The sequence below is a fragment of the Psychroserpens luteolus genome, from assembly GCF_021032705.1.
GTDB lineage: Bacteria > Bacteroidota > Bacteroidia > Flavobacteriales > Flavobacteriaceae > Psychroserpens > Psychroserpens luteolus.
The window spans coordinates 1-57,671 of record NZ_JAHVXI010000001.1; the positions used below are offsets into that span (position 1 = coordinate 1).

At 33.0% G+C, this 57,671-nt stretch carries 44 protein-coding genes and 2 tRNA genes (1 of these 46 running past the window's edge); 24 read left to right on the forward strand and 22 right to left on the reverse strand.

Annotation, left to right across the window (positions count from 1 at the left end):
- The 5 genes from KWG70_RS00005 to KWG70_RS00025 all read right to left on the reverse strand — a co-directional run.
- On the reverse strand, window positions 1–232 hold a 232-nt coding region (locus KWG70_RS00005), incomplete at its 3' end, for a hypothetical protein (RefSeq protein ID WP_230933934.1).
- A 5-nt stretch (window positions 233–237) separates the two neighbouring features.
- Complete coding sequence (locus KWG70_RS00010) at window positions 238–1,743, reverse strand: tetratricopeptide repeat protein (RefSeq protein WP_230933935.1); 1,506 nt, start codon at window positions 1,741–1,743, stop codon at window positions 238–240.
- A gap of 156 nt (window positions 1,744–1,899) precedes the next feature.
- The gene (locus KWG70_RS00015) at window positions 1,900–7,071 is read right to left on the reverse strand and encodes a hypothetical protein (protein ID WP_230933936.1); all 5,172 of its coding nucleotides are present in this window, start codon (window positions 7,069–7,071) and stop codon (window positions 1,900–1,902) included.
- A gap of 5 nt (window positions 7,072–7,076) precedes the next feature.
- Window positions 7,077–7,709, reverse strand: a complete 633-nt coding sequence (locus KWG70_RS00020; RefSeq protein ID WP_230933937.1) for a hypothetical protein — start codon at window positions 7,707–7,709, stop codon at window positions 7,077–7,079.
- A complete protein-coding gene (locus tag KWG70_RS00025) occupies window positions 7,687–8,220 on the reverse strand; it encodes an OmpH family outer membrane protein (RefSeq protein WP_230933938.1) in 534 nt (177 codons plus the stop codon). The genes KWG70_RS00020 and KWG70_RS00025 overlap by 23 nt, the downstream gene beginning before the upstream one ends.
- Window positions 8,221–8,412: 192 nt before the next feature.
- On the opposite strand from KWG70_RS00025, the gene KWG70_RS00030 reads away from it, so the two are divergent.
- From KWG70_RS00030 to KWG70_RS00060, 7 genes are all read left to right on the forward strand, one after another.
- Window positions 8,413–9,087 (forward strand): response regulator, encoded by a 675-nt coding sequence (locus KWG70_RS00030; RefSeq protein ID WP_230933939.1) that lies wholly within the window; start codon window positions 8,413–8,415, stop codon window positions 9,085–9,087.
- Between the two features lie 104 nt (window positions 9,088–9,191).
- The gene (locus KWG70_RS00035) at window positions 9,192–9,584 is read left to right on the forward strand and encodes a prepilin-type N-terminal cleavage/methylation domain-containing protein (RefSeq protein ID WP_230933940.1); all 393 of its coding nucleotides are present in this window, start codon (window positions 9,192–9,194) and stop codon (window positions 9,582–9,584) included.
- Window positions 9,585–9,612: 28 nt separating this feature from the next.
- Window positions 9,613–10,065 carry a hypothetical protein gene (locus KWG70_RS00040; protein WP_230933941.1) on the forward strand — a complete coding sequence of 151 codons (453 nt, stop codon included), beginning with the start codon at window positions 9,613–9,615 and terminating at the stop codon, window positions 10,063–10,065.
- Between the two features lies 1 nt (window position 10,066).
- Window positions 10,067–11,473 carry a GspE/PulE family protein gene (locus tag KWG70_RS00045; protein WP_230933942.1) on the forward strand — a complete coding sequence of 469 codons (1,407 nt, stop codon included), beginning with the start codon at window positions 10,067–10,069 and terminating at the stop codon, window positions 11,471–11,473.
- Between the two features lie 17 nt (window positions 11,474–11,490).
- A complete protein-coding gene (locus KWG70_RS00050; protein ID WP_230933943.1) occupies window positions 11,491–13,677 on the forward strand; it encodes a type II secretion system protein GspD in 2,187 nt (728 codons plus the stop codon).
- Window positions 13,677–14,870, forward strand: coding sequence for a hypothetical protein (locus KWG70_RS00055; protein ID WP_230933944.1), 1,194 nt, complete (start codon window positions 13,677–13,679; stop codon window positions 14,868–14,870). Before KWG70_RS00050 ends, KWG70_RS00055 begins: the two co-directional genes overlap by 1 nt.
- Window positions 14,863–15,375, forward strand: coding sequence for a hypothetical protein (locus KWG70_RS00060; RefSeq protein ID WP_230933945.1), 513 nt, complete (start codon window positions 14,863–14,865; stop codon window positions 15,373–15,375). The genes KWG70_RS00055 and KWG70_RS00060 overlap by 8 nt, the downstream gene beginning before the upstream one ends.
- Before the next feature lie 124 nt (window positions 15,376–15,499).
- Here the strand turns inward: KWG70_RS00060 and KWG70_RS00065 are convergent, their stop codons facing one another.
- The 8 genes from KWG70_RS00065 to mutS form a co-directional block, all read right to left on the reverse strand.
- On the reverse strand, window positions 15,500–16,108 hold the full coding sequence (locus KWG70_RS00065; protein WP_230933946.1) for a hypothetical protein: 609 nt from the start codon (window positions 16,106–16,108) through the stop codon (window positions 15,500–15,502).
- A 412-nt stretch (window positions 16,109–16,520) separates the two neighbouring features.
- Window positions 16,521–17,045: a hypothetical protein gene (locus KWG70_RS00070; protein WP_230933947.1), complete on the reverse strand. Its 525-nt coding sequence runs from the start codon at window positions 17,043–17,045 to the stop codon at window positions 16,521–16,523.
- The gene (locus tag KWG70_RS00075) at window positions 17,042–17,902 is read right to left on the reverse strand and encodes an RHS repeat-associated core domain-containing protein (protein WP_230933948.1); all 861 of its coding nucleotides are present in this window, start codon (window positions 17,900–17,902) and stop codon (window positions 17,042–17,044) included. The genes KWG70_RS00070 and KWG70_RS00075 overlap by 4 nt, the downstream gene beginning before the upstream one ends.
- 189 nt (window positions 17,903–18,091) lie before the next feature.
- Window positions 18,092–18,619 (reverse strand): hypothetical protein, encoded by a 528-nt coding sequence (locus KWG70_RS00080; RefSeq protein WP_230933949.1) that lies wholly within the window; start codon window positions 18,617–18,619, stop codon window positions 18,092–18,094.
- A 10-nt stretch (window positions 18,620–18,629) separates the two neighbouring features.
- Complete coding sequence (locus tag KWG70_RS00085; protein ID WP_230933950.1) at window positions 18,630–26,927, reverse strand: DUF6443 domain-containing protein; 8,298 nt, start codon at window positions 26,925–26,927, stop codon at window positions 18,630–18,632.
- A 385-nt stretch (window positions 26,928–27,312) separates the two neighbouring features.
- Window positions 27,313–27,396, reverse strand: a tRNA-Leu gene (locus KWG70_RS00090).
- 21 nt (window positions 27,397–27,417) lie between these two features.
- A tRNA-Gly gene (locus tag KWG70_RS00095) sits at window positions 27,418–27,489 on the reverse strand.
- A 103-nt stretch (window positions 27,490–27,592) separates the two neighbouring features.
- Window positions 27,593–30,205 carry a DNA mismatch repair protein MutS gene (gene mutS, locus KWG70_RS00100; protein WP_230933951.1) on the reverse strand — a complete coding sequence of 871 codons (2,613 nt, stop codon included), beginning with the start codon at window positions 30,203–30,205 and terminating at the stop codon, window positions 27,593–27,595.
- A gap of 122 nt (window positions 30,206–30,327) precedes the next feature.
- Here mutS and KWG70_RS00105 point away from each other — a divergent pair, with 122 nt between their 5' ends.
- Together KWG70_RS00105 and KWG70_RS00110 are read left to right on the forward strand one after the other, a co-directional pair.
- Window positions 30,328–30,861, forward strand: a complete 534-nt coding sequence (locus tag KWG70_RS00105; RefSeq protein WP_230933952.1) for an RNA methyltransferase — start codon at window positions 30,328–30,330, stop codon at window positions 30,859–30,861.
- A gap of 47 nt (window positions 30,862–30,908) precedes the next feature.
- The gene (locus tag KWG70_RS00110; RefSeq protein WP_230933953.1) at window positions 30,909–31,541 is read left to right on the forward strand and encodes a class I SAM-dependent methyltransferase; all 633 of its coding nucleotides are present in this window, start codon (window positions 30,909–30,911) and stop codon (window positions 31,539–31,541) included.
- Here the strand turns inward: KWG70_RS00110 and folK are convergent.
- On the reverse strand, window positions 31,509–32,639 hold the full coding sequence (gene folK, locus KWG70_RS00115) for a 2-amino-4-hydroxy-6-hydroxymethyldihydropteridine diphosphokinase (RefSeq protein ID WP_230933954.1): 1,131 nt from the start codon (window positions 32,637–32,639) through the stop codon (window positions 31,509–31,511). The genes KWG70_RS00110 and folK overlap by 33 nt on opposite strands.
- 71 nt (window positions 32,640–32,710) lie before the next feature.
- On the opposite strand from folK, the gene KWG70_RS00120 reads away from it, so the two are divergent.
- From KWG70_RS00120 to rpsU, 4 genes are all read left to right on the forward strand, one after another.
- Window positions 32,711–33,415 (forward strand): queuosine precursor transporter, encoded by a 705-nt coding sequence (locus KWG70_RS00120; RefSeq protein WP_230933955.1) that lies wholly within the window; start codon window positions 32,711–32,713, stop codon window positions 33,413–33,415.
- 88 nt (window positions 33,416–33,503) lie between these two features.
- Entirely contained in the window at window positions 33,504–36,134 is a 2,631-nt protein-coding gene (locus KWG70_RS00125) for an AsmA-like C-terminal region-containing protein (RefSeq protein ID WP_230933956.1), read from the forward strand.
- Window positions 36,135–36,279: 145 nt separating this feature from the next.
- A complete protein-coding gene (locus tag KWG70_RS00130) occupies window positions 36,280–37,143 on the forward strand; it encodes a sigma-70 family RNA polymerase sigma factor (protein WP_230933957.1) in 864 nt (287 codons plus the stop codon).
- Window positions 37,144–37,170: 27 nt separating this feature from the next.
- Window positions 37,171–37,365: a 30S ribosomal protein S21 gene (rpsU, locus tag KWG70_RS00135; RefSeq protein ID WP_230933958.1), complete on the forward strand. Its 195-nt coding sequence runs from the start codon at window positions 37,171–37,173 to the stop codon at window positions 37,363–37,365.
- A 76-nt stretch (window positions 37,366–37,441) separates the two neighbouring features.
- Here rpsU and KWG70_RS00140 read toward each other — a convergent pair whose 3' ends face one another.
- Window positions 37,442–38,758 carry an Omp28-related outer membrane protein gene (locus KWG70_RS00140; RefSeq protein WP_230933959.1) on the reverse strand — a complete coding sequence of 439 codons (1,317 nt, stop codon included), beginning with the start codon at window positions 38,756–38,758 and terminating at the stop codon, window positions 37,442–37,444.
- 163 nt (window positions 38,759–38,921) lie between these two features.
- Here KWG70_RS00140 and KWG70_RS00145 point away from each other — a divergent pair, with 163 nt between their 5' ends.
- Window positions 38,922–39,407, forward strand: a complete 486-nt coding sequence (locus tag KWG70_RS00145) for a TlpA family protein disulfide reductase (protein ID WP_230933960.1) — start codon at window positions 38,922–38,924, stop codon at window positions 39,405–39,407.
- Between the two features lie 25 nt (window positions 39,408–39,432).
- Window positions 39,433–41,109, forward strand: a complete 1,677-nt coding sequence (locus KWG70_RS00150; protein WP_230933961.1) for a DUF6029 family protein — start codon at window positions 39,433–39,435, stop codon at window positions 41,107–41,109.
- A gap of 53 nt (window positions 41,110–41,162) precedes the next feature.
- Here the strand turns inward: KWG70_RS00150 and rsmG are convergent, their stop codons facing one another.
- A complete protein-coding gene (gene rsmG, locus KWG70_RS00155; RefSeq protein ID WP_230933962.1) occupies window positions 41,163–41,792 on the reverse strand; it encodes a 16S rRNA (guanine(527)-N(7))-methyltransferase RsmG in 630 nt (209 codons plus the stop codon).
- A 145-nt stretch (window positions 41,793–41,937) separates the two neighbouring features.
- On the opposite strand from rsmG, the gene KWG70_RS00160 reads away from it, so the two are divergent.
- Window positions 41,938–43,035 (forward strand): fatty acid desaturase family protein, encoded by a 1,098-nt coding sequence (locus KWG70_RS00160; protein WP_230933963.1) that lies wholly within the window; start codon window positions 41,938–41,940, stop codon window positions 43,033–43,035.
- Between the two features lie 15 nt (window positions 43,036–43,050).
- On the forward strand, window positions 43,051–44,235 hold the full coding sequence (locus tag KWG70_RS00165) for a pyridoxal phosphate-dependent aminotransferase (protein WP_230933964.1): 1,185 nt from the start codon (window positions 43,051–43,053) through the stop codon (window positions 44,233–44,235).
- Between the two features lie 297 nt (window positions 44,236–44,532).
- On the opposite strand, the gene KWG70_RS00170 is transcribed toward KWG70_RS00165, so the two are convergent.
- From KWG70_RS00170 to trkA, 4 genes are all read right to left on the reverse strand, one after another.
- Window positions 44,533–44,796 carry a hypothetical protein gene (locus KWG70_RS00170; protein ID WP_230933965.1) on the reverse strand — a complete coding sequence of 88 codons (264 nt, stop codon included), beginning with the start codon at window positions 44,794–44,796 and terminating at the stop codon, window positions 44,533–44,535.
- 169 nt (window positions 44,797–44,965) lie between these two features.
- Window positions 44,966–45,220 carry a hypothetical protein gene (locus KWG70_RS00175; RefSeq protein ID WP_230933966.1) on the reverse strand — a complete coding sequence of 85 codons (255 nt, stop codon included), beginning with the start codon at window positions 45,218–45,220 and terminating at the stop codon, window positions 44,966–44,968.
- A gap of 161 nt (window positions 45,221–45,381) precedes the next feature.
- On the reverse strand, window positions 45,382–46,875 hold the full coding sequence (locus tag KWG70_RS00180) for a TrkH family potassium uptake protein (protein ID WP_230933967.1): 1,494 nt from the start codon (window positions 46,873–46,875) through the stop codon (window positions 45,382–45,384).
- Window positions 46,876–46,897: 22 nt separating this feature from the next.
- Window positions 46,898–48,244, reverse strand: a complete 1,347-nt coding sequence (trkA, locus tag KWG70_RS00185) for a Trk system potassium transporter TrkA (protein ID WP_230933968.1) — start codon at window positions 48,242–48,244, stop codon at window positions 46,898–46,900.
- 122 nt (window positions 48,245–48,366) lie between these two features.
- Between trkA and ubiE the strand changes: the two genes are divergently transcribed.
- The gene (gene ubiE, locus KWG70_RS00190) at window positions 48,367–49,098 is read left to right on the forward strand and encodes a bifunctional demethylmenaquinone methyltransferase/2-methoxy-6-polyprenyl-1,4-benzoquinol methylase UbiE (RefSeq protein WP_230933969.1); all 732 of its coding nucleotides are present in this window, start codon (window positions 48,367–48,369) and stop codon (window positions 49,096–49,098) included.
- A gap of 31 nt (window positions 49,099–49,129) precedes the next feature.
- On the forward strand, window positions 49,130–49,843 hold the full coding sequence (gene porT / locus KWG70_RS00195) for a type IX secretion/gliding motility protein PorT/SprT (protein WP_230933970.1): 714 nt from the start codon (window positions 49,130–49,132) through the stop codon (window positions 49,841–49,843).
- Here porT and KWG70_RS00200 read toward each other — a convergent pair.
- On the reverse strand, window positions 49,830–50,555 hold the full coding sequence (locus KWG70_RS00200) for a TrmH family RNA methyltransferase (RefSeq protein WP_230933971.1): 726 nt from the start codon (window positions 50,553–50,555) through the stop codon (window positions 49,830–49,832). The genes porT and KWG70_RS00200 overlap by 14 nt on opposite strands.
- A 113-nt stretch (window positions 50,556–50,668) precedes the next feature.
- Here KWG70_RS00200 and tamL point away from each other — a divergent pair, with 113 nt between their 5' ends.
- The 3 genes from tamL (at window position 50,669) to accD (ending at window position 55,320) form a co-directional block, all read left to right on the forward strand.
- Complete coding sequence (gene tamL / locus KWG70_RS00205; RefSeq protein WP_449619087.1) at window positions 50,669–53,233, forward strand: translocation and assembly module lipoprotein TamL; 2,565 nt, start codon at window positions 50,669–50,671, stop codon at window positions 53,231–53,233.
- A 125-nt stretch (window positions 53,234–53,358) separates the two neighbouring features.
- Complete coding sequence (gene fbaA, locus KWG70_RS00210) at window positions 53,359–54,426, forward strand: class II fructose-bisphosphate aldolase (protein WP_230933973.1); 1,068 nt, start codon at window positions 53,359–53,361, stop codon at window positions 54,424–54,426.
- 36 nt (window positions 54,427–54,462) lie between these two features.
- Window positions 54,463–55,320 (forward strand): acetyl-CoA carboxylase, carboxyltransferase subunit beta, encoded by an 858-nt coding sequence (gene accD / locus KWG70_RS00215; protein WP_230933974.1) that lies wholly within the window; start codon window positions 54,463–54,465, stop codon window positions 55,318–55,320.
- Between the two features lie 202 nt (window positions 55,321–55,522).
- On the opposite strand, the gene KWG70_RS00220 is transcribed toward accD, so the two are convergent.
- Window positions 55,523–56,404 (reverse strand): hypothetical protein, encoded by an 882-nt coding sequence (locus KWG70_RS00220; RefSeq protein WP_230933975.1) that lies wholly within the window; start codon window positions 56,402–56,404, stop codon window positions 55,523–55,525.
- A gap of 180 nt (window positions 56,405–56,584) precedes the next feature.
- On the opposite strand from KWG70_RS00220, the gene rpsO reads away from it, so the two are divergent.
- Both rpsO and KWG70_RS00230 read left to right on the forward strand, forming a co-directional pair.
- The gene (gene rpsO, locus KWG70_RS00225; RefSeq protein ID WP_230935007.1) at window positions 56,585–56,854 is read left to right on the forward strand and encodes a 30S ribosomal protein S15; all 270 of its coding nucleotides are present in this window, start codon (window positions 56,585–56,587) and stop codon (window positions 56,852–56,854) included.
- Window positions 56,855–57,054: 200 nt separating this feature from the next.
- Window positions 57,055–57,671: the start of a polyribonucleotide nucleotidyltransferase gene (locus KWG70_RS00230; RefSeq protein WP_230933976.1), read on the forward strand. 1,645 nt of this gene lie beyond the right edge of the window; only the first 617 of its 2,262 coding nucleotides appear in the window; the start codon lies at window positions 57,055–57,057; its stop codon lies off the right edge, out of view.

Genomic DNA, 57,671 nt, shown 5'->3' on the forward strand with positions numbered 1-57,671 from the left:
CGGTAGTCGAAGAATTGAATAACTCTACAAACTCTCCCATATGATGGTACTTTGTCTCTATACGTTCTGTGTAATGCGTATCAAAATAAACCTCAGATATAACTACCGAACCTCCTAATCGTGTTAACGGCTCTGTCTCTTCTGATTCCCAACAGTTTTGTGACCATAAATTCAAAACCAATAACTGGAATACCAAAATTAAAACTAATCGTATCTTACTGTGTTGTACCATAATGACTAACTGTTTATGCGCTTTAGTGCAAATCTGTTCTCAGGTGAATTTTCTAGAATGTTTTGTAAAACACTCACTCTGTTAGCATCGTCATTTTGTTTTTTATATACTCTATATAATATATAGTATAACCTTAAATTTTGCTGAAATGTATTATTAGATTTCTTATTAGAAATAGCTCTTACGTATTGAAAACTTGAAGGGTTTTCAACAGAAGCATCCTGTAAACCTAATTGAATTATCGTTTTGGCCTCATCAAATTGATTCGATTTTAAATATGTCTTGGCATAATCATAAATGAGATTATTAATTAATCCTTCAGACTTTAGTGAAAAAGTCTCAATAGTTTCTCTAACAAGACTTTTAGCCTGGCTAATATTATTATTTAAAATATAGACATCAGCTAATTTATCAACAACGATAACTCTTAGAGATTCTACCAAAGACCAGTTTAAAATTAAATCCTCTCCTATATTTATTGCCTCAACCAAAAGCGAAGCGTCATTTACTTCTTTACGGTACTTCAAAGTAAGTGCATTCATCAAACCTAAGGCAGAATAAACTGTTTCTTCATTTTGATTGTGAAGCGTTTGAAAACTCACAAGACCTGAATAATTGTTGGTTTTTTTGTAGAGTCTGGTTATAAGTTTAACAATCTTGGTGTTTTGTGTGTCAATCTCATAAGCTAAATTGGCATAATTTAATGCTTCATTAAGTTGATTTGCTTTTTTATAACGCTTAGCTAAAAGCGCATAAATGAGTTTCTTTTCTCTAGTTATATTTTTTTGTCTTGTGTTTAGTTCATTTTCAAAATATAACGTATTTCTTGATTTGTTATCAATTCGATTTATTCTGAGTAATAATTCTTCTATTGAAAGGTTTTTATATCTCTTTTTATGTTTTCTTCTACGGTCTTTTCGTTTCTGTTTTTCTTCAGCATTGGTTAAAAAATTTATATTTAATGCATCAGAATTAATTTTCATTTTAACTTTTTTCTTACCTATTTTCAGATATTCAGCATTTGGATTAATTTCTAAAGCCTGATTGTACAATGCTTTTGCATCTTGCAATAAAGAGGTAGTGTTATTTTGCTCTCTATATTGTTGAGCAAAACTTGGATAACCTAATTCTAATCGCATTAAAGATCGTGCGGCTCTATCATAAAATGCAATCTTATTAGGATTTGCAATGAGCGCATTTTTAAATAACTCTGCACATTGAATCCAAAGCCCTTGAGCTCCATAAACATTTTGCAAATTATCATAGAATCTAATATCTGCAGGTGCTAAACTTATACACTCTAAATATAAAGCCTCAGCTTGTTGATATTCCTTTTTAAAAAAATGTTCTTTGGCTTGAGCAGCTTTAGTAACAGCTAAAGCATAATTATCTTGCTTATATTCACCTAAATTAGAGATAAAAGATAACGCTTTGGCTTGTTGAATTGGTAATATAGATGCTACAAAACCCCAAGCAGATAAGCGTAAAAATTCGCTTCTTTTAATTGCCATTATGTGTTGGATATATAAAGAGGAAAGAAAAGGAGAAGAGCTGATTTGTTTTTCAAGCTTACAGATACCCGAACTTGCAGGACGACTCTATATGAGATACTTCTCCTTAATAACCTCAAAGTTAATATTTATTTTTAATTTTCAAAATCTATTTCATTAATATTTATAGTTGTAATGATTTTTTGTTGAAAGTTTAAAACCTCCTACAATATTATTGTCACTATCATCAACAATTTCAGTATATGTTTTTTCTAAACGACCTAAACTATCATATATAAAATGCGTTCCTAAATTATTAGAACCCAGAATATAAGATAGTTCTTCACTATCATTATACACATAACTAGTCATGGATGTTTCAACTGGATGCAACCTATAATCATCGACATATATTGTACCACTTGCTGAGGCCACCATAAAGATTCTATCTCCAGTAGTTTGTGCTTCTGTTCTGTCAAAATAATGGTTTAATTGTACCCACTCACCTGCATAAACTTTTTCTCCATTAAATGGAACCATAGTACCAGAATAGGTTTGTTTAAATCTAGCATTGGTATGGTTATCTATATGAACCCAAATAGACATTTTATACTTACCTGCTCTGTGTGAATTCCCTTTAAGAACAGCTCCAAAACTATTATCACTAGGTGTAATCTTTAACGAATACTTACCTGTATGAGCCTTATCTGTAGATCTTAAACCTGAATTACCACGAATTTGAGCATCTAATCTTGATGTTGATGTATCATAGTATTCTGCACCAGTATAAAACGATTCATAATATTTAGAATTAGCACTAAATGCGACTTTTGAATCATTATCACACATTTTACTTATTACATAATTACCATTTAAATCCTCTACCTCTAATGGAGAAGAAAAGTGGTTATATTTAGTAATCGTAGAGGTTGCTAGCCATTTTTGATTGCTTTGGGTTGCACCTAAATTCCAATTAAAGTTATCGTCATTTCCACTAAATGATTGGTAGGTTCCATCTGCATTAATAGCGCCATCCCAAGCATAAGTTTTATGTTTACGCCATATCCTTTCATTTTGTGGAATTGAAGTTTCTACTGCATCATTCATCTTTGGATATATCCAGCTGTTATTCCAAGTTGTTATTCCTACATTAATCTCTTCCCAATTACTACCTACTTCTATGTAGGTTTTATTCATTGCTTCTTGAGATAACATATTTTTATTTGATATGTTATCCAATTTACTTCCCATACCAAAACCTGAGAGGTTTGACGAATACTGCGGAATTGTATAAGCAGGTGTATATTCTGTTTTAAACCTTCTGTTTTTACTATCAACAGTTATAATTTCATCAGACTGTCCAGTTGTTGGGTTAAACTGAGTAAATGTTGATTCATCTACATAACTATTAGAAATGCTAGTAGTTGTTTTCAGCAAACTTGGATATTTAATCCTTTTAGATGAATTAACAATCCATCGATCTTGTATTGAGGAACTGTTAAAATCTACCTCTTTATAAGTTTGGTATGCTTCCTGAGTGATACCATAACTATTTGGTGTCTCTCCCTGAGCATAATACTCATTAGTTGTTTTGTTTAAAATCTGGTCTTCAACATTATAACTAGTAACTTCTAGAAGTTGTCCAATTGCTGCCAAATTATCTTTAACTGTAAATTTGGAAACATTAACTCTTTTGTTGGCGACAGAATTAACAAATTCATTTTCAGAATCTGTTGTAATCTCATAAAAATCTCCAAACTTTATTTGATTAGCAGACTTTTCTTTTAGCACATTAAATTTGTAAATCATTTTACCCTGAACGACACCGTCGGTACCAGAAGCCTTTGTTGTAACATATTCATACATAACTTTTGGAGCAGGTAATTCGGCACTATACGGCACCTCTTTTTCAAGCTCTTGAGAGTATGGTAAATAACTAACATAACCTACTCCGTTTTCATTTTCACCATACTTGTAATGCGTACTATAAGTATTCGGGCCATCAATAACTCTTATTTTTGAGACTCTTACACCTCCACCGTCAATAACTTTGCCTTCTGTATCAAAACTGACTTCTGTTGATCTGTAGAATTTTTCAGCCCATGATCTTCTGTCTGGGTCTGAACTATTCAAATACGATTCTATTAATGGAATATTAGTTGCAGTTCCTTCATACCATAAATTAATATCATTATCAAGTGCTACTTCATATTTACTATTTCCAAGATCAGTGGTTATAGTACCTAAACCATTATAACTTCCAAATACACCTTGCCCATTTAAAGGAGGGTATTTACTATTATATTTAACAGATACTTTGTCTCCTACGTTTAGAGCTAATGGTGTTCCAGAGCTTATCTCTATCACCTTATTTGAAACGTCAGTTATACTAGTATATGTAGGATAAGTACTCGTGTAAATACCTTGAGTATAATTTGTAAATAAAAATTCGTGATTAATAGGCGACATACTTTGATGTGTCTCATAATCAATAACGATTCTTCCTCCTTGAGGCGTCGTAATTTGCTTTAATGACCAATATTGGTTTCCATTTTTATGATAACCCCATTGATCTTTATCATTAATATTAAAACCACTTGGGTTTCTATGGTAATCAAACTTATATCGTGGTAGTGACGACACACCTCCTTTACCACTAAAGGTAACCCATCTAAGTGTTCTTCGTGTACCTGCACCTGGCTCAAACAAAGATTGCGCAAAGCTAATTGATTTTAAAGCCTTATCATTTAATGCTGTAGGAATATCAGCTGCTGTAATTACATTTTTTACAGCATTATATTCTGCCACTTCTCCTGGCTTATCAGAATCATTATATTCAATGAACACAGTGTCACTATCAGCGTCATTAGCACTAGTTGCAGTAACTGTATTTGCATCAACATTTCTAAATAGAAGTATCTTGTCAAGTTTCAATTTTAACTGAGAAGGAATATTAAATCGTTCAACATACGAAGAGCTATTTTGATCATAATTATCTCTATGTTTTACTGATTTATATGACCATCCTGAATGGTATCTTCCGCCACCAGACTTAACAAACAGTGCAGTATGCGTACGCGTTTTGATTGAATTTAAATAAAATAATTCTTTTCTTCCTCTAACCCAAGTTTTAATTCCAGCATCATCATTACTTAAAAAGTAATCTTTCTTATGTGGGGCTTTCCAAACCCAAGCGTCAGACCATTTACCATATGAAAAGTTAGTCCAATAACCATAATCTCCCTCGTTTGCAATACCATCATTATTTTTATCAATATAATCAGGACCTGTTACCGCTGTTAATAGCCAGTGCGTCGCATATGGTTCTAGTTGTCTTTTTTCAAAATAAGAATCTTTTTCATCCTTAGGGTTCCCATTACCATGCTTAATTGCTCCAAATGATCTTGTTATAGTTTCATGGTTATAAACTGGTAGTGAATAGTGATATGTTTTACCATCGGCAGCTGTTATCTTAAATGCTCCAATTCCATCTCTTGGTTTCGTACCTCTATCAAAAGAATTACCATCAGCAATAGGTCTTAAAAACCCTTTACTCTTCACAGTAGCATAGTTGTCTTGAATTTCAGCATTAGTGAAATATTCTATATAATTTGATGTTTTTCTTCTAGGTTTAGCATTAAGTTCTACACTATTTGGTACATAATAATCTATTATACTAGCATTGGTTGTACTCGTATTAAAGTTCGCAGTACCAACATCTGTATAGTTCAAATGCGTGCTTATTTCATTATCCATATAGAAATATGGTTTTTGACTAAACTTTGCAAAATCCGGAATAGTTGTACTACCGTTTATCTTATAGTCTAACTCATACTTAACATCATCCTCGTCTTTTGATTGTTTTTCTGAAAGCCCAAATAAAGCACCATTATCAAATAATACAGGTGAAATACTTCCAGAAAGCCCTTGCGCTTGAACATTATACTTATCGTAACTTGGAAATGCTAGGTTATTAATTGTAACATCTGTTTGCTCTGCAATTGTATTGTTATCAATTGGAACCTCATACATATCCATAAACGCAGTACTTGTATTGACGAAAATCGTCTCAGCTAGAGTATGACATGAACTAGGAGGAACATTACTACTTGTATACACATAAGAATATTGATGCCAATAGCATATGTAAGTATGCACACCATTATTATATCCTAAATAACTTGAAGAAAAGTATGGATCTCCATTTTCTCTAGTTATAGGTGCTCCAGGCTGAGGAAATTCATCTCCAAATATTTGTCTGTTTTCACTTTGAATGGTAGACGTACAGTTATTTCTCCACTTATACCTATTAAACGTTACATCTTGTGGGTCATCATAGAAATACATTGGTCCACTTACATTGTTTAATTCATTTTTTCCTAAATAGTATCTTATTTTTTGCTTACCAAATCCTAAACTAAATATACCTATTGGTGTTGGTACTACGATTGGGATACTCCATCCAGAGCTTTTCACTGTGTAATCACCCATATTAACAGCATTGTTAAATGACACACTCAAGCCTACACCTGCACCTCCAACTGTTTTACCTGCCTTATTTCTATTTCTTACATTTCCGCTTATTCCAACACCAGAAGAAGAGAATGTAAAATCTAAAGACACACTATTCCCATTTCCTGTTGCACTAGTAATACTTGCAGTATAATTTCCAGAGCTAGATGCGCCCACAGAAAACCCTACTCCATTGTTATTAAACCCAACTGAACCACCAAAAGTTCCATTTGTCGAAGCATTGACCCCCAAACTTAAACCGTTAGCAAAACTTGCACCAAGACCTATGGAAGCACCGTCAGTACCAATACTAACACTACCTCCGACTTTAGTTGTACCTACATCAACGCCATAACCTATACTTACAGATCCTCCTAAACTTCGGTTACTTCCCCAAGATAGACTTACACCAACAGAAACTCCTGCCGAATAACCAATTGATAACGAATAAATTTCTTCTTGACCACCTTCATCATAAAAGTATTCACTTAAAAAAGAACTGTTATATTCATCAGGATATCCATTTACAGAGCGGTTGATCGCTCCTGGATTAAGATTCCATCCCAATCCAACCCAAGATGCTTCTTGATCCATTGCTACACCAGCATGATATGACAATGCTATTGGATATCCACCTTCAGGTGATGGTACATTTAATAATGGCAAAACATAGGTTAAATCTCCTGTTACTAGATTTACCATATCTGTTGCATCAACAGGTTCAAAACTAGCTGCCTCAGGTGTATTAGGACTATTACTTTGCGCATACGAAGTATTAGAAATAACACATAGGAAAGCAATTATTACTATTGCCTTAATTTTTAGTACTTTATACATTTACGTTAATTTTTAAATGATAATTTTGGTTCCGATTTTATATTTTTTGTTTCTATTTTAAATTTCACCTCTCCTGTATTTAAACCCAAATCTTCAATTGTAAAGTTTAAATACTCCTCACTTAGGTGTTTTTCATCTCTAGGATAAACAAACATGATTGCTGTTGAATTACTCATTCCATACATTCTTGGATATACAAAATCAATCAATTCTATTGTATCTTTCTTTTTAGTGAAAAGGTTTACATTTTCATTCATATTATATACTAGTGTATTAACCTTAGCACTAAAATCACTTTTATTCTTTGCTACAACACTAAGTAACTCTTTATTATCCTTACTCATATACAAATTGAAATAGAGAAAATCTTTATAAACATTTCTTAACGAATCTATTTCATTTTCTGAGTTAAGATCTTCAAGTTCCTGGGCAACGATTAAATCTATTGGCTTATACATAAGCGTAAAATCAATACCTTTAACAGTTTTGTGATACACATAGCCATTAGCCTCTTCATTAATATAGTTATGCATATCATCTAAACTGTCAAAGGAAGACTCTTTACAACCTAAAAACAGCATGAGAAACACACAAAAACATATATCTATATAATTTTTATTTTCCTTCAAACTCTGCATTTAAGCCATCTAAAACCTCTTGAGTCAAATCTGACTTTTCTGAAGCATACATTATATTTCCTGAACCTCTAGCTCCAAAAATGATATCATAATTATTCTTTTCGCCAAATTCTTTGACATAATCATTTATGTCATTTATTACTGTTTGAGTAGACTTTTGATCTTCTTCTTGAATTTGCTTTTGAATTGCTTTTTGATAGTTTGTAATTTGTTGTTGCTTGTTACTTAAAAGTTGTTGTTTGAGATCAAGTTCTTTTTTTGTCATGTTCGAACGCTCTTTTTCATAAACTTTAAGTTCTTTTTGCCAATCGGTCATTAAGCTATCTACATTAGCATTTAAGGTTTTAGCTTTCTCTTCAAAGTCTGCGCGAACAACTTTAGTTCTTGCATAACCATCTAATAATTTATTCACATCAACATAGACTTGCTGTTTGCTACTAAATAAATGATATGCCAAAAAAGAGCTAATTAATAATGCCAAAACAGCAATAGGGAAAGATAATTTATTCATTAAAATAGTTTAAGAGTTAGTGTAGGATAAATCTATAAAAAGATCTATTGAATTAGCTTAAAAAAACCTTACGATTCGTAAGGTTTTGTATTACAATTTATAAGCTATTTAATTAAATAAAAAATTATATATTTGAGTCTTGCTTTCGTAAGAAAAATCTCTTACACAATCATTTAGAAAAAATTGTCCTATATGACCAAAACCATTAATGTATTATTGATTGACGACCATCCAATCATAATAGATGCTTACAAAAACACGCTTGAAAAGCTTAATGATGGCAATGACGAATTTAACTTTATTATTAACTCAGCAAAATGCTGTGATTCGGCATTATTAGAATTTAAATCATCATTAAAAGACCAACCTTACGACTTGGTTTTTGTAGACATTAGACTACCCTCAAAAAATCCAAAAATCAAATCGGGCGAAGAGTTATGCTCCATCTTTAAAAGCTTAAGTCCTAATACAAAATATATAATCATTACTGGGCATTATGATGCTTTTATATTTCATAATATTTTACAAAATATTAATCCTGACGGACTACTATACAAAAGTGATATTGGCAGTGACACAATAAGAGAGGTCGTTCTAAATGCATTAAATAACGTACCCTATTATAGCGCTACTGTTCTACAATTATTAAGAAAAAGTATTTCTAGTAAAATTGTTTTAAATGACATAGACAAACTATTACTATATAAGCTCGCCAATGGTACAAAAACAAAAGATCTTAAAGAGTCTTTACCTTTGTCTCAAGGCGGAGTTGAGAAACGAAAACGTTTTTTAAAAGAAGTTTTTAATACCCAAAAACAAAACGATAAAGCACTCATAAAATCGGCTGAAAAAAAAGGCTTTTTATAAATTAAGAAACCTTACAAAACGCAAGGTTAAACATTACAAATCGTAAGCTTTATTTAACAAGCTATCATGCAATAGTTTACTATATTGCTTTAAATTCAATCCATATGAAAGTATCTGCATACAACCTCCAAGAAGTTCTTGTAGTCCTAGTTATTATTGGGATACTACTATTGTTGGCACTTCCTAATTTAATGCCCTTAATTAGTAAAGCAAAAAGTACAGAAGCTCAATTACAATTAAGTCATATATATAATTCTCAAAAAATGCATCGCTATATGTATTCTAAATATTCAATAGATTTTGGTGAAATCGATTTTGAACCTCCGAAGACAGTTAACGAAAGTGGAAGAGCTAATTATACTTATGAAATTTTAAGTGCAACAAATAGTAGTTTTAAAGCTAGAGCTACTGCTGTGACCGATTTTGATGGAGATGGTGTTTTGAATGTTTGGGAAATAGATGAAAATGGTGCTCCAAAACAAATAGTAAAAGATTAAAGTGATTGTTTTTAAAATTGTCTTGATTATGGGTTTGATTATGATTTTTTATCAGGACATTAAAGAGCGTCAGGTATATTGGTTTTTATTCCCCTTAGTAGCTTTATGCGCTGGTGTTCTTTTATATCAAAACATGTTACCTGAACTGTTTTTTACAACTATTATAATCAATTTATTATTCATGGTTGTTTTATTGTTAGTGGTATATCTGTATTCTAGAATAAAACTCAAAACTCAAATCTCAAAGACGTTTGGACTTGGTGATGGACTTTTGTTTTTAGCCTTGATATTTACGTTTTCAAGTGTGTCTTTTTTGATACTATTTGTATTCGGACTCGTATTCTCGTTAGTCATTCATTTGGCTGTCAAAAAAAAATCAGAGTTCACAACAGTACCTCTAGCCGGATACTTAAGCTTATTTTTTGCATTAACCTATTCTAGTCATTGGCTAGGACTAATAAAATCCGTTTACGTTATATAATTTGAAATTAGATTATAACATAGAAACATCCTTACTTCAATTGGTCACCAATGAGCAAGCCTATCATTATAGAATTATTCCTATTTCGGCTTATAATGGAACGCTTAAATTTAAATCTGATCAAATTTCCGAAGCGTTAAAACAAGAGTTACAGATTGTATTAAATAAAAATATAGAGCTTGTTGAAGATACTTCTGAAAACATCCAGCAATATTTAAGTATTAATTTTAGACAACGTAGTTCCAAGCACTCTCAAGATTTACATTACAGTACAGACTTTCTTGAAAAATTACTGTTTACAGCCAAAGATATAGGTAGTAGTGATATTCATTTTGAACCTTATGAACACAAATGTAGAGTGCGTTTTCGTTTAGACGGAAAGCTAAAAGAGCAATTTATCATTTCGTTACAAGAATACCCAGTGATAGTCAATAAGCTTAAAATACAAGCTGGATTAGACATTTCCGAAAAACGACTTCCTCAAGATGGTCGTATTACAGTGAAAACTCAAACTGATGAGTTTGATATTCGTGTCTCTTCTTTACCAACACTTTATGGCGAAAAAATGGTATTACGTATCCTAAGTAAAGATGCCAATCAGATTCAATTAGATCAATTAGGATTTACTAATGAAGAGCTCAATACTTATAAGGAAACGGTTAAAAAACCAAATGGAATTATTCTCATTTCGGGTCCAACTGGCTCTGGAAAAACAACAACTTTATATGCTACTTTAAAGCTGCTCAATAATGATGAAACAAACATTTTAACCATTGAAGATCCAATTGAATATACGCTTGAAGGTGTTAATCAAGTTCAGCTCAAAGAAAATATAGGTCTTGATTTTGCCAGTACATTACGTACATTTTTACGTCAAGACCCAGATGTTATTATGGTTGGGGAAATTCGCGATGCTAGAACTGCAAATATGGCTATTCGTGCGGCTTTAACTGGGCATTTGGTACTATCTACCATCCATACCAATTCTGCTTGGGCAACCATTTCTAGGTTGATAGATATGGAAATTCCTTCATTTTTAATTGCAAGTACGCTTAATGTGAGTGTGGCTCAACGCTTGGTGAGAAAACTATGTAATAGCTGTAAAAAAGAAAACCCAATTTCTAAAGAAATATTTCCTGCAAATTTTCAAATTCCTGAGCATTTAAAAACACATTATAACGCCATAGGTTGCAATAATTGTCACCATACAGGCTACCAAGGTAGAAAGGCGATTTATGAAATCATTCCAATTACCAAAACCTTAATTCAACATATCAAACAAAATGATTTAGAAATAGATAGTTATCTCGACGAACATAAGATTGCTACCTTAAAAAGTAACGCCATAAAGCTTGTACATGACGGAGTCACTTCTGTTGAAGAAGTATATGCATTACTATCTGATTAAACCTTTATAGACATTTAATGAAAAAAATAATATACATTCCACTACTACTGAGTTTCTTTATTTCGTTTTCTCAATCTCAAAACCCTCTTAATGAGAAACAGCGTATTGAAAACATAAGAAACCAAATCACAATCTTATCAACCGAAACCGTTGGTTTGACCGAAAATGTGAAGACAGAGATCAATGTGAATAATATAACATTATCTAATTTTTTATTAGCTGTTTCCAATGTTCATAATGTCAATATAAATGTAGCTCCAGACCTTAGTCAAATTACCATAGCTAATAATTTCACGAATGTAAGTGTTGGCGACCTCTTGGTTTTCTTATGTAAGGAATATAGCTTAACTATTGATTTTACTGGCAATATATTATCTATTAAACGTTACCAAAAACCTATAGAAAAAATAGAAGAAAAAGTTATTCCTATAGCTTATACACCTTCAAACAATACCATATCCATAGATGCAAAAGGCGATAAATTATACGACGTATTTAAAAGTATTATGGACGAATCGGGGAAAAACTTAGTGTTTTCACCTGGGCTTGAGAATAAACCGTTAACGGCTTACATACAGCAAACACCTTTTGAATCGGCAATGGATAAACTTGCTTTTGCCAACAACCTCTATGTAGAGAAATCTAAAGATGGTTTTTTTATTTTTGAAGACAATACCGAAACTGTTACAAACTCTAACGGCTCTAATTCTGTTCAAAATAGGCAACGGCCAACAAGGAGACGTAACTCTAATTTCTTTTTTAAAGTAAACGATCTAGAAAATCAGCTTTTAGAAGTTGATTTCGTCAATACACCTATTGCAGATATTATTAATGATATTGGTGCCGAGCTCAACATTGATATTTTTACAGCAACACCGCTCAATGAAGCAGGAATAGCTACATTTAAAGCTAAAAACATCCTCTTTGATGAATTGTTGAAAAAACTATTTGAGATACAAACCATAACTCCTGTTAATCAAAATCCTCAAGGGCAAAATATCCCAAACCAAAATGGATTAAGTATCGCAAAGCGATTCACGTTTAAAAAAGAAGATAATATTTATTTCTTCGGAACAGAGAATCAATTAAGTGTTAGAAAAGTAGCAATAGTTCATTTACAGCATCGATCTGTTGAATTATTGTCTGACCCAACAGGTGGCTCTAGTAGCAGAAGTGTTGGTAGAAATCTTAATGGGACTAATGGTTTTAATGACTTCGGAAATTTTAATAATCAGTTCAATTCTCTTTCTTCCAATCAAAATAGAGAACGACTTAACACAAATACAAATCAAAGTTTTAATAATTACAATAATAAAGCTGAAGCTCTAGTAAATATTCTTCCTGATGAAGTAAAACAAGGCTTAGATATTACTGTAGATTATGAACTTAATAGTTTTTATGTGAATGGTCCAAGTGCCAATGTAGAACGCTTTAAAAGTTTTATAAATAAAATTGACAAGCCTGTTCCTGTTATTTTAATTGAAGTTATGCTCATAGAGGTAAACAACACTTCTTTGGTTGAAACAGGTGTAAGTTGGGGAATTGGAGATGAGCCAACTACAACAAGTGGAGGGATCTTCCCTGAAACAGATCTAACACTAGGTGCTAATACAATAAATAAAGTGATTGGTGGATTTGACGGTTTCGGTTCTTTTAATTTAGGGAAAGTTGTTCCTAACTTTTTTGCCACCATTAAAGCCATGGAATCCAATGGCAACTTAAAAGTAAGGTCTACGCCTAAATTATCTACATTAAACGGACACAGAGCTACGTTTTCTAACGGACAAACATCTTACTACGCTGTTACACGACAAGCTGTTATAGGATCTGATAACCCAGTAACTCAAACAGCAATCAATTATGTTCCTATTGATGCCGAATTAGGCCTCACCATAAAACCTTTGGTTTCTGGTGATGGACAAGTAACCTTAGACATATTTGTAGTACAATCTACTTTTGGAACTCGTATTGCTGAAGATGCTCCACCAGACATTAGTTCACGAGAGTTTAGCTCTATAATACGAGTTAAAGATCAAGACATTGTTGTTTTAGGAGGCCTTGAAGAACAAATGAAAAACAACTCAGGTTCTGGCGTTCCATTTTTAGCAAGAATCCCAATTATTAAGTGGCTGTTTAGCAAACGTAAGCGTGAAGCGAAAAAAGCAAAATTAACTGTGTTGATTAAACCTACAATTATTAATTAATGTTAAGTAAGATTTGGACATATCTTCAATATGGTAATCGGTTTTGTGGTATTGAGCACACAAACAATGACTCTATCATTGTTAGCGTTCTCAAGCAATCTAAAAAAGAATTAGATCTAGACTCTGGATTTGAGGCTAAAACTATAGAAGAAGTTTCTAAAACACTACAAAAAAATCAGCATGCTACCTTAGTTGTTAATAATGAAAATGTTTTATCAAAAACCATTGAAAGCGAGCAAAAAGACATCTCTAAACTAGTTTTTAAGGCCTTTCCAAACATCAATATTGAAGATTTCTATATTGAGATCATTTCAGAAGGCAGCTCGCATTTTATTTCTATTTGCAGACAAGATTATGTAGACGGTCTTATTGCGAGTTATTCAGAAAAAAACATACATATAATTACTGTGTCTTTAGGTAATAGTTTAATATCGTCTATCAAACCTTTTTTAAAGACCAATCGTGTTCAAACCTCTAATGCACATATTGCTGTTGCCAATACGCAAATAACCGAAATCACAAAAGACGCTACAGAAGATAAAAGTTATGATATTAATGGGCTAAACGTTTCCAGTAGACATCTATTATCATTTTCGGGAGCTTTGCAAACCATTCTTAAAAGCGATACGACCATAACAAACTACGAGCAAAAAAATAATGATTTACACAACGGTTTTAAGCAGGTTCAATTTTTTAATCAATTTTTAAAATTTGCTGGTTTATTTATTCTTAGCATACTACTTATCAATTTCTTTGTTTTTAATCATTATTTCAATCAAGTAAATGACCTAAAACAGATCTCTGAAGTTAACGCCTCTACCAAACAACATATAGTAGACCTAGATGCTTCAGTAGCTAAAAAACAAAAAATGGTAGATGATCTATTAAAAAGCAATGGTTCTAAAACATCATTTTATGCCAACCGTGTTATGCTTAGTTTACCTCAAACAGTTCTTTTGTCGGAATTTAATTTTCAGCCGCTTAATAAGCGTATTAAAGCGAACAAGCCTATAGATCTTAATACAGATATTATATCAATTTCAGGCAGTTCAAGTGATAGTGAGGCCTTTTCTAATTGGGTGAGCCAACTTGAAGACATATCGTGGATAGAAAAAGTAGACATTGTCAATTATGAATCGGCAACATCTAAAGTTTCAGATTTTAAACTAAAAATTGTTTTAACTAATGACTAGAAAAAACAAAAACATAGTACTTATTATTGGTTTTTTGCTAGCATTAATTGTTTGTTATTCTCTGGCGTTTTCAAAAACCTTTGAACAAAAAAGACAATACACAATGTTAAAACAGGAAGAGTCATTATTTGAAAATGCACCAAAAAAATTATCGTTGTTAAAGCAAAAGGAAGTGTACTATGATTCGCTTTTAAACAGATATCAATTAAATGGATCTTCGATACAAAATAGCCTCTTAAAAACGATCAATACGTATGCAGATGATCATGATTTAGAGGTGATTAGTTTTTTAGAGCCACATATACTTACGCAAAACGGGTTAACCGTTAAAACTTACGAGTTTGTTATAGAAGGTCATTTTAATGCCATACATAAGCTTATTTATCAATTAGAGCAAAACACAAAGTTTGGTGAGGTCATTAACCTTCATTATGAAAAAAAGAAACACTTTAGATCTGGAAGGTATTATTTACAAACGAAAGTATTGCTGAGAAGTTATGGGTAAACGTTTCGTTTCAATAAGAATCTTTAAATTAGAACTTCTATCCTTAACAAAGAACTCTTTATGAAGAAAAGCAGTAATTAATTACTGCTTTTCGATTATTCATAATCACATTTTTAGCTATGTCCTAATTTTGAACATTATCAATTTCTTCAATTAGTTTAAAATATTTAACCTCATGTGATATTATTTTACCATTTGATAATTTAAATTTAGAATAAATATATACACCCTTATTATATTCATTTTTATTTTCAACTTCAGAGATTAATAAACGACTTTGGTTATCTTCAACGACTATCGGAGTATTTTTAGGTTCTTTAAAGTAATCTATCAAATTTTTTATAAAGGGGATTTTTGACTCAGAAGCGGGTTTACATTTTTCATCTTTTTCATAACTCTTGTCAATAGAATTTAAATTCAAATCGAATGAATCATTCCAATAATAACCACAAAAATCAGGGAAATTCATATATTCTATACTTTGAAGAGTAGATTCTTCAAAAAGCTTTTTATCAAAATTGTCATCTCTACAATACTTAAATAATTTTAAATATGAGTATTCCAAATATGCATAATTGTCATTGCTATTTACTAATTTTCTTAATTGTTCACTTTTCAACTGTTGAGCTTCTTCAAAATACCGTAGATTATATTCATCAGACGTTGATTTGACTGCAGAAGTAGATGTACATCCAGTAAGAATTATCAAAATAAATACTCTTAATAGTTTCATAATTAAAAATTAAAGAAAATATGTTATGTTCCCCAAGCTGGCGCTAGCGTCTCCCCTCGCTGGCGCTAGCGTCTCGCTAGTGACATAAGAAACATAATATGTGTTATATCGTAAGTAAACATAACTCAATCGATCTCTACCTTAACACGAATCATAAAAATACAGAAAATAATCTACAATATACTCTAAAACAAAAGCCAGGACTCTCATCATGGCTTTTGCTTTATCTATTAGCACAAGCGTGGACGCTTGCGTTAGCTTAGGAATTGGAATTTTACATATACCATACAATATGGTTGTTCTGGTTTTAAATATGTTTTGGATTGTACACGGATTACAAATCCGCGCGATCAGGTTTTACTTACTTTATCTTTTAGCACAAGCGTCGACGCTTGCGCCAGTGAGGGGGATACTAGTAAACAGTAGAAGTAATTAGATCTAAAATTGAGTCGTTTGCATTTTTAAAAAAAGATATAATTTCTCCATCATTGTTACTTGTAATTAATAAATCATAATTGTATTTATTATCTTTTGTCATTTTAATCATATCAGAGAATTTGTTTTCAACTGAAACTATACGTTTATCAAAGTTTCTCTCTCCTATACTAATAATAACTTTAGATAAGAATGTTTCGTCTTTTGTTTCCTTTATACAATTTAATGTAGTAGAACTAACTTCTCCATCTGAGACTTCTAAAACATAATATTCCTTTTCTACTCTTTTTTCAGTTTCAATTAACTCATTTAATTTTTTAAAGTCTTGATTAGAAATTTCACTAATACTTATTAATAAATTTTCTTTTTGAAATTCTTCTATATCTGAATTGTTAATAGCACTCTCTATAGAGTTATGCCATTGTTGAAATGTGATATATTGCTTCTCGTTTTTGCAACTTAAAAACACAATTGCTAGTAATAAATAAACTATATTTTTCATTTTGTTTTTTCTTTTCCGAGTTTCCTTAATGGTAACCCTTGTTCTTGACGTATTTTATTTTCAAACTTTCTAGCTTTAACTTCTTTTTTAGTTAGTGTTTTTGCTTTATCTCTTTCTGGTTCATCTGGATCTTTCATTGTCGATTTACTTTTATCTCTAGTTCCATTAATTGCATCAAATGCGTGACCTAATTCATGAGCTAATCCAATATAAGGATCCCTATCATAACTTCCATTCACATCTAATCCACCTTCTCTTAGATTAGGATCATAATTTATTCTCACAAAATCACTTCCTTTACCTGGCGTCCCATCTTCTTTTAAGTCACTTCCTTTTCCCGGAATAGTTACATTTTTTCCCTTTGATTTAAAAATATTGATACGACTATCATCATAAATGAGCTTAGAGACAACACTAGATGCTTCATTACAAGTTTCAGTTCCACCACACTCTATTTCAATCACTTTTCCATTTTCATCAATCTCTAAAGTATTATCTGATAATTTTTGTAAATCTGCCAAAACTTGATTTTTGAACTCTTCATATTGTTCATCATTCATATTTCTACCTCGATGAATATAAATTTCCATTCCATCTGGATCAACAAAATATATAGGATTATTTTTTACATAATTGTAAGTTGAGAATTCATAATATTTTTCAGCTAAGGGATCAATATTCATCCATCTTCCTATACTTGCATCATAATTTCTCCATCCATAATCGTACCAATCTAGTCCAAGCTCTTCGTTGAGTTCCTTGCCATTGTATTTGTACTTCTGAGCAATGTTTGTTGAATTAACCACGTTATTATACCCTTTATGTTTTAAGCCAAATGGATAGTAGTCTAAGACCAATTTTTTGACCTTTTGACATTTTTTACAAGCTGTTTCTAACTTTTGCTACAGTATTTTTAAAGAACGTTTCTCTTTACTAAGAATCTTCAATTTAGAACTACTATCCTTAACAAAGACTCTTTATGAAGAAAAGCAGTAACTAATAATTACTGCTTTTCGATTATTTAAATTCTATTTTTAAGTTATGTCCTAATTTGGGACACTACCGGAGTCACCATTCACTATTCTAAAAAGAACCCCAACTAAATCATTCTTCTTAATGCTTTGCAAACAACTAGAGTTTATATCATATTTATTATCTTGAATGTGAAGATTTATCCTGTAATGATGACTAAATTCACTCTCGCAACTTTCATACTCTTTTAAAAATGCATAGTCATTTTTTGTATCAAATAATTTAAAAATACTCTCTTGATCTATTTTACTTATGCGCATCTTTTTGTTTTTAATTCTTTTTTTTAATCTTCTATTAGATATTAAACGAGAAAACAACTGGTTATTCTCTTGCCAAAATATGTAAGTATCATTTGAAACAAAATTTAAATCTGATAATCGAATTATATTGACAACATCCGTATCTTTTAGCTCGTCAATAAATTCCGTGACATATTTATCATGGTATAAAAAATCTTTTTCAAATTCATTTTTAGTATCATTTTGAGCGATACACAGGATTGATAACATCAATGAAATGCAAAGTAAATAATAATTTTTCATGTCTAATATTTTAATTAAAAAATGTGGGGATTCCCGAATACTGATTTTTTGTAAAAGTCAAATGATTCTCTTTCTCATTATCTGCATGTTCATTTCTTTGATATCTCCCAAGACCCTGAACTCGTAAACTTAAATTTTCCATTTGCACAGCATCTAATTGTAATGCATTCGGTGAATTTTTCACTATTCCAACTCCATGACCCAAGATTTCATGTGCAGCAGTAGATACTAAATTTAATTTTCTATTCATAATTGTATTAGTTTTCGTATCTAATAGTCCTAAAGGGTTTTGTGAATCCATAACAATAACAGTCAATGTTCCTCCTTTATTATCCAGTGCAGTTATAGCACCACCTGATAACGCATCTACTCTTTCACCTGTATTCTGTCCCATAAAACCAATAGCAGTTTTTGTTTGGGAAAATTTACTTAATTTATCTTTTCGTTTAACAGTTTCAACTCTATGTATATCATTAGAATTAATTGTTTGGGCATATGCTCTTGCTAATATCGCTGCTTCTCTATCAACTCCTTCCATTGCCTTATTCAAATCACTATTACTTATTTTTTGAAATCCGTTACCACTAGTTTTAAACAACTTACGAAGCTTTCTGTTTTTACCTTTAAAATTTTTTCTAATTAACCTCCTTGTTCTTCTAGCATCTTTCTTAGTTAGACCTGCAATACTATCCCCTTTAATATCTATATACCTTATTGGATTATTCGCAGCATATGCATATGATGATAGGTTTTGATATTTTTCTGCAAACCTATCAATCTTATTAAACCTTCCCAAAGCAGGGTCATAATCCCTCCATCCATAAGAATATGTGTCTTTCCCTAATTCTTCTTCAAGTTCCTTTCCATTATATTTATATTTACTTGCCATAGAGTTACTGTTTGAAGATACGACGACATTGTAGCCTTTATGTTTCAAGCCAAAGGGATAGTAGTTGTTTTCTTCTAATATCTCTAAAGCGCCTGTAGTGACACTTACATGGTCTACATAAAAAGAGGTAAGTGAACTTGTATTGGTATTGTCCTTATCTATGCGTAAGGTTAATTTATTGGCTGCATTTACAGTGTACGTATATACATGCGTTCCCGTTTGCAGGTTGCTATCTATAGTATTCCAACTCAAATGGTTGCCATTAGCATCTAACTCCTGGAAATATAACCTAACACTAGATTGGGTCGTCCCTTTGTCGAACTCTAATGTAATATCCAGTACATCTCCTGGCGCTACCGTTAAATCTGGTAGCTCATTTTTAATCCCTTCAAATTGATTGTCTACATCAACTCGTAGAGTACCATTGGTAAGTTCTGAGGTGACCACGCCATTATGAACCCATCCATTATAACTATTGGTAAGATCACTATCTAAAATATCTTGATAACTGTCATTAGGATCTGAGTAACTCAATCTAATATTACCTAAATGGTCTTTATATTGGTAAACATACTCATAACTTACACCATTAGGTTCTACATAACCTTCTGGATGTGAAAAGAACTTAAGTACACTATTTTCATAAATGTAGTTACCAGCATATTCGGTAGTAGTAATATTGCCATTATCGTCAACCACTTTTTTCAATTTTAGACCTGTTGCATCATAAATATAGTCAATTTTTTCTGTATTAGAATAATTAACTTTTACCTGAGTTGGCAGATTAAGATGATTATAACTAATCAACGGAATGCTTTTATTTCTATCTTTTACCATATTACCATTATCGTCATACTCATAGTCTACAGATCCTGTATATCCATCTATAAAGCCTTCGGTTTGTTGGTTACCAATTAAATCTTTAACTCTTAATAATTGATTCCCTGTATAGGTGTAAATAAGATTGTCAAAAACTGCTGTTTCTCCTGTGCGTTGTAATGATTTTATATTTCCGTTTTTATCATACTGCAAACCGTTAAGGTGATACCCATTTGCTTGTGCATAACCACTACCTGTATCTATAGCCATGTTTCCAGACAAAATTCTATTAAGCGCATCATACTCATAGGCATATCCTCTTGTTGTTGCTATAGGATCATTGGCCGTTTTCCAAATCGTTTCACTTATATTACCATTAAAGAGCTTTTCATTACTTAAACCCAACTCTAGTGTATTGTAATTAATTTTAAAGCTAAACAAATCATTGCCAATAGCATCAGGATTATTAATATGTGTTAACCAACCGCGTATATTATAATTATAAGCAATGCTTTGTAGTGGTGTTGCTTCTTCATTGCCTACATCTTTATTTCGCAATTGCCCTAGTTCATCATAAGTGTTTTTTACAATAAGCTCTTCTGGTTCGCCTGTAATTTGTTGTTTGTGTGTGAGTAATCTATTGGCATGGTCATAGGTAAATCTATCGGTTACCACTATGGCTGCATTACTCCCTTTTGTATGTGTACTCTCTGTTTTTGTTACAATGCTTGTAAAGTCTAATTCAGATTTGATAACATCTTCTGTATTGAGATATGTGTTTTCACTACCTACATAAATAGGCTGAGCTTTATCATCATAATAGCTAACCGTTGTAATCCAATCGCTATTATCCAAGACACGCACCATACTTCCTGTAGGCAATGATTTGGTATTGCTTGTGACCTGCTCTCCAAATACGGTTCCTGGATTTGAAAACGCATTAGTTAAACTTGCATTATAGGTGTCGTAATAATTAATACTGTGCAAGCTTAGATTTGTCGTTGGATATACATTATTTGAATAATACACAGTGATACCATCTATCGTTGATGTACTTGATCCATCTACTGAAGACGAGCTCGCATTAATGGTAGATTGTATAGCTGAACGTGAGATGTTTTTACTATAAATACCAGTGTAAGCCACACGATCAAATGCATCATACTTTGTGAATAACCACTCTGGTGTAGACTTTGCTCGTTGTAAAGCATCTTGGGTTAACATTGGTCTATCCAACTTGTCATACACAATATACTCCCAACCTTTTTGTGGTATTTTCTTTTCTACCAATCGGTTTCGTTGATCATAACGATACTGATAACATAAATCCTCTAATACAGAATTAGATATTAAATATGTTGGTAAACTAGCCACTATACTTTCATTTATTGTACTTGTATTACCACTTCCTGCTAAAAATAAATAACCATCCTGTATAGATACTGTATAATTACCGCCTAAAATAGTACCTATAACCATGTCTGGTATGGTTTGACTTAATTGGAATATGGCGCCTTGCTTAAGATAAATACTCGTACTAAAACCCATATTAAAATCTACCGTTATCGTATTTGCCGTAGCATCAACAATAACATCAACATCTCCATCTCCTCCAGCAATCAAGTTGCCTTTTTTATCCAGAGGAACGAAACTTTTATAATCCTCAATATCTGTAAATGTGGTTGCAGCAAATACTTTTGTTAGTAAATCATTCCCTTTTGGTGATAATACATAAGTTAGATTTCCAAAGTCATCATAGACATATTGTGTATCGTGCTTAATACCATCGGAATCATAGCTGCGTTTTAATATCACCTGACCCATTGAGTTGGTAAACTCCTCTGTGGTATGCGCCTCTGGATGTGTTTGATTAGGATACCAATTCTCATCTTTAGTAATCGTTTTATATAGCTCACCTAACTCACTATATTCCCCATCGTAATACAACTGTGGCTCCTCGGTATTAAGAGTTGGAAAAATCACACTGTATTTAGCGATCTTCTCACTATTTAACTGGTAATCAAACTTGATGGTGTGATTAGTGGATTCTGGTTTGAGAACATCAACATTTACTGATGTAGGAATCGCATATGTAAAGTTTCCAATAACACCATCTACCTTTACCTTTGGATTGGTAGATGTAATTTCTAAGTAACCATCATTAATCTCAACGTGGTAGGGGATTAGAGCATTGTTTGTGTCTTTTAACTGACCTAAATAGATATCGTCCAAAACATGCGTTCCCGAATTGATATATACGAGATGTCCTACTCTAACAGGATGCGTTTCATTATTTCCCCAACTCGTATTAATATCTAATGTAAGTTGGTTTGACAGGATACTAAAATCTCCAACATCACTATACGTATAGTCAAAATCATAATTATTTAAAGGCACTATATGTCCATCTTTAAGCATCTCACGAAGAATCTCTACGTCCATATCATCTACAATGTTTTCAATACTTGTATTGACTGTGATATAAGACACATTGTTTTCATCATATTTCCAGTCGTTTCCTGGTGCAGCTTGCTCAATAACCCTATTTAGTGGTGAGGCATCAAAAGTCTTTTCTGAATAGGCATTGATCTCATTAAGTCCAATTCTATCCTCAATATAGTTATCATGATAATATTGCTCAAGATCCTGTAATAGGGTTGTAGGATCTCTAAAGTTAAGATTAGCTGTACCAACCACTTGATTAGGATTAGCATAAGGTAGATATTCCATTGTTTGACGACCAAAATCATCATAGACACTTGGCACCATAATATCTTGTTTATTTCCGCCTGCTTGCTTAGTGATTGCTTGTATTGGTCTACCTAAGCCATCAAGATAAGTAATGCTCTCCATTTTTTGATCACTATTAACCGTTCCTGTAGTGGTTTCCACCTTAAAACCTGTAGTTTTTACATAGCTTGGTAATCCATAATAATATTCATTTTCACTTAAAATATAACCTGAAGCATCTTTAACACGATATAAACGATAGAAATCGTCATATTCATAAGACATTTCATATCCTCTTGCATCCTCGGTATTCGTAACACCAATCATTGGATTATAATCATAGAACATCCACTGTGCGCTGCTTACTAAAGTTTTTAAATCGCTTTTTTGAGTAGAACTCAATCCTGTACCACCTAAATTAAAATTAGTTCCCAACACACTTTCTATAGTTGCATAAGTGGTGTTTACTGCTTTTGCAACTGGGAATGATTTATCGTAACCCCATATATAACTCATATGTATTCCGGATGCCTTACTGACCTCAAGAGGATTTCCATAGGTATCATAGTTATGAAATTCAATTCTCTTTTCGGGACTATCATTACCTTTTGCTGTTTTTACCTGAGATGGCAGAGGCAATCCATTAAATAGTCCATAAACCGTATTGGTCTCTGAGGTTTTTATATTATTCCTATAAGTCTGTGTTTCTAAAACTGTATTAATCATATTTGCGTTTTCCATAGCATTCTTTACAGTGCCTGGAGTACTGCCGTAGCTTATACCTACAGGATAATAAAAGTTAGTTTTATATTCAACATCTAATCCATTTTCCTTAAATGATGATATTTGTTCACTCACTTGATAGTTTGTAGGCTCATATGTAAAGGATTGTAGAGACTCTTTAATAGATTGCGTCCCATTATCACCATAAAAGTACTCTTTTGATTGTGTGTCTTTTAGTTGAATTCTTGAATAGTATAAGTCTTTTATCCAATAATTAACAGGAACATTATAGGCCACTACATTGGGTATATTATCTGTTACACAATTATCAAAGTTACTAGCACTACTGGTATCCATTCCTGGTCCTGGATTATCTGGAAAATGATCTAAATAGGCTTTATATGTTTGATAAATCTGTGTCCATGCGCATGAAGGATCATCTACAGTAAATATATAATGTCCTTGCTTTATCTTAATTGGGTCATGGTAGCTGTTTTTGGTCTCTTTTAAGATCAAACCAGATTTGTCATAAACCCGTTGAGATACTAATAATCCATGCAGGTAAGACTGATCTTCATTTGGAAAAAATGGCCATCCATAATTTAATCGCTCCGTAGGATGGTCTGCCGGAGTTGTATATTGGTATACTGTCCTACCATTAAAATCTATAGTACTATTTATTCCTGGCTCTTCACCATTGGTCTCATAAACATTAACGTTTCTGTAACCTACATAGTTACCCTTTGTCATAGAGACATAGGCGCTATTAAGATATTCTTTAACCGAATAATTAAAATTAGCATCAAAAGTCCCTACATACATATTGTTTCCACCAGAACCATCAAATTGATTAAATAGGTGGGATTTAGTAATTATATACTCCTTATAATTTGTTAAAAAACCATCAATCACACCACTGGAAATAGGCTTTTTAACAAGTGGAATTGAATCTGAAAACTTAGAATTCTCGTTATAATCGTAATTGATTCTCTTCTTTACACTATCATCACTATCGAGAAAGCTTATGGACTTAATTCGCAATCCACCTCCATAGATTACCTTATCTGTTGCTAATTTGTAACTTTTATAATAAAGTGTTCCTCCCGCTTCTATAAGTGGTTGGTTACTGCCTGGAAGTGTTAAATTAACATAGGTCAAACGGTAATCTCCAGGTTCTAGAGATTGTGTCCTTCTCTGTAAAAAAGAAAAGACATCTACTTCATTAAAGTTACCGTTGCCATCATCTTTTTCTAAAGCGATTCGAATATTTTCTAAATATTCATCTACTGGATCTTCTATATAACCAGTACCATTATCGGTTCCCACTGCTCCATTAGCATTTTGATAATCAATATCTGGAATAAACTCTACGACCTGTTGATCGGTTATTGTAAAAGTACTGCTCGTAATTATCGATTGCGGCGAACTATCATTATTATTAAAATAAATTTGTGCATTAGATGAGTTAGAGCCTAGGTTCCAGTTGTCTGGATTATACATTTTAAACTCGGCATCTGTAAAAGGGCGTGAACCTCGGTGAGAAAATGTATTGGACTCGAAATTAAACTCCTTCTTCCCTCCTGTTGGATACGTTATAGACTCTAAAACACCTGTAGTCACGGCATCTTTATCTGCACTTCGATCTGGTAATGCGTAAACAATAGGTGAATTAGCAGGATCTGCAACCTTGTAGTAACCCCAAAGATCTCTATTTCCATCTAGACCAACACCGTTGTTATTAGCTATACTTGGCAATAAGTGTTTATCCTTATATGCAAAGTCATAAGTATGGAAATCTTGGCTACTCGTGTTAGGAAAATATTCTTTAACGCTTTCTAAAAACAGTCGGTTTCCTTGAACAATAGTTCCATAAATTAGATCAAAGCTTTTATAATCTGCGCCATTTTGATCTAAAATCTCTATCTCTTCTAGCACCTTACCAGAATTGTTCAAATATTCTGGATGAGCACCACTACCCAATAAAAAATTAACTTGAGATCCGTCTCGATTAAATACAATCGAACTAAGCTTTTTAGAACTCACCTCTATGGTTGTAGCTGTTGCTGTTCGCTTTGGTAAAGCAACAGAAGCATTATAATCTTGATATTGGTTGGCAGTGGTTCCTACTTCTCCCAAGAAAAATTCAAGAGAGAGTGGGTTACCTTGAAAATATGCATCAACACTCCTAATTGTATGCTCTGTAAATGATATAGGTGTCGAAAATTCCTCAAGGACATTTTGGTAGCTATAGGTAGCCAACAATTCGTTATTAGTTGCTCTAATCTCTCTTACTTTCCATGCTGAAACATGCGTTGTTTGAGAAGAGGAAATCCCTGTATTAGTATCATTTTGCAAAATACTTTCAGAACCCGTTACATTTGTATTGGTTTCGGTAACATCCAAGATATAATTAACACCATTAGTATCTGTAATCGTGAACGATGTTATTGCATAAGTTGTATTATTATACGTTGGTATTACTTTAAGATTACTATCGTTACTAAGCATTTTTACTTCTAAAGTATTACCTACCCTAAGCATAATAAATCTTGCAGAGCTTCCTAATAAGCTTAGTTGGTATAAATCTGGTTCTTTATCATAGGCGCCATCACTAATTAAAAAACCACCATAGTTATCATATTGAATACCATTGTGGCTCCCACTTCCTTTTCCTGATGAATTCCATAAAAAATTTTGTAACTCTACATCTTGAATACGATTAGTAAATGATTGATCAAAATTGATATTCGAAAAATTATTGTGATGAATTCCTACTTCGTCTTTATTTACTGGGTTGTCAGTTCTCATCGCTTCATCTCTAATACCTCTAACCGTTCGCGAAATGACAATCTCTCCATCTAAGGACCAGCCTGTACCTGTCCATCCAGAACGCTCATCCAAACGAAGCCCAAGTGTATTATATCTAAGTACTATAGGTATCGTTACATTTGACCCAATAGATTTACTATATATTGGAAATTGAATATTGGGTTGACCCGAATAATAATCTACTGGCACTTCTTCAAAATGCATTAGACTGGAAACAGTTGGAGATGGTGGAATCACTTCTGGTAATTCTTGTCCGTAAGACACGAGGGACATCATAACTGCACATACAGTTATAATGCGTACTGCAAAATTTTTCATTGAGATACTAAGTTTTATTGTTAATGGATTTTCAAAACCTTATGAAGACCATAATCTGGTTTTGATAGCTAATTATCACTTACTAAATATAGCAACTATTAGAGTTGTAACAGCGGTTTTTTACTTACGATATAGGCGTGCTTACCTCCCTATTTGTAATGTTTTAAGTTTAAAAAATCATATAAAGAATATGACTCATCAACATAAAAGCCATGACTCTCATCATGGCTTTTATTTTACCTATTAGCACAAGCGTAGACGCTTGCGCTAGCGAGGGGATTCAAATTCTTAGGTTTCTTTTTTGTTTTCAAAATCATTTCGCCAGCAAGCTCCCGACAATTTTGAAAACAAAAAAGCCGAAACTTTCGTTTCGGCTTTTCATCTGTACTGAAGACGGGACTTGAACCCGTACGTCCTAATGGACATTGGATTTTAAGTCCAACGTGTCTACCAATTCCACCACTTCAGCTTGGTATATTTTTAGGTTTAGAGCGAAAGACGGGATTTGAACCCGCGACCCTCACCTTGGCAAGGTGATGCTCTACCCCTGAGCTACTTTCGCATTATAGCAATTATTTAAATGAACGTTTTGTTGTAATTGCGAGCGCAAATTTAAGACTTTTCTTAGAAATGCAAAGCCTTTTATAGAAAAAAATACACTTTTTTTATGCGCGCTTCTTTTTCAGCAACATACGTTTAATTTCATTGAGTTTCATCAATGCCTCAACAGGAGTAAGGGTATCAATATCTGTATTGACAATCTCCTCTTTAATTTGCTCCAATAAGGGATCATCTAGATTAAAGAAACTCAATTGCATCTCATTATCCAACGTTTTTACCTTATCAGTCAATTCTTCACTTGAATGTGATTTTTCAAGCTGTTTTAATATCTTATTAGCACGATGAATTACTTGTTGTGGCATTCCTGCCATCTTGGCAACATGAATTCCAAAACTATGCTCGCTACCACCTTCTACAAGCTTTCTCAAAAACAAAACGTTATCTTTTAATTCTTTTACGGCAACGTTAAAATTTTTAATACGTTCGAAAGTCTCTGACATTTCATTGAGTTCATGATAATGTGTTGCAAATAAAGTTTTCGCTTTGCTTGGATGTTCATGCAAATACTCACTTATGGCCCAAGCAATAGAAATCCCGTCATAGGTACTTGTACCACGCCCAATTTCATCTAATAACACTAAACTTCTATCTGATATGTTATTTAAGATAGAAGCTGTTTCATTCATTTCTACCATAAATGTCGATTCGCCCATCGAGATATTATCACTAGCACCTACTCTTGTAAAGATCTTATCTGTTAATCCAAGTGTTGCTATTTCCGCAGGAACAAAACTTCCCATTTGTGCTAGTAAAACTATTAAAGCTGTTTGACGCAAAATAGCCGATTTACCCGACATATTAGGTCCCGTAATCATTATAATTTGCTGTTGTTCCCTATCAAGATAAACATCATTTGCAATGTAAGGTTCCCCATGTGGCAATTGTTTTTCAATCACAGGATGTCTTCCATTTTTGATGTCTAATTCATAGCCTTCTGTGAGAATTGGTCTTGTATACTTATTTTCGATGGCTAATTGGGCAAAACCAGTAAGGCAATCTAATTGTGCAATTAATGCTGAGTTTTTCTGAACCGGTTTAATAAACTGTCCAATCCAATGCACTAGCTCGGTAAATAGCTGCTGTTCTATAGCCAAAATACGTTCTTCGGCACCTAGAATTTTTGTTTCGTATTCTTTGAGTTCTTCAGTAATATAGCGTTCTGCGCTTACCAGTGTTTGCTTTCTAATCCATTCCTCTGGAACCTTATCCTTATGTGTATGACGCACTTCAATATAATACCCAAATACATTATTAGACGCTATTTTGAGTGAGGTAATTCCGGTTCGTTCGCTTTCACGCTCCAGCATTTTGTCGAGGTAATCTTTCCCTGAAGCCGAAAGGTCTCGGAGTTCTTTGAGTTCAGAAGAAAAATCAGAAGAAATCGTTTTTCCTTTTAAGATATTAACAGGAGCTTCTTCATTTAGAGTGGCTTTGATACGTTCTCGAAGTTCGTCACAGGCATCCATTTGCTCACCTAAATACTGTAAAGCTTTATTGTCTGTTTGAATAGCCAAAGCTTGAATAGGCACGATAGCTTCTAAAGCATTTTTAAGTTGAATAACCTCACGAGGTGTGATTTTAGCAGTGGCCACTTTTGAAATAAGACGCTCAATATCACCAATCTGCTTTAATTGATGTTGAATCTTTTGCAGTAATTCCGAATCGTTTTTTATAAACTCAACTACATCATGACGCTTATTAATTCCTTCTTTATCAACAAGAGGTAATGCTAACCAGCGCTTGAGTAAGCGACCTCCCATTGGAGAAATGGTCTTATCAATAACATCAACAAGAGTTACGGCATTCTGATTGGTAGAATGATATAACTCTAAGTTTTTAATTGTGAAACGGTCCATCCAAACATGCTCTCCTTTTGCCAAACGTTGGATCGCTGTGATATGCTGTAATTTATGATGTTGTGTTTCGCCTAAATAATGCAAGACAGCTCCTGATGATACAATACCTTCATATAAATCATCAATTCCAAAACCTTTTAACGATTTTGTATTGAAATGCTTTAGTAAGGTTTCATTAGCATAGTCATCTTGAAACACCCAATCCTCAAGATAGAAGGCATGAAAATCATGTCCAAAAGTCTCATTATACTTTTTTCGATTTGGTTTTGACACCAACACTTCGCTAGGTCTAAAGTTTTGGAGTAGCTTGTCAACATATTCTTCATTTCCTTGGGAGATGAAAAATTCGCCTGTAGATACATCAAGAAATGATATGCCTACAGCTTTTATTCCGAAGAACACAGCAGCCAAAAAATTGTTGCTTTTCGAATGTAAAATATCATCATTAAGCGCTACACCTGGGGTCACTAACTCTGTAACACCACGTTTTACAATCGTTTTTGTTTGTTTTGGATCTTCTAGTTGATCGCAAATTGCCACACGCTCTCCAGCTTTGACCAATTTTGGTAAATACGTGTTTAATGAATGATGTGGAAATCCAGCTAATTCGGTTTCTGTTTCACTACCAGCACCTCGTTTGGTTAAAATGATATCGAGAATTTTAGAAGCTCGGACAGCATCTTGACCAAAGGTTTCATAAAAATCACCAACTCTAAATAATAACAACGCATCAGGGTACTTTGCCTTGATGGTATTATATTGTTTCATTAACGGTGTTTCCTTTTTTGCTTTTTTAGCCAATGGTTTTATCTTTTTTAAATAGTATTTTTGTCAAAACTCTAAGACTGCTAAAGTACTTATAATTTGAAGTTTTATAAAGCTCAATAACCAGAAGTTATTTACAAAAAGCGTAAGATTTTAACATGCGAAAACTAAAAAATAGCGAACTCGACCGATTGAACGTCGACGAATTTAAACAAGCCCCAAAAACACCGCTTATCATTATCCTTGATAATATTAGGAGTTTGAATAATATTGGCTCTGTATTTCGTACGAGCGATGCTTTTTTAGTTGAAAAGATTTACCTCTGCGGAATTACGGCTACACCTCCACATAACGACATTAGAAAAACCGCTTTGGGAAGTACCGAAACTGTAGAATGGGAGTATATTGAAAACACACTAGATATTGTTGATAAACTAAAATCTGAAAATATCAAGGTGGTTTCAATTGAACAAGCTGAAGAGGCGACTATGCTTAACGATTTCCAACCTGAAATAGATCAAACTTACGCACTTGTTTTTGGTAATGAAGTAAAAGGAGTCACTCAAGAGGTTGTAGATGCTAGTGATTTGGTAATTGAAATCCCGCAGTTTGGCACAAAGCATTCTTTAAATATCTCCGTTAGTTGCGGTGTTGTGGTTTGGGATGTGTTTAGTAAACTCTTAAACCCCTAAAATAATTGACTAAAAAATCTAAAAAACCTTGGCCAACAAAAGCTGTCATGAATCAGATTTATGAACAACATCTTTGGGGCGGAAAGCATATTGATTTTTATTCGGGAGAAGGTTCTCATGACCCAGAAATCGTAGAACCATACTTAGAAGCCATAGTTTCCTTTCTAAAATCTCACAACAATGCGTTAACGGTTTGTGATTTAGGGTGTGGCGATTTCAATATAGGAAAACAACTAACCCAATTCACAAATAGATATATCGCTATTGATATTGTTGAAGACCTCATAAAAAGAAACAAAACTAAGTTTAAAGAAGATTATCTTGAATTTCATTGTTTAGATGCTGCGAAAGATCAACTACCACTTACAGATTGCATTATAATACGACAAGTACTTCAACATTTATCAAATGCAGAAATTCAAACCATAACTAAAAAATTAAGGCACTATAAATACATTGTTTTAACTGAACACATTCCAACAGGAAGATTCACACCAAATAAAGATATTATTTCGGGACAAGGGATTCGATTAAAACATAACAGCGGTGTTGACTTATTAAAAGCTCCTTTTAACTTAAAAGTTGTAAGGCAGTCTGTTTTGAATACAATTGTTTTGAACGAAAACAGAAGTCAAATCGTAACAAGACTATTCATTACAAATCTCACCCAACAACCATAAATAATCATCACGACTATTTACAAAGTCTTTATCCGAAATATCAATGATTTTTACATTGAGTTCTGTTTGCTTTTTTAAGAAGTCTAAATACCCAGAATTGATCTTTTCTAAATATTCATCATCAATATTTTGTTCGTAATCACGACCACGCTTTTTAATATTGTCTTGTAATCGTTCTGTATTTTGGTACAAATAGACGTATAACTCCGGTTTTGCAATGTCTTTATACATCAAGTAAAAGAGCTTTCGATAAAGTTTAAACTCATCTTCTGGTAAGGTGATTTTAGAAAAAATAAGTGACTTATAAATGTCATAGTCACTCACTATAAAATCCTTAAACAAGTCTAATTGAGATAAATCGTCACTTATTTGTTGGTAACGATCGGCTAGAAATGACATTTCTAGTGTAAACGCATAACGCTGTGGCTCTTCGTAAAATTTAGGCAAGAACGGGTTATCAGCAAAACGTTCTAAAATTAACTTCGCATTAAAATCATTGGAGATCTGATGAGCTAAACTTGTTTTTCCAGCACCAATATTTCCTTCAATCGCGATGTAGTTATAACTTGAAAAATTAAATTGCTTCGATGGGTTCTTCAGCCAAATCTTGATGTCTTCAATTTCTGTTTCATCTTCACATTCCAACAATAGTTCTTCAGTAGTTTTTTTCAAAAGCGGATGTTCAAATTTTGATGCAATATCCTTTAATGGTTGCAATACAAACTGTCTGTTCTGCAGTTCTGGGTGCGGAACTATCAATTCGTTATTATTGATTATCTCAGCATTGAAAAACAAAATATCCAAATCTATGGTCCTTGATTCATAAGTAGTTGACTGCCTATTGTCACGTCCTAGCTTTTTTTCTATAAGCTGCAATTTTTCCAAAATCGCTTCCGAAGAAAAAGACGTTTGAATAGCAATACACGTATTTAAAAAATCGTCTCCTTCAAAGCCAAACGCAGGTGTATTGTACACTTTTGCAATGCTATTAACCTTACCAATCTCAGTAAAAATTAAATTCACGGCATCCTGCAGATATTTTAATCTGTCGCCTTTATTACTCCCAAGAGCGATGTAAACGTGGTTAGTAGAATTCATATTGAATTGTCAAAATAATGAAAAGAAAATCACTTTGACGTATATTTACAGTAAGTTTTTATTCACAATTTATGACCTTAAAAGACAAACTTGCCGCACAACGTATTTATTTATTTTTGGCTGCGCTTTTTATCACTTCGCTAGTGGTTTCCAACCTCATTTTTCAAAAGTTTTTTTATTGGTATCCTGTTGATGTTGAGATTTTTGGATCTAAGCTTTTTGAAATTTCAGTTGGGATACTCCCCTATCCGATCACATTTTTAATTACCGATTTAATTAGCGAGATCTTTGGAAAGAAGCGTGCCAATCAAGTCGTAGTAGCTGGTATTTTTGCTTCAGCATTTTCATTACTTATTGTTTATGTTTCTAATATGGTTCCAGCAACACCTTGGTCTCCTGTTGGAAACAAAATGTTCTCTACTGTTTTTGGGAGTACTGCTATTGCTGTATTTGCTAGTATGATGGCATATTTATTAGCACAATTTGTCGATATTCAAATCTATCATTTTTGGAAACGACTCACTAAAGGAAAGCATTTATGGTTGCGTAATAACTTTTCTACATGGCTCTCTCAATTTGTAGATACGCTAACCATATTATTATTACTGTGTTCTTTTGATATTATTGCTTGGGAACGATTTAGTGGTTTATTGGTTGCTGGATTTCTTTTTAAAGTCTTAGTTGCCTTATTCGACACGCCATTTTTATATCTTGGTGTTTATCTATTTAGAAGACGTTTCAACTTAAAAATAAATGAAGAAATCGATCTTATTTAAAGGCAGATTGGGTTAAAATTTTATTAAACTTTTGCATTAACAAGACTTAAACTATATTCTGTACGTATATAGGTTACAAAACAATCACATGAAGAAAGCTCTAAAGATTACAGGAATTACTTTACTCATTATATTTTTCTTATTAATTGCCATACCGTTTGCGTTTCAAGGGCAAATAAAAGACATGGTAAAAACCTTTATTAATGACAACCTTAATGCGAAAGTTGAATTTAGTGATGTTAGCTTAAGTTTTATTCGCAGCTTTCCACAAGCTCATGTTACTGTTGACGATTTAGTAATCACCAATTACAAACCTTTTGAAGGGGAAACCTTTGCTACAGCAAAAAACATCGCCTTTACAATGTCTGTAAAAGAATTATTTAAAAGCGCGAGCGAAGACCCAATTGTAGTAAACTCTATAGCTATAGATGAAGCCTTATTGACCTTAAAAACAGATCCTTTGGGAAATAATAATTATGATATTACCAAAGAAAAAGAAAACGCACAAGCAACGGTAGATTCGTCTAGCGGATTTGCTTTTGATATCGAAGACTACCAAATCAATAATAGTGCATTTACCTTTTTAGACGAAAAATCTAATACACAAATTTATATTTCAGAATTAAACCATTCGGGTAAGGGCACATTTTCGGAAGAAAAATCGCAATTAGATACACAAACGTCTGCCACAGTTAGTATGAGTATTGATAGCACGCAATATTTAAATCAAAACATCGTAAAATTAGATGCTCTTATTGGAATGAATTTGAAAGAGCAGACCTATACCTTTATGGAGAACCAAGGCTATATCAATCAATTGCCATTAGTGTTTAGCGGTTACTTTCAACAATTGGAAGATGGTCAGGATATTGATATCACATTTGAAAATCCAGAATCATCTTTTAAAAATTTTCTTGCTGTAATTCCCGAAGCCTATTCAAAGAATATTGATAATGTCGAAACTTCAGGTGATTTTAAAGTGAATGGTATTATCAAGGGAAAAGTAACAGAAACCACCATCCCAACATTAGATATTAATATTTCATCTAATAATGCTTCATTTAAATATCCTGATTTACCTAAACGAGTTAATAATATTACCATAAATACAGCAATAAAGAATACTACAGGAAATTCTGATGACACCTATGTAGATATCAAAACACTGAATTTTAAAATTGATAACGACAGCTTTAAGTCTAGCGCACAACTACGAAATCTTACAGAAAACATATTAGTTAATGCTAATATTGATGGTACGTTAAACCTCGCTAATTTAACCAAAGCCTACCCTATCGAATTAGACAAACAACTCAGTGGAGTATTAAAAGGAAAACTCAATACATCTTTTGATATGAATGCTATAGAAACTAATGCTTATCAACGCATTAAAACTACAGGAAATGCTAGCATTAGTGATTTCATTTTTTCTTCGGAAGATATAGTCAACCCAATACAAATTAACAAAGCAGACATGACCTTTAATCCAGGAAATGTTTCATTAAATAGTTTTGATGCGAAAACAGGCACCAGTGATTTTAGAGCCACTGGTACCATTAAAAATTTGCTAGGATTTTTGTTAAGCGATAAAGAATTGCAAGGAAACTTCAATGTCAACTCCAATAATTTTGTGGTTAGTGATTTTATGATTGAAGATGAGTCTGCTACTGAAAACTCTAATAAAACAACATCAGATAGTGAATCGTTGAAAATTCCAGATTTTTTAGATTGTACAATAAATGCTAATGCAAAAACAGTGGTCTATGACAATCTCACATTAAAGGATGTAACTGGCACATTATTAATTAAAGATCAAGAAGCTAAGTTAAATAATTTAACCTCAAATTTATTCAATGGTGTTTTAGCATTAACTGGTCGCGTTTCAACAAAAACCGACATACCAGTTTTTGACCTTAATTTAGGTGCCGAAGATTTTGATATTTCCCAATCGTTCAAAGGTCTAGAACTATTACAAAACCTAGCTCCTATCGCTAAAGTATTACAAGGAAAACTCAATACCGTAATCAAACTACAAGGTACACTTAATAATGAATTTACGCCAAATCTAAATACCATTTCAGGAGATGCTTTTGCTGAAGTTTTCACCACAAATATCACTCAAAATGAAGTAATACTAGGCAAACTCAGTAATGCTTTAAAATTTATTGATTTTAATAAACTCGATTTAAAAGCCCTGAAAACGAAGCTTGACTTTTCTGACGGTTTAGTGAGCGTAAAACCATTCAACCTAAACTATGAGGATATAGATATTGTTGTATCTGGCACACACAGCTTTGATAAAAGCTTAAACTACAATGTGGTTTTTGATGTGCCTGCCAAGTACTTAGGAAGTGATGTTAATCAGTTGCTTGGTAAAATTAATGATGCCGAAGTGAATAAACTCACAATTCCTGTAACAGCAAATATAACTGGTAGCTATACTAGTCCGCAAGTACAAACAGATTTAAGTAGTGGTGTATCAAATTTGACAAAGAAATTAGTCGAAATTCAAAAAGAAAAACTTTTAAATCAAGGCAAAGATAAAATTAATGATCTTTTAGGTGGACTCATAGGTTCAAAAAAGGAAACTATCAAAGATTCAACCATCGTAAAAACCGACACTACTAAAAAAGCAGATCCATTAAAAGAAGGTGTTAAAGATTTACTTGGTGGTCTATTAAAAAAGAGAAAGAAAAAGAAGGATTCGACTAAAAACTAACATCTTTCAGGAAAAAAGCGTATAAAAAAAACTAAAAATCAACAAAATTTAAGTCTTTTTTGTAAAGAAGTGCATAATTATTTGCTTTTGTCAATTTAAAAGTTATGTTGTACTCTTGCAAACTTTTTAAAATACACATTTATACATGAGGCAATTAAAAATCACTAAACAAGTTACCAACCGTGAATCTAAATCCTTAGACAAATACCTACAAGATATAAGTAAGCTACCTATGATTACTGCTGAAGAAGAAGTTGAGCTTGCTCAGCGAATCCGAGAAGGTGATCAATTGGCTTTAGACAAACTCACGACAGCTAACTTACGTTTCGTAGTTTCTGTTGCAAAACAATATCAAAACCAAGGGCTTACGCTCCCAGATTTAATTAATGAAGGTAATGCCGGTTTAGTTAAAGCTGCTAAGCGTTTTGATGAAACTAGAGGCTTTAAATTTATTTCTTATGCAGTTTGGTGGATTCGACAAGCAATTTTACAAGCTTTAGCAGAACAATCTCGAATAGTTAGATTACCTTTGAACAAAATTGGTTCAATAAATAAAATCAATAAGACCTATTCTTTCTTGGAACAAACACATGAAAGACCTCCTAGTGCTGAGGAAATAGCACATGAATTAGATATGACTGTTACTGAAGTGAAGCAGTCTTTGAAAAACTCTGGAAGGCATTTATCAATGGATGCACCTCTAAAAGAAGGTGAAACATCAAGTTTATATGATGTTGTTAAATCTGGTGAGTCGCCAAATCCAGATAGAGATTTGATGAAAGAATCTCTTAATGTTGAAATAAATAGAGCATTAGACACGCTATCACAAAAAGAAAGTGATGTTATTCGCTTAAATTTTGGTTTAAGTAATGAACCACCAATGACATTAGATGAAATTGGAGCAACATTTGATTTAACAAGAGAACGTGTAAGACAAATTAGAGAAAAAGGAATTAAACGATTACGCCAAGATTCTAAAAGTAAAATATTAAAAACGTATTTAGGATAGTCCTAAAAGATAACCACAAGTATTACAATGATTAAAATTTTAGTAAAAGAAGGAGAAAGCATAGAACGTGCTTTAAAGCGTTACAAAAGGAAACACCGTAACGTAAAAACGATGCAAAACATTCGTGAAAATCAATTTTTCACTAAGCCATCAGTAAAAAGAAGACGTGAAATTCAAAAAGCTAGCTATATTCAAGATTTAAGAAATCAAGAAGATATTTAGTAGCAACTTCACTTTAAACATAAAAAAAGCCTTTCCAAATTGGAAAGGCTTTTTTTATGTTGGTATTATTTTGAATTTAATCAAATGCCGCATGAGCACTTGCACTCGTCTTATTAACATTTATAATCGCATTACTAGAATTAACTAGCATAGCTACAATCTCCAAGTTTCCTGGATTACCAATTGTTCCTGTAGGAACTGTATAATCAAACTTAGTTCTATATGTATTGTTTGCTACAGCTTCACCTGCTGGAATAACATCTCCTAATACATTTGTAAATGAGTGACGTAATACATGATCATGTACAAAATTAGGAATCGGGTTTTGACCACCATAATACTCTGGATAATAATTGGCCTGACTTAAAACTAAACCATTTTCCAATAAAAAGACAACTAGTTTTGATCCGTTAAGATTTTCACTAAATCCAACACTTACCATAAATGAAAGATTGTTTCCTTTAATTGTAGAGTTTATAGCTAAACCACTTCCTACAGTACCTTCAGCCTTGCTTGTTACTTGATTAACATTATTTGTTTCAGGGAAATTCCACTCTTCTTGTCTATTTACATACGCTGTAGGCAAACCTGTTATTCCTAAATAGTTAGACATTTCAACACCATATTGATTTTGATATGGGTCGCCATTAAACAAATGTGTTGCAACTACAACCACATCATCACTTGCATCTTGAACCATTTCAATAGCTACTGCTACTCTTGTACAATATCCACACCAATCACCTGTATAGTCCTCTATTAAAGCTCTTCTATTATAACTCGCAGGAGTTACAGCATTATCTGCAACGCTTACAGCTAGAGTTTCTGTAGTAAACGTCTCATAAGTTGCATAAGCATTATAATCTCCCGTTGTATCTGGTATATAAACACCTCCTGTTACAGATTGTTGATCGTTAATATAAATAGTAGCCACATCAGTTACATTTACTTCATTTCCTTGAGTATCTGTTGCCATAACTGTGTATTCAATTCTGTCTCCTAAATTGAGTGCTGTATTATTTACTGTCATAGCTATTGATTCTACAACTGCTAAAAACTGAACTGTTATTGCCGAGCTTGTTAAATCTTCGTACTTAGCTGTAACAGCATACGATCCTGTTTCAGTAGCACTGTAAGTATTACCAGTTATTGGACTGCCATTAACATAAACAGTAGATTCTGATGTCACGTCATCACCTTCGTTAGTAGATACAGTAAACGTTACCGATTGACCGTAATCAACAAAAAATGAACTTGCATTAACAGTTATAGAATTGGGACCTCCATTTCCATTACCATTACCATCTCCATTTCCGTCACTAGATGAACTACACGAGAATAATGCAGTCACCGCCACGAAAAGGAAAATTTTAGTGAAATTTTTGATTTTCATAATAATTTGTGGTTAAATGTTAAAATTTTAAGATTTGCGAATATAAAAATATATTTCATCATTTTTTATGAAATTGGCACATAGTTTGTAAAAAAATAGATATTAATGATGGTATTTTTTAAAAAAAATTAACTTTGCCCAAATTAAATCTAAATATCTTAAGATGAGAACCCTAATTACCTTATTGCTTACTTTAACAATTTCTACAACTACACTTGCTCAAGATGTATTACCAAAAATGCAAATCGAAACCCTCAAGGGAGCCAATATAAATCTTGAAGACATTTCTAGTAATGATCAACTCGTTGTTGTGTCTTTATGGGCGACATGGTGTGTGCCTTGTAAAAATGAATTAGATGCCATCAATGACGTTTATGATGATTGGGTAGAAGAAACCAATGTGAAATTATACGCTGTTTCTGTAGATGATTCCAGAACTGTGAAACGCGTTAAGCCTTTGGTGAGTGGAAAAGGCTGGGAGTTTGATATCCTTTTGGATACAAATAGTGACTTGAAAAGAAAATTAAATGCCCCAACAATCCCTTTAACATTATTGGTTAAAAACAATAAAATTCTCTATAGACATTCAGGATATACACCTGGAAGTGAAGATGAACTTTACGAAAAAATAAAAGAGTTTTCTAAATAAATCACTAATCAACACCCTCAACTAAATGAATCGCTACAAACTAATAGCAGCTCTGCTATGCACTCCTCTTATTGTATTTTCACAAGAAGACGATAAAAAAGATTATGGAAAATTAAGCGGAGGAATAGAATCTAATTCCCAATATTATGTCGACGACTCAAAAACAGGAGACTTTGAGGAAGACGACCCGTTTAGATCTAATAACTACTTAAGATTAAATTACGACTACAAAAACTGGTTTGCTCATATTCAAGTTGAATCTTATGAACCTAATGCGATATTAAACTTTTATCCAAAATATAAAGGCACCGATGTTGGAACCTTTGCAGTAGGTTATAAATCCTCAAAATTTGAAGCAACTCTCGGGCATTTTTATGAGCAATTTGGGAGCGGACTTATACTGCGCTCATGGGAAGACAGACAGTTAGGAATAAATAACTCTATAAGAGGTGCTAACGTAAAATATAGACCAACTAATGCTTTAGAATTTTCAGCGCTATATGGTAGACAGCGTGATGGCTTTGAAGTCTCCGATGGTTCTATTTATGGATTTAATGCCGAAATTGGTTTATCATCATTATTTAAACTTGAAACAACAGGTTTAGATCTAGGATTGAGTTATGTAGGCAGAGATGAAGATTTAGATATCTCTAATCCTAATTTTGAATCATTGACAAATGCTTTTTCTGCACGAATAGATTTTACTGAAGGAAACCTCTATTCATCTATTGAATATGTTAAAAAAGGAGAGGATGTTTATTCTGAATTAGGTAATATTATTGAAGACAGATATTTTGACGGTAGCGCGTGGCTATTTAACTTTGGATATGCTAAATCTGGTTTAGGTATTGATGCTACCTTCAGACGTATGGAAAACATGGCCTTTTTCTCTGAAAGAGATGAATCTGCAAACGTATTTAATCAAAACTATCTCAACTTCATTCCAGCATTAACAAAGCAACATGATTATGGGTTAACTAATATTTTTGTTTATCAATCTCAACCTCGATTAACCTTTAACCCTATATTTAAATCTGGTGAAATTGGAGGTCAAGTTGATATCTTCTACAACATAAAAAAGGGAACAACCCTTGGTGGCAAATACGGAACAAAACTAGCATTTAACTACGCTACATGGTCTGGCTTAAAAGGCAATTTCAATATAAACGACAGAACTTATGAAGACACTGAATTCTTTGGTTTTGGTGAAAAGTACTTTGAAGAATTTAGTTTAGATATAAAGAAAAAATGGTCTCCAAAATGGTCTTCAATAGTATCGATAGTCAACACGTTCTACAATGCGCGTTTTGTAGAAGATAGAATTGGTGAAGTAAATGCCACAGCATTAGTAGGTGAAGTCACTCGAAAATTAGGTAACGGGAAATCAGTTCGAGCAGAAGTATCACATTTATTTTCAGATGATGAAACAAGTGAAAGAGCTAAAAACTGGGCTGGCGGAACATTAGAATATAACTTTAGCAGTAGACTGAGTGTTTTTGCAACCGATATTTGGAACTATGGCAATCCAGATGAAGATCGCCAAATACATTATTATACATTTGGAGGAAGCTTCACTAAAGGTGCTACGCGAGTTATGGCTAGCTATGGAAGACAACGTGGCGGCTTAGTATGTGTTGGAGGTATTTGTCGATTTGTACCAGAAAACACAGGGTTTTCATTAAGTTTATCAACTTCTTTTTAAGACTAAGTCATTTATATAAATAAAAAAGCGCCATTTGGTTAATGGCGCTTTTTTTATCCGCGATATTTAAGTGGTAAATGCACCACTTTTTTCGTCTCAAAAAACGCTTCTTTAAAATAGTCGCTTAAGTTATATATAGTTGCTGTCTTATAGGGTTCCAACTCTTCTGAGAGGTCACCACCTTTCAAATACAAGATTCCATTTTTCAAATCATGACGTTGTTCTTTTGCTATCTTCCCTTTAACCCATTTCACGAAAGCTGGCATCGCTGTTACTGCTCTGCTTACAATAAAATCAAACTGTTCATCAATAGCTTCCACTCTACTGTGAGTTGTTCTTATGTTTGTAAGACCTATACACTGTGCAACGTCATCTACTACTTTTAATTTTTTAGCTATGCTATCCACTAAATGAAATTGAGATTCTGGATGTAAAATAGCTAAAGGTATACCCGGAAAACCACCTCCCGTTCCAACATCTAAAATAGCCGAACCAGGAAGAAAGCGTAATACTTTTGCAATTGCAAGAGAATGTAATACATGTCGTAAATACAACTCATCAATATCTTTTCGAGAAACAACGTTAATTTTTAAATTCCACTCTTTATAGAGGTCTTCTAATTGTTGAAATTGAAGGATTTGATGGCCACTCAAATCTGGGAAATACTCTTGTATAAGCTTCATTAATTTAAAATTTACACAAAAGTATACATTTTTATGTGGATATTTTTAGCATTTATTTGGTAAAATGGGAGCATTTATTACATATCTTTGCTCCTTAAATATTAAAACGTACTTTTTTACGTTACAATTGAAAAATGGCAATTCAATGACAAAGCAAGCACTTTCTTTCTCAAGAACAGACTCAGCAAAATTCTTTAGAACACTCAATAAACGTGTGAATAATTATTTTAAAGAGAATAATATAAAACGTACTGGAAATTGGAAGATTTGGTTAAAGACAGTAGTAATGTTTACCATGTTCCTTTTACCTTATTTCTTAATATTAACTCTTGACATTCCTGGATGGCTACAATTATTACTTACGGTAGTAATGGGCGTTGGTATGGCAGGTGTTGGCATGAATGTGATGCATGATGGTAATCATGGTTCCTATTCAAATAAGGAATGGGTTAATCGATTAATGGGAAGTAGTATTTATATTCTTGCTGGAAATGTGTATAACTGGAAAGTTCAGCATAATGTTTTACATCATACATATACCAATATCCATGGCCATGATGAAGACCTTGAAGCTGGACGCATCTTACGTTTCTCGAAGCACGCAAAATGGCATAAACATCATAAATTTCAGCATTATTATTCTGTTTTACTTTATGGTTTATTAACTATTAATTGGGCTATTACTACAGATTTTCAACAAATGTATCGTTACATGAAGCGTAAATTATCTTACGGTAAATTACCAAATCCCGTAGTAAATTGGAGTAAGCTAGTCATTTCAAAACTCATCTATGTGTCTATTTGGATAGTAGTTCCAATGCTTGTTTTAGATATTGCTTGGTGGAAAATCTTACTTGGTTTCTTTATTATGCATTATGTGGCAGGTCTTATTCTAAGTGTCGTATTTCAATTAGCACACGTTATGGACGAAGCTGAAATGTTATTACCTGAAGAAGATGGGACTATGAAAAATACTTGGGCCATCCACCAATTGAAAACTACTGTGAATTTTGGTGCAAAAAGCAAGATTATCAACTGGTATACTGGTGGACTCAATCATCAAGTTGAACATCATATTTTTCCGCATATAAGTCATATTCACTACGGAAAGATTTCTAAAATAGTTAGAGAAACGGCTAAAGAATTTAATTTACCATATAAAGAATACGAAACCACCAGAAAAGCAATTGTTGCCCATTTCAGATTCTTAAAACAAATGGGAATGAAGCCAGCAATGAGCTAAAACGACATATTTTAAATGACACAACTTTCAGATAGAGTTCTCAATATGGCAACATCTGCCACACTTGCTATGGCAGCTAAAGCGAGAGAACTAAAAGCAGAAGGAAAAGATATTATTGGTTTGAGTCTGGGTGAGCCAGATTTTAATACACCAGATTTTATAAAGGAAGCAGCAATTCAAGCTGTGAACGATAATTACAACTCTTACACGCCTGTTGATGGCTACGCAGAATTAAAAGACGCTATTATCACTAAATTTAAAAGAGATAATAACCTCAATTACAAGCCCTCACAAATTGTTGTATCTACTGGAGCAAAACAGGCATTGGCTAACATTGCGGCCGTTTTACTCAACAAAGGTGACGAAGTGATCTTACCTTGCCCATACTGGGTAAGTTATAGTGACATTGTAAAACTCAATGAAGGTATTCCTGTAGAAGTTAAAACATCAATAGACAACGATTTTAAGCTAACACCTCAGCAATTAGAAGCTGCAATCACGCCAAAAACGAAAATGATTTGGTACAGTTCTCCATGTAATCCTAGTGGCTCTGTATATAGTAAAGCTGAACTTAGAGCTATAGCTGATGTGTTGCAAAAACACCCTAATATTATTGTAGTTTCTGATGAAATCTATGAACATATTAATTTTATTGGTGGACATGAAAGTATGGCTCAATTTGACGATATGTTTGATAGAACCGTCACTGTAAATGGTGTCTCTAAAGCTTTTGCAATGACAGGATGGCGAATTGGATATATTGGTGCTCCAAAAAGCATAGCCAGAGCCTGTAACAAAATGCAAGGCCAAGTGACCAGTGGCGCTAATTGCATCGCACAACGTGCCGTTATCACTGCGCTTAACGAATCGCCTGATCGCGTTCAATACATGATCGACGAATTTAAGGTAAGACGTGAACTTATTTTGAGCTTACTAAATGATCTAGAAGGTTTTAAAACCAATGTTCCTGAAGGTGCTTTTTATGTATTTCCAGATATATCGCACTTCTTTGGATCAACATTAAAAGGAAAACGTATAGAAAACGCTACAGATTTTTCTTTATTTCTATTAGAACATGCAAATGTAGCTACAGTTACTGGGATTGCCTTTGGAAACCCAGATTGCATCCGAATTTCTTATGCGGCATCTCAAGAGCAAATTATTGAAGCAATACGACGAATTAAAGAAGCGGTTAGCTAGATAATATTGAAATAAAACGTTGCATAAATTAAAACACTAAAAAGGATTATAAATAGGATAACGGAAATTAATCGCTTTCTTTTATAATCCTTTTGCGCTTTTTGTTTTATTTGTTCCAATAGCTCAGGACTGGCTTTTGGGAAATTGAATTCATGTCTTTTATTTTTTTCATAACCACCAAGCGTCTTTTTGAACCTTGATGTTTTATCAAGTTTAATACTTTTATTGCTCTTTAATGAGCTTATCATAGATTCTCCAAGTGGCATATCATCCTATTTAAAATTCCTAATATAGAACTTAAAAGTATAATAGATATAGAAGTATAATTAAAGTTACAAAACCCACTGTTGTTTTCTTTATTAAGATACGTCTATTTTGTTTTCTAGTCTTAATTCTAATACGTCTTAATACATGAGGTGGTACCTCAGGTAAAACATAAACTTTATAAGTACTCACTGTTTCGTAACCTCCGACAAAATCTTTAAGAGGTTTTCTTCTTTTTTTCCTTAATAGATTTCTGTTGTTTCTTAAAACAGCATTCATGGTTCCAATTGAGCTCATAATATCTTTTTTATTTCTGAAATACGTTCAGAAGTTCAACCGTTAAAATTGAAGTATAGTATACCTTTAGATATGAATCGACATATCAAAATTGTATAATTAATAATATAAAAGATAGTTTTGAGAGAGAACTCAATCGTACCAGTTAAAAAGGTCTATTGACAGTAGCTTATAAGATAAAAGCTAATACTGTTACAAAAACAGACAGTTTTAAAAGGGTATCGATACTTGAAGTAAATTGATATTGTCTGCTTTTTACACGTTGCTTAATACCAAAGATAGAAGTTGATTTTGAGTTGCTTAAATTACATTTTACAACCGACTTATAATTTGAATTTAATAAACCTTCAGGTCTAACAAATTCTGTCTTTAATCTACGCTTGGGCGAAGGCTCTAATTTTTCTGATGTTAATACTAATTCCATGATGATTAATTTAATTGATTATACCAATAAGACGCAGATCTTTCATATTTGTTACAAACATATTCGTACGTAACCCCTTTAAAACCAATGTAAAATTCCCGAAATACCTATAAATATTAATATTTCCGAATAAAAAATATTTTTGAAAATTTTTGTAAAATTTATCTATTTCGCCAGAAAAAAGGAGTCAATAATATTAAAACAGTGAACAGTTCAAGACGTCCAATAAGCATTAAAAATGCCGACCACCATTTACCCAAATTTGGCAACTCAGAATAGTTATTTACTGGTCCAAAATCACCTAATGCAGGTCCGACATTTCCCAAACTAGATGCTGAGAGTCCGATGGCCGATTCAAAATCGATTTGAAACATGGAAAACACCAAAGCGCCAATAATAAAAGAGAGCATATAAAGAATAAAAAAGCCCAGAATATTAAATACAATATCACCAGATACGGACTTTTTATTATAGCGAACTGGTAAGATTGCATTAGGATGAAGGGCACGTTTAAATTCTAAAAATCCATTTTTAATCATGAGCATATGACGAACCACTTTCACACCACCAGACGTACTACCAGCTGATCCACCCAAAAACATCAACCCGAAAAAGAAAACCACAAGAAATGGTGTCCACAATGTATAATCTGCAGTGATAAACCCTGTTGTAGTAACAATAGCTAAAACTTGAAATAGTCCATGTCTAATCGAAGCTTCGGCCTTACCTAAAACCATTGGGTGTTCTATTGAGGATATAGAAAAATCGGCTCTAAAATAAATAATAAACGCAGCTATGATTGTAAACAAAGCAATAAATTTAAAGTAAAGCTTAAACTCTTCATCACGTATTACTTTTTGAACACGCCCTTTAAATGCAAAATAACTTAAGATAAAATTTGTTCCTGCCAAAAACATAAATGCCATGATAATATATTGAATGATTGGCTGACCATTCCAATGAGCTATACTAGAATTCTTTGTCGAAAACCCACCTGTAGATAAGGTAGACAATGAGTGGTTTATGGCATCAAAAAATGACATTCCAGCGACTTGAAGTAAAATTGTTTCTGCGGCTGTATACCCAAAATAAATGAGCCATAATCGCTTGGCCGTGTCTGTAATTCGTGGATGCAGTTTATCTGCATTTGGCCCAGGAGCTTCAGCAGCAAATAACTGCATTCCTCCAATGCCTAATAAAGGTAGGATAGCGATTGCAAGAACAATAATTCCCATACCACCTATCCAATGCGTCATACTCCTCCAGAACAACACACCTTTTGGAATGGACTCAATATCATTTAAAATACTAGCTCCAGTAGTTGTATAACCAGACATAGTCTCAAAGAATGCATTGGTAAAACTCGGTATAGAACCTGTAATTAAATAGGGCAAGGTTCCTGTTAATGCCATAACAATCCACCCAAAGGCAACAACGATATAACCGTCTCTTTTATTGAGCTCTTTTTTATGATTTTTGGTGAGATACATAGAGATTCCTCCAAGTATCAACACTATAATTCCTGCAGCAAACAGGTCAAGAGTAACTCCATCTTTATAAATTAAACTGATGAGTGTTGACAACAGCATAAAGCCACCATTGAAGAGACATAGTAATCCGAAAAAATGAAAGATGATTTTATAGTTGAGTTTCATGGACTTATACTATGAATAGATATTAAAAAAAGAATCTTTCGACCTTAGTTATGGATCTAGGTAAGCAACATACAACAACCTTATCTCCTACTTCAATTTGAAAATCTCCTAAAGGAATAATCCCAATATCATTTCTAATGACACCTCCTATAATTGCCGAACGAGGAAAATCTAATTCCTTAATAACTTTTTGAGTGATCTTAGATTTTGAAGTCACTTCAAACTCTAATAGCTCGGCATTCATATTACTCAATTTAGTCATTGCTAAAACTTCTCCTCGCCTAATATATCTAAAGATATTATTGGCTGCCAAAAGCTTTTTATTAATCAAGGTATCAATACCTATAGACTGAGATAATTGGTAATAATCCATGTTCTCTACTAAAGCGATCGTTTTTTTCACGCCTTTAGATTTGGCTACTAAGCAAGACATAATATTCGTTTCAGAGTTTCCTGTCACCGAAATAAATGCATCCATTTCTGTAATGTTCTCTTCTTCAAGGAGCTCAACATTTCTTCCATCGCCATTAATAACAAGTGCATTGGGTAAGTCATCGGCACATTCAAAAGCAACTTCTTTATCGCTTTCGATTAATTTTACCTTAAATTTACTTTCACAAAGATCTCTAGCCGTTTTGTACCCAATTTTACTACCACCTAATATCATGATGTTTTTAAGTTCTGTTTTTACTTTTCCTGAAAGTTCAAACAATTCTTCATCTCCTCCTTTAGAGGTCATAAAAACAACTTTATCGCCTTCTTTAAATTCTGTATCGCCTCGTGGTATGATGGTATATTGCGTTCCAAAACGCTGAATAGCAATAGGTACAAAATGCAATTCTGGAAAAACTTGTGCAGCTTCTCTAACGGTTTTACCTACAAAACTTGCAGTTCGTGACAAACGTAAACTCAACATCGTTAGTTTGCCATCTTCAAACTCGTAAGTATCATTAAAGCCATATTGATTAAGTAGTAGTTCTATTTCGGCAGCGGCTAACGTTTCTGGTGAGATCAACTCGTCTATTCCAAACTTTGTAAACCCAACTTCTGTTTGATCTAAAAATTCAGAATTAGAAATTCTAGCTATCGTTTGCTTTGCTCCTAACTCTTTAGCAAGAACACATGCTGTAATATTGGTTGTTTCAGAAGAGGTTACAGCAATAAATAGCTCAGACGTATTAATTCTAGCTTCATTTAAAATCGCAATAGACGTCACATCACCTTTAATCACTCTAATATCTAGGTGATCATTAGCATATGCCAAACTATTTTTATTTGTATCTATTAAAGTAATCTCCTGAGACTCATACGACAATAGCTTAGCCAAATGAAATCCAACTTCTCCTGCACCTGCAATAATTATTTTCATTGATATGTTTATTCAAAAAAACATACAAATATACTACATTATTATGTGATTGAGAGACTCTTAAAAGTAAGCATCAAATTATTTAAAGCTATTAGTTTTAAGTATATTTGCAAAAAAAAAGAATGTCCTCAAAAGTTACTCCATATAAGGATAGTGATTTGAATAAAAAGCAACAAGTCACTCAAATGTTTGATAATATCTCAAAAGAATACGATGGTTTAAATCGTGTGATTTCTTTTGGTATTGATATTAAATGGCGTAATAAAGTCGTAGATATTGTATCTCAAGGACACCCTGAACGCGTTTTAGATATTGCTACTGGTACTGGAGACCTAGCTATAAATCTTGTAAAAACTAATGCAAAAGAGATCATAGGTTTAGATATTAGCGATGGGATGTTAGAGGTAGGACGACAAAAAATAAAAAGTAAAGATTTAGACAACCTTATTACAATGGTAATTGGCGATTCTGAAAATTTACCTTTTGAAGATAATAGCTTTGATGCAATAACCGTAGCTTTTGGTGTTCGAAATTTTGAAACTTTAGAAAAAGGACTTGCTGAAATTTTAAGAGTATTAAAACCAAACGGAACATTTGTGATATTAGAAACATCAGTTCCAACAAAAACACCGTTTAAACAAGGCTATAAATTCTACACTAAATACATTTTGCCAACCATAGGAAAGCTCTTCTCTAAAGACCGATCTGCTTACACTTATTTAAGCGAATCTGCATCTGTTTTTCCATATGGTGAGGTTTTAAACAATATTTTACGTAAAATTGGGTTTATTAACGTGCAAGACAAACCTCAAACTTTAGGTGTTGCAACAATTTATGTCGCATCCAAAGCCTAACTGCGGTTGACATGTCATTATCGTGATATTTATGAAGAAAATACTTATCCTTTTAACCCTACTTATTATGTCGCAGAGTGTTTCTGCACAGTTATTTAGTAGAGAAAAAATAAAAAATATTGAGAATTTTGATAAAAAAACACTGTCATGGGGATTTTATCTTGGGCTCAACAGTTACGATTATCAGTTTAATTACGAGAGAGATCTTAAAGAAATTCTAGTTGAAACTAATTTAGGGTTTAGTGTTGGTCTTGTATCTAACCTAAGACTTAATAATCATCTGGATATTAGATTTGAACCAGGATTGTTTATTACTACCAGAAATATACAATATGACCCGAGTTATTTTAATGGAATTGAATCAACAGATTCCGATTTATTACGTGAAGTGAAGTCAACTTATGTTCACTTCCCTTTATTATTAAAAGTCTCTACCAAACGTTTAAACAACTTTAAACCTTTTGTTATAGGCGGATTTTCTATGGCATTAAACCTATCGAGTAACGAAGAAAATCCTGATGACAATGCTGCTGGCCAATTTAGAACTAAGAAGAATGTTTTATTTTATGAGCTAGGTATTGGTATCGATTTCTATAATCAATGGTTTAAGTTTACACCTTCCATTCGTGGTGTATTTGCACTCAATGATGAATTAATTAGAGATGAGGATCCAGATAGCCCTTGGACAAGTAATGTTAGAACTATGAAAACTAGAGGAATCTTCTTAAACTTTACTTTTCAGTAGACATTCTTTTAAACTCACTTAATACAATTGCAGTAGCAGTTGCTACGTTTAAGCTTTCTGTAGCTTGCAAGTTTCCAAATCTAGGAACACTCAATCGCTTTGTTACTTGTTTTTCAATTGCTTCGGAAATACCATTAGCTTCGTTGCCCATAACGATAATGCCTGTATCCGATAATGTTTCATTGTAAATAGTATCTCCATCCATAAAGGTCCCAAAGACTTCTGTTTTCGTATTATTTATATAGTCGTTAAGGTCTGTATATTGAACATTCACACGGGTTAAGGAACCCATAGTGGCTTGTACCACTTTTGAATTGTAACAATCTACAGTAGCCTTACTGCATATCAGATCTTTAATTCCAAACCAATCGCAAAGCCTAATAATCGTTCCAAGATTTCCTGGATCTCTCACATCATCTAAAGCCAGAATTAATCCGTTTGAGGCTACTTTATTTTGTTTTGGAATCCTAAAAACGGCTACAGCTGTATTTGGTGTTTTCAAGCTGCTTATCTTTAGAAGATCTTTTTCAGAAATTAAAACTGTTTCTGCGTTAAAAATAGCTTCTGTTGAAAACAATTGGTATAACTCAAAATGAGAATTCAAAAACTCTTGAATACCTTTTATACCTTCAACCACAAATAATTGATGCTGGATTCTAAACTTTTTTTGGCCTAGGCTTGCAATTAATTTTATGTGATTCTTTGTTAGCATTAAAATGTATTTACTTTTGTGTTGTTTTAACTAAAATACAAAGTAATACTTTTTTGGTCTATTATTTGTTATGATTAGACCACAATAAAACTGTAAATTTGGATAGAACTTAAATGCAAACACTTTCTTTTTTGAGATTTGGCCTTTCCAAGATATTAATCTACGTATTGATATGCACGACCTTTTCGTGTAATATAATGAAGCGTGTAGAAAAGAATGAGCATTTATTAACGAACAATACCGTTTTGGTTAATGACAAAAAGAACACTACCGAGACCATCTCTAATTTGCTCTATCAAAAACCAAATGGCACCTTGTTGGGTATTCCATTACGTGTTCATATTTATAATTTGGCAAGACCCAATATAGACTCCATTTTAAATGCTAAGTATAGAAATCCAGATAACCCAAGAACTGGTTTAAAGAATTTGTTATCATTAAAGCAGTATGAGGCCTTTATTAAATCAAAAAAGAATTTCAACAATTGGCTTAAAAAGACAGGAGAAGCACCAGCAATATATGATGAAGCCAGAGCCGAAAAAACAGCTAATGCTTTAAGGAAATATTACTTTAGTAAAGGTTGGTTTAATGTTGAAACGTCTTTCGAGACCGAAAAAGACAGTAATCAACGTGCTAGAGTGACTTATAAAGTCAACACTGGAGACCCTTATGTTTTAGATTCTATCCACCAAAACATAAAAACACCAATAATAGATTCTTTGTATAATTCTAGATTAAAACAAGGGTCATTGATAAAAAAGGGTCAGCAATATGATGAGGCAAACTTTGCTGCCGAACGAGATCGATTAACTGAACAACTAAGAAATTCAGGTTTTTATCATTTTGGTCAAGACTATATTACCTTCGACATTGATACGATTAGTAACGATAAAAAAATAAAAACCGATCTAATAATTGCAGACCGAGCTGTTAGAAGTGAAGACTCAATTACACGTGTCCCATTCAAGGTCTATAAAATTAAAGAGGTTAATATCTTCACTGATTTTAAAAACGAAAATCGAGATTCGACCATTACAGATTCGGTACAATTTAAAGACTATAATTTATATAGTTTTGATAAATTAAACTACAGACCTAAAGCTATTACAGATGCCATTTTTATTAATAAAGGTGAAGTATTCAAAGATATTGACCGAACACGAACCTATAGGTATTTAAGTCAGTTGCAAGCTTTCAGGTATCCAAGAATTGACTATATCCCAAATGAGGCCGACACGACACTAGTTGCTAATGTTTATTTAGTGCCGAGGAAAAAGTTTGAAATGACCAACAGTTTTGAAATCTCTCAAAGTAATATTCAAACTGTAGGTTTTGCATTTAGTACAGGATTACTTATTAGAAATATTTTTAGAGGTGCCGAAACTTTAGAGATTTCAGCTTTAGGTTCAATAGGTTCATCTCGAGATGCCTCAGACACAAAAGATCAGTTTTTTGACATTAATGAACTTGGTGGTAATTTACGGTTAAATATTCCACGATTTTTTCTTCCGTTCAATACCGAAAAGATCATTCCAAAGTACATGTCGCCAAGTAGTAGAATAACTTTAAGTGCTACAAGTCAAACCAATATCGGATTAGACAAACAAGCATTTACCGGAACCGTAAACTACAACTGGTATCCTACGCGGAAAGTGACTAACAATCTTGATCTTTTCAATGTTCAGTTTGTAAAAAACCTTAATACTGGAAATTATTTTGGTGTATATACAACATCTTTTGACCGACTTAATTCTATTGCCCGAGGAATTGGTTATATAGCAGATGACGAAAGTTTAGAAAACCCATTAATACCTAACGATTTTTCTCCTGCAGATACGTTTATAGGTGATGTTTTAGACAATAACACATCACTTGTGCCTGGTGATAGTGATTTTATAGATGTTAATAATATTAATCAACGAAAAAACCGACTTACAGAAGATAACCTTATTTTCTCATCTAGCTTTAACTACGTAAAAAATCGTAGAGAAAATTTATTTGATAATGATTTTTCAATCGTACGTTTTCGACTAGAACTAGCAGGAAATTTATTATCTAATTTGTCAAAAGCATTTAATCTGCCAAGAAATGCAGATGGAAGATATGAATTATTTGGCGTTCCGTTTTCGCAATATGTTAAAACCGAAATTGATTATGTAAAGCATTGGGATCTAGGTCGAAAAAATGAGTTTGCAATTCGAACTTATTTTGGTATTGCTATACCTTACGGAAATTCAAATAGTATACCATTTGCAGAAAGTTTCTTTGCTGGTGGTCCAAATGATGTTCGTGCATGGACAGCCTATAACTTAGGTCCAGGAAGCTCATTTTCTACTAACGAGTTTAACGAAGCTAATATGAAAATCACGCTTAGTGCCGAACAGCGTTTTAACCTCTTAGGACGTTTTAATGGAGCCGTTTTTATTGATGCTGGAAACATATGGAACGTATTTGATAATGTCGAAGATGAGAAGGCTACCTTTGATGGATTTGACTCTTTAAAAGACATCGCCATAGGTTCTGGATTTGGTATTAGATATGATTTTGGTTTCTTCGTACTTAGAGGCGACATTGGTTTTAAAACTTATGATCCATCTAGAGAATTAGGCAATAGATGGTTTAAAAATTACAACTTTAGCAATGCCGTTTACAATATTGGTGTCAACTATCCTTTTTAGTCTCTTTTTTTATTCAGAAACGATAACGTTTGCGTAAGTTTTACTTACGTCAAAGTCTTAAAATCCTGAAATATTAGTCAAATTTTATGTATTTTTGACTTTTAATTTTCAACTAAAAAACTAACATGAGTCACAACATAAAAGCCGGAGTTGCAACTGGACGTGAAGTACAAGATATTTTCAATCTCGCAAAAGAAAAAGGATTTGCCTTACCAGCTGTAAACGTTATTGGATCTAATACAATAAATGGTGTTCTAGAAACCGCTAAAGCACTTAATGCGCCAGTAATCATTCAATTTTCTAATGGTGGAGCACAATTTAATGCAGGTAAAGGACTAAGCAACGAAGATCAAAAGGCAGCAATTGCTGGATCAGTAGCTGGTGCAAAACATGTGCATTTAATGGCAGAAGCTTATGGCGTTCCTGTCATTTTACATACAGATCATTGTGCAAAAAAATTGTTACCATGGATAGATGGTTTGCTTGATGCCAGTGAACAACACTTTAAAGAGACTGGAAAACCATTATACAGTTCTCACATGATTGACCTTTCTGAAGAACCAATAGAAGAGAATATTGAGATTTGCAAAACCTACCTCGAACGTATGAGTAAAATGGGAATGACGCTAGAAATCGAATTAGGAATCACAGGAGGAGAAGAAGATGGTGTCGACAATACAGATGTTGATGATTCTAAATTATACACGCAACCAGAAGAAGTAGCTTATGCTTATGAAGAATTAAGTAAAGTAAGTGATCAATTCACCGTTGCTGCTGCCTTCGGAAATGTACATGGTGTTTACAAACCAGGAAATGTAAAACTAACACCAAAAATCCTTAAAAACTCTCAAGAATTCTTATCTCAAAAACATAATTTACCTCATAACCATATTGATTTTGTATTTCATGGTGGGTCGGGTTCTACAGTTGAAGAAATTAGAGAAGCGATAGGATATGGTGTTATTAAAATGAATATTGATACTGATATGCAATATGCATTTATGAGCGGAGTTCGCGATTATATGGGAGAAAAAGCTGAATATCTTAAAGCACAAATTGGGAATCCAGATGGTGACGATGTACCAAATAAAAAGCATTATGATCCAAGAGTTTGGCTTAGAAAAGGAGAAAATGCATTTGTGGAACGCTTAAAAAAGGCATTTGAAGACCTTAATAATGTAAATACTTTATAACTTTGCATCACTAACTACTAATTAAAACTCTGTTTAATGTCTTGGTTTAAAAGGAAAGATAAGGGAATACAAACCTCTACTGAAGAGAAGAAAGACACACCTAAAGGGCTGTGGTACAAATCTCCAACAGGTAAAATTGTTGACACAAAAGAATTAGAACAAAACTTTTATGTAAGTCCGGAAGATGGCTATCACGTAAGAATTGGAAGTAAAGAATACTTCGAAATTTTATTTGATGATAATAAATTTGAAGAATTAGATCCAGGATTAACGTCTAAAGATCCTCTAAAATTTGAAGACACAAAAAAATATCCAGATCGCTTAAAAGCTGCTCAAGAAAAAACGAACCTAAAAGATGCGGTTAAAACAGCCGTTGGAAAATCTAAAGGTAAAGACTTAGTAATTGCTTGTATGGACTTTACGTTTATTGGTGGTTCTATGGGAAGTGTTGTAGGTGAAAAAATTGCAAGAGCTGCTGACTATGCTTTAAAAAACAAAACCCCATTTATGATCATCTCCAAATCTGGAGGAGCACGTATGATGGAAGCTGCTTTATCGTTAATGCAATTAGCTAAAACATCAGTAAAATTGGCACAATTAGCAGATGCTGGAATTCCTTATATTTCGTTAGCTACAGATCCAACAACTGGTGGTACTACGGCATCCTTTGCCATGCTAGGAGATATCAATATTAGTGAGCCAGGAGCGCTTATCGGATTTGCAGGACCACGAGTTGTAAAAGATACCACTGGACAAGAATTACCAGAAGGGTTTCAAACTTCAGAGTTTTTATTAGAGCATGGTTTCTTAGATTTTATTACACATCGAAGAGACTTAAAAAATAAAGTGAATTTGTATATTGATTTGATTACAAATCAAACTGTAAGAGCCTAAAAACTCAAACATTGTAAAATATAGCATAAAACCTCATCAGTAATTAACCTGGTGAGGTTTTTTTTTAGTTTTAATCGCTTTAACGTGTTGCAAAAAGGATGTATTTATTAAGTCTTTTGAATTAAAAAATTAACTACTATAAAAAAAGCTTCAGAACATAAACGTCCAAAAGCTTTTAAAAAACCAACTTAATCTACTAAAGTTAATTCAACGTCACATCAATCACGTTTCCGTTGTTTGTTGTAAAGGTGGCTTGATTATCGCAATCCCCATTTCCATAATCAAACGTTCCACCAAAATTAGTACGTTGCACATCTACACTTCCACTTACAAAGTAAAAGCAAATCACTTCACGGCGTAAAGGTGTTAATACTTCATACGTATGCATATTACCATTAACAAATGTCGTAGTCCAATTTCCTGTGATTTCAAAAACATTATCACTCCATACACCACTTCCAAAACCTTCAATCCATTCTTTTACTTTAAGTCCTTCTCTACTCGCTTGAGCACCATTAGGCCAAATCACAGTTAAATCTAATGTATGTGTGAACTGCGGGTTTCCGTTATTATTTGATAATTGTTTCAAGAGTGTTTTACTACCTAGAATATTTTTAGCATCAAAGAAGAAGTCTATCAAATTATAAGTAATTAATACTTCTTGAGCTTCAGTATCTCTTGTATAAGAGAATACAATTTGTCCTTTAAGTAAATGACCATGAACGATACAACCTTCATTACCAAAATCGATTGTTACTTCTCTAAATCCTTGCTGTGCAACTATAGTAATCGTAACACAGTCTGGTAATCCAGATTGCTGCGCTGTACGATCTAAAGTATTGGATTCTTCTTCTTCATAGGCGCCTATAATAATATCGCCAATCACATTTGCTGCTGTATCAATATCAGAAGAGAGTCTAACTTCGGAAATCTCTACATCTTGTTCTTCTTCTGTAACAGTATCTTCATTGCTACAGCTTGTAAATGTCAAACCTAAAACCACTAAGGCTAACATAAATCTTGTACTTACTTTACTCACGGCATTTCTCATGCTTGTTTTGAGTTCATCATTTGTAAAATTCATAATTGAGTATTTGATGTTAATATGGTGTTAAGACTAACCAAAAATGAAAACGTTTAATTTTCCGAATAAAAAAATAAATCTAGGCATTGCAAATACTTGGAAATCATTAAAAATTACTATATTTGCCGCTTGAAAGAAAGACTTTCAACGTACATAAAAATCATTTACAATAATATTAGCATGTATTTAGATCAAAAAGAAAAAGAAGCAATTTTCAAAAAACACGGTAAAAATGCCAAAGACACTGGAACAGCAGAAGGTCAAATCGCATTATTTACTTACAGAATTAATCACTTAACTGAGCACTTAAAAAACAATCGTAAAGATTACAATACAGAACGCTCGTTAGTGAAATTAGTAGGTAAGCGTCGTGCTTTACTTGATTACTTAACTAAAAAAGATATCTTAAGATATCGTGCGATAGTTAAAGAATTAGGATTAAGAAAATAATATCAAAGAGGCTTCGTGCCTCTTTTTTTTATATAAATAACTCTTACGATAGAGTATAATAATCGTAAATAAGAAGCTAATTACAGTTTTTCATTGGTCAAGACATTTTTTAAATGTCACACAACAACTACAACAACACAACGACCATTGTTTAACATTGTTCTGATATGCAATACGATTAGAACTAGAATTAAAAATTTATGATTCCAAAAACTTTTAAAGAGGTCATTGACCTTGGTGACGGTAGAGAAATTTCTATCGAAACTGGAAAACTTGCAAAACAAGCGCATGGTAGCGTTGTTGTGCAATCTGGAAAATGTATGTTATTATGTACAGTTGTTTCCAATTACCATCAAGCAGATGTAGACTTTTTACCACTAACTGTTGATTACAGAGAGAAGTTTGCTTCAGCTGGACGCTATCCTGGAGGTTTCTTCAAAAGAGAAGCAAGACCAAGTGATGGTGAAGTGTTAACTATGCGTTTAGTAGATCGTGTATTACGTCCACTATTCCCTAAAGATTATCATTCTGAAACTCAGGTGATGATCCAATTAATGTCTCATGATGAGAATGTGATGCCAGACGCTATGGCTGGTTTAGCCGCTTCGGCAGCTATCCAATTATCAGATTTCCCATTTGAATGTCCAATCTCTGAAGCTAGAGTTGGTCGTATCAATGGTGAATTTATCATTAATCCAACACGTGCACAATTAGAAGAGTCTGACATCGATATGATGATTGGAGCATCTGCCGATTCTGTAATGATGGTTGAAGGTGAAATGGACGAGATTTCTGAAGAAGAAATGGCAGAGGCTAT

Coding starts and splice junctions, on each gene's coding strand:
- KWG70_RS00085 (WP_230933950.1), bottom strand. CDS start 26,927: ATGAAAAATTTTGCAGTACGCATTATAACTGTATGTGCAGTTATGATG.
- KWG70_RS00020 (WP_230933937.1), bottom strand. CDS start 7,709: ATGCAGAGTTTGAAGGAAAATAAAAATTATATAGATATATGTTTTTGT.
- KWG70_RS00050 (WP_230933943.1), top strand. CDS start 11,491: ATGAAAAAAATAATATACATTCCACTACTACTGAGTTTCTTTATTTCG.
- KWG70_RS00010 (WP_230933935.1), bottom strand. CDS start 1,743: ATGGCAATTAAAAGAAGCGAATTTTTACGCTTATCTGCTTGGGGTTTT.
- KWG70_RS00040 (WP_230933941.1), top strand. CDS start 9,613: ATGGGTTTGATTATGATTTTTTATCAGGACATTAAAGAGCGTCAGGTA.
- KWG70_RS00015 (WP_230933936.1), bottom strand. CDS start 7,071: ATGTATAAAGTACTAAAAATTAAGGCAATAGTAATAATTGCTTTCCTA.
- KWG70_RS00035 (WP_230933940.1), top strand. CDS start 9,192: ATGAAAGTATCTGCATACAACCTCCAAGAAGTTCTTGTAGTCCTAGTT.
- KWG70_RS00055 (WP_230933944.1), top strand. CDS start 13,677: ATGTTAAGTAAGATTTGGACATATCTTCAATATGGTAATCGGTTTTGT.
- KWG70_RS00160 (WP_230933963.1), top strand. CDS start 41,938: ATGACAAAGCAAGCACTTTCTTTCTCAAGAACAGACTCAGCAAAATTC.
- folK (WP_230933954.1), bottom strand. CDS start 32,639: ATGAATTCTACTAACCACGTTTACATCGCTCTTGGGAGTAATAAAGGC.
- rsmG (WP_230933962.1), bottom strand. CDS start 41,792: ATGAAGCTTATACAAGAGTATTTCCCAGATTTGAGTGGCCATCAAATC.
- rpsO (WP_230935007.1), top strand. CDS start 56,585: ATGTATTTAGATCAAAAAGAAAAAGAAGCAATTTTCAAAAAACACGGT.
- KWG70_RS00220 (WP_230933975.1), bottom strand. CDS start 56,404: ATGAATTTTACAAATGATGAACTCAAAACAAGCATGAGAAATGCCGTG.
- porT (WP_230933970.1), top strand. CDS start 49,130: ATGAAGAAAATACTTATCCTTTTAACCCTACTTATTATGTCGCAGAGT.
- KWG70_RS00125 (WP_230933956.1), top strand. CDS start 33,504: ATGAAGAAAGCTCTAAAGATTACAGGAATTACTTTACTCATTATATTT.
- KWG70_RS00140 (WP_230933959.1), bottom strand. CDS start 38,758: ATGAAAATCAAAAATTTCACTAAAATTTTCCTTTTCGTGGCGGTGACT.
- KWG70_RS00175 (WP_230933966.1), bottom strand. CDS start 45,220: ATGGAATTAGTATTAACATCAGAAAAATTAGAGCCTTCGCCCAAGCGT.
- KWG70_RS00150 (WP_230933961.1), top strand. CDS start 39,433: ATGAATCGCTACAAACTAATAGCAGCTCTGCTATGCACTCCTCTTATT.
- KWG70_RS00105 (WP_230933952.1), top strand. CDS start 30,328: ATGCGAAAACTAAAAAATAGCGAACTCGACCGATTGAACGTCGACGAA.
- KWG70_RS00180 (WP_230933967.1), bottom strand. CDS start 46,875: ATGAAACTCAACTATAAAATCATCTTTCATTTTTTCGGATTACTATGT.
- KWG70_RS00165 (WP_230933964.1), top strand. CDS start 43,051: ATGACACAACTTTCAGATAGAGTTCTCAATATGGCAACATCTGCCACA.
- KWG70_RS00060 (WP_230933945.1), top strand. CDS start 14,863: ATGACTAGAAAAAACAAAAACATAGTACTTATTATTGGTTTTTTGCTA.
- KWG70_RS00145 (WP_230933960.1), top strand. CDS start 38,922: ATGAGAACCCTAATTACCTTATTGCTTACTTTAACAATTTCTACAACT.
- KWG70_RS00065 (WP_230933946.1), bottom strand. CDS start 16,108: ATGAAACTATTAAGAGTATTTATTTTGATAATTCTTACTGGATGTACA.
- KWG70_RS00200 (WP_230933971.1), bottom strand. CDS start 50,555: ATGCTAACAAAGAATCACATAAAATTAATTGCAAGCCTAGGCCAAAAA.
- KWG70_RS00080 (WP_230933949.1), bottom strand. CDS start 18,619: ATGAAAAATTATTATTTACTTTGCATTTCATTGATGTTATCAATCCTG.
- fbaA (WP_230933973.1), top strand. CDS start 53,359: ATGAGTCACAACATAAAAGCCGGAGTTGCAACTGGACGTGAAGTACAA.
- KWG70_RS00130 (WP_230933957.1), top strand. CDS start 36,280: ATGAGGCAATTAAAAATCACTAAACAAGTTACCAACCGTGAATCTAAA.
- KWG70_RS00030 (WP_230933939.1), top strand. CDS start 8,413: ATGACCAAAACCATTAATGTATTATTGATTGACGACCATCCAATCATA.
- KWG70_RS00170 (WP_230933965.1), bottom strand. CDS start 44,796: ATGAGCTCAATTGGAACCATGAATGCTGTTTTAAGAAACAACAGAAAT.
- trkA (WP_230933968.1), bottom strand. CDS start 48,244: ATGAAAATAATTATTGCAGGTGCAGGAGAAGTTGGATTTCATTTGGCT.
- KWG70_RS00120 (WP_230933955.1), top strand. CDS start 32,711: ATGACCTTAAAAGACAAACTTGCCGCACAACGTATTTATTTATTTTTG.
- ubiE (WP_230933969.1), top strand. CDS start 48,367: ATGTCCTCAAAAGTTACTCCATATAAGGATAGTGATTTGAATAAAAAG.
- tamL (WP_449619087.1), top strand. CDS start 50,669: ATGCAAACACTTTCTTTTTTGAGATTTGGCCTTTCCAAGATATTAATC.
- KWG70_RS00070 (WP_230933947.1), bottom strand. CDS start 17,045: ATGAAAAATATAGTTTATTTATTACTAGCAATTGTGTTTTTAAGTTGC.
- rpsU (WP_230933958.1), top strand. CDS start 37,171: ATGATTAAAATTTTAGTAAAAGAAGGAGAAAGCATAGAACGTGCTTTA.
- KWG70_RS00025 (WP_230933938.1), bottom strand. CDS start 8,220: ATGAATAAATTATCTTTCCCTATTGCTGTTTTGGCATTATTAATTAGC.
- accD (WP_230933974.1), top strand. CDS start 54,463: ATGTCTTGGTTTAAAAGGAAAGATAAGGGAATACAAACCTCTACTGAA.
- KWG70_RS00110 (WP_230933953.1), top strand. CDS start 30,909: ATGAATCAGATTTATGAACAACATCTTTGGGGCGGAAAGCATATTGAT.